We start from the raw sequence: 51,797 nt of genomic DNA, 5'->3' as shown, positions 1-51,797 counted from the left end.
CGGCCGCGGCTGGATCTACCTGGACGAGCAACGCCGCCGCTACCGGATCGGGATACGGGTCTGGGAAACCGCGCAAAGCTTCGCCTACCTCGACAGCCTCGCCGGCCGAGCCGAACCACACCTACGGGCGGCCCGCAACGAACTCAACGAAACCGTACAACTGGCCGTACTCGACGGCATCGACAACGTCTACATCGCCAAAGTCGAGGCCGACCACCCACTGCGGCTGGTGTCCCGGGTCGGGATGCGACTACCCGCCTACGCCACCGGCCTCGGCAAGGTGCTGCTGGCGCACCTCGATCAGACGGACGTCGAGGCCCGCCTCAACGGCGTGACCATGCGCAAGTTCACCCAGCACACCATCGCCACACCACAGCAACTCTTCGACCGGATCAAGGAAATCCGGGAGCGCGGCTTCGGCGAGGACGACGGCGAGTACACCCCCGGCGTCTTCTGCGTCGCCGTGCCGGTCAGGGACGCCACCGGACGGGTGGTGGCCGCGATGAGCTGCTCCATCCCCCGCGTCCGCCTCGGTGAGGGACCGGCACACCGCGACCACCTGGTCAACACGCTGACCCGGCACTGCCAGGCAATGTCCCGCGACCTCGGCTGGCAAGGCGACGGCCAGTGACCGGCAGCGACTCCCCGAGTCCGTCCACAACAGACACGCAATCGGAAGGCGAAGACATGGTGCAGCAGATTCGGACCGACCGGGCCCCCGCACCGGCCGGGGCATACTCGCAGGGAATGCTCGTCAACGGGCTGCTGTTCACCGCCGGGATGGGACCGGTCGACCCGGCCACCGGGGAACTGGTCGGCGGGGACGTCGAGGAGCAGACCGTCCTGGTGCTGCGCAATCTCGACGAGGTGCTGCGGGCCGGCGGAAGCTCGCTCGACCGGGTCGTGAAGGTCACCGTGCACCTGGCGGACCTGGCCGACTTCGCCGCCTTCGACCGCACCTACCGCCGGCTGATGACCGAGCCCTACCCGGTGCGCACGACCGTGGGATCGGCGCTGGCCGCGGGCATGCTCGTCGAGATCGACTGCGTGGCGGCGGTGGAGGGCGACCGCACCGCCTGAACGGGCACGGCGTCGATCTCGACGAGCGTGCCCGTGGCTACCGGCGGCTGGTGCGGGGGTGGGCGTTCGCGGCGCGGGCGTGGATCAGGTTTGCGGACAGCAGCAGGTCGCGGTCGTCCAGGACGGTGGCGGTCGGGGCGTCGGCGACCACGCGGTGCTGCTCGCTGAAGACGACGCAGCGGTCGGCGAGGTCGGGCAGGGTGTCCAGGTCGTGGGTGGCCAGGACGATGGTCTTGCCGGCCGACCGCAGCTGCTCCAGCAGTTCGATGAGCCAGAACTGGGTGCGCGGGTCCAGTGCCGCGGTCGGCTCGTCGAAGAGCAGGACCTCGGGGTTCATGACCAGCACCGACGCGATCGCGACGCGCTTCTTCTGGCCGCCGGAGAGCTGGAAGGGGGCCCGGTCGGCCAGGTCGGCGATGTCGAGCATGGCCAGGACGTCGTCGACGCGGGTGTTCGCGGTGTCGCGGTCCAGTCCGAGCTGCAGGCAGCCGAAGGCGACCTCCTCGCGTACCGACGGGGAGAAGACCTGCGCGTCGGAGTTCTGGAACACGAAGCCGACGCGGGCGCGGAAGCCGTGGTTGAACTGCTCGTCCTCGAGCTTGTCCTCGGTGACCTCCTCGCCGAACGCGGTGAACGTGCCGCTCTCGGCGAACAGCAGGCCGTCGAGGAGCTTGAGCAGCGTGGACTTGCCGCAGCCGTTGGCGCCCAGCAGGGCCACCGTCTCGCCGCGGTCCACGCGCAGGCTCACGCCGTCGAGGGCGGTGAAGCGTTCGAGGTATCGGTAACGGAGGTCCTGACACTCGAAGACGGTGCTCATCGTCCCACCTTGTGGTCGGCCACCAGGATCGCCGCGGCCAGGGCGGTGGCGAACAGCGTGAACGCGATGTCGACGCCGCGCAGCCGGAAGCCGGTGAGGGTGCGGGCGTTGCCGGTGTAGCCGCGCGCGGTCATCGCCTGGTGCACCTCCTCGGAGAGCTGATGGGCCTTGCCGAAGAGGGTACCGGCGCCGGCGGCGACGAACCGGCGGCCCGACTTGACCTCGCCGCGGCCGGTGCCGGCGACGAGGGTGCGGGCCTTGCGCGCGGTGTACATGTCGTCGACGGCGTCGAGGAGCAGGAAGAGGTACCGGTAGGCCATGCCGATGATGAGCACGAAGATCTTCGGTATCCCGAGCGCGCGCAGCGCGGCCAGCAGCCGCGCCCACGGGGTGGTGAGGGTGAGCAGCACGACGAGCGAGATCGAGGTGGCCACCCGGGCCACGATGATCCCGGCGCCGTGCAGCCCCTGCTCGGTGACGCCGTGGGTGTGGCCGTGCCAGTGCCACAGCGGCAGCAGCACGTCGCCCGGTGTCACCACCGACAGCGTGGCCGGCAGCACGACGATCCCGGTGAAGATCGGGATGAACAGCCAGACCCGCTTGATGAAGTACCCCAGCGACAGCCCGGAGGCGACCGCGAGCGCGACCACGGCCAGATAGGCCCCGACCAGCAACGGCAAGGAGTGCACCAGCGCGACCACGACAAGCAGGCCGATCATGGTGACCAGCTTGACCCGCGGGTCGAGCCGCTGCAGCAGCCCGCGGCCGGCCGCGATGTCCTCGGAGAAGATCGCCTGGCGCAGGACGCCGGTGGCGCCCTCCAGGGTCTTGGCGACGAAGCTGCCCTTGCGCCGCTTGCCGATGCAGCCGCACGGGCACAGCCCGACCTCGCTCTGCAACAGCCAGGCCGGCGTCGTGGTCATGACCGGGCCGCGCTGGTTGACGACACGGACGACACGGGCGGGGTGTCGAGGTCGGCGGCCTCCCGCTCGCCGCCGCGCAGCCGGCCGATGAGCCAGGTGATGCCGAAGACGAGGGCGGCGACGACGACCACGCCGATGAGGGCCGAGAGGATGTACTGCCACCAGCTGCCGCCGCCGTAGTCGGGCAGCAGGGTGCTGCCCCAGAAGTCGGTGTACTTCTGCAGCCCCTCGGGCACGGCGCTGAGGTGGTACTTGGCCAGGTCGAGGTCCTCGGGGGCGTCCTCGCCGAACGCCCCGCCGGGCGCGAGCAGGCCGAGCGGGCTGATCACGGCCATGATGCCGAGGGTGACCAGCGCGGCGCGGACCGGGCTGACGGGCTTGCGGGTCACCTCGTCCTGCGTCAGCGGCACCTCGGGGGCGTTGATCCGCAGCAGCGGCACGTTGGCCCGCTGCAGGTAGGCGACCACCCCGCCGGTGAGCACGCCCTCGACCACGCCCGCGATGACCAGGTGGGCGAGCATCATCGCCGGGATCGTCTGCGACAGGTGGAACGGGGCGTACAGCGGCGTGCCGTCCGCCTTGTGGAACAGGTCCGGCTGCACACCGAACTCGATCGCGGCGGCCAGCGCCGACACGTTGAGCCCGACGTAGGCGCCGACGGCGCCGGCCCAGACCCGCCGGCCGGAGGTCAGCGCCGTGTTACGGGTCAGCAGCCGGTACACCCAGTAGGAGACGAACGGCAGCACGACGGCCATGTTGAACGCGTTGGCCGGGAACGCCAGGATGCCGCCGTCGCCGAAGAACAGCGCCTGGATGAGCAGGGCTATGGACACCGCTATGCAGGCCGCCCACGGCCCCAACAGGATCGCGATCAACCCGCCGCCGACCGCGTGCGCGGTCGTGCCGTCAGGGATCGGGATGTTGAACATCATCACCACGAACGAGAACGCCGCGCCGAGCGCCACCAGCGGCACGTAGCGGCTCTTCACGACCTTCTTGACCAGCCGGGCCGACTGCCACCACAGCGGCAGCATCGCCACGCCGAACACGGCGCTGGTCTGCGGACTCAGGTACCCGTCCGGAATGTGCATGACACCCTTCCCCCTGTCACGCGCCTCCTTGGCGTTATCCGCAGTCTGCTGCTATCGCAAGTTCTTGGCAAGAACAAATGGCATGCGTGAGACGAGATCATCACCCGCCATCACCGGACCGTGAACACCGCCGACCCGCCGGCTGAACGTCGGGTGGCGCGTTTAGCCGGCGCTGACGGCGGTAGACGCCGTGTAATGGAGCCGTCACAGCTGCTGCCCGCGCGCGAACAGATGGCGTTCACGCTCGGATTCCACATCATCCTGGTCCCCTTCGGGCTGGCGTTCACGTTCCTGATGCTGATCGCCGAGTACCGCGGGCTGCGCCGGGGCGATGCGGCGGCGCTGCGGCTGGCGCGGCAGTGGTCGCACGTCGCGGCGGTGCTCTTCGCCGTCGGCGCGGTGTCCGGCACCGTGCTGTCGTTCGAGCTGGGGCTGCTGTGGCCGGGGCTCATGGGCCGCTTCGGGGCCGCGTTCGGCTTCCCGTTCGCGATCGAGGGGCTGTTCTTCTTCCTCGAGGCGATCTTCATCGCGGTGTACATCTACGGCTGGGACCGCCTCCGCAGCTGGGCGCACTTCTGGGCCGGCGTGCCGGTCGTGGTCGCCGGCATCGGCGGCACCCTGTCGGTCGTCGCGGCCAACGCCTGGATGAACCAGCCGGCCGGGTTCACCCTGCGCGACGGCCGGGTGACCGACGTACGGCCGCTCGGCGTCATCTTCAACGGGGCGTTCTGGTATGAGGCACTGCACATGCTGCTGGCCGGCTACATGGTCGCCGGCTTCCTCACCGCCGCGGTCTACGCCCGCGCCGTGCACCGCGACCGCACCGACCGCCACGCCCGGCTCGGGCTGCTCATCCCGCTGACCGTGGCAGCGATCATCACGCCGGCACAGATCGTCGTCGGCGACATCGCCGCCCGCGAGGTGTTCCACCGCGAACCGGCGAAGTTCGCCGCGATCGAGATGGTCCCCGAAACCGGCACACACGTGCCGGAGATCCTCGGCGGCTACTACCGCGACGGCGAGGTCCACCTCGGCCTGCCGATCCCCGACGGCGCGTCGATCCTGTCCGGATACCTCCCCCGCACCGAAATCCGCGGCCTGAACGCGGTACCGGTCGAGGTGCGCCCGACCGACCACGAGATCACGGTGGTGCACCTCGCCTTCGACGTCATGATCGGCATCGGCGTCTACCTGCTGGCGCTGTCGGCCTGGTTCGCCTTCACGTGGTGGCGGCGCCGCGACGTGCCCGGCGGGCGCTGGTTCCCGCGCGCCACGATCGCCGCCGGGATCCTCGTCGTGATCGCGCTGGAGGCCGGCTGGGTCGTCACCGAGGTCGGCCGGCAGCCCTGGACGGTCGTCGGGCACCTGCTCACCCGCGACGCCGTGACGCGCTCCGGCGACGTGTGGCTGTTCTTCGCCGCGACGCTGCTGCTCTACGCCGCCGTCGCCGCCGCGACCGTGCACGCCCTGCGGGTGCTGCGCCGCCGCTGGCACGAGCGCGGCGCCGGCCCGCCCGACGTGCCCTACGGCCCGCCCCACGACGAGGAGCCTGGATGAGCACCTTCGCCGCTGTGGTGCTGTTCATCGGCGTCATCGCCTACGCCGTGCTGGGCGGCGCCGACTACGGCGCCGGGTTCTGGGACCTGACCGCCGGCGGCGCCCGGCGCGGCCGCGCACCGCGGCACCTCATCGACCTGGTCCTCGCCCCCGTGTGGGAGGCCAACCACGTCTGGCTGATCTTCTGCCTGGTGATGCTGTGGACCGGGTTCCCGGCCGCGTTCGCCGCCATCACCACCACCCTCTACGTGCCGCTGGGCCTGGCCGCCCTCGGCGTGGTCACCCGCGGCTCCGGGTTCGCCTTCCGCAAGGCCTTCACCGCCACCGAGCACCAGCGCGCCGCCGGGGCCGCGTTCGCGTTCTCCTCCGTGCTCACCCCGTTCTTCCTCGGCACCGTGGCCGGGGGCATCGCATCCGGGCGGGTGCCGGCCACCGGCGGCGGCGACCCGCTGTACAGCTGGCTGAACCCCACCTCGCTGCTCGGCGGGGTCCTCGCGGTGCTCGTGTGCGCGTTCGTCGCGGCCGTGTTCCTCACCGCCGAGGCGCGCCGGCGCGGCTACCACGGCCTGCGCCGCTACTTCGCCCGCCGGGCCCGCATCGGCGCGCTGGCCGCCGGGGTCGTCGCCGTGGCCGGGATCGGCGTCCTGTACGTCGACTCGCCGCACCTGACGCACGGCCTGCTCACCCGCGGGCTGCCACTCATGATCATCTCCGCCGTGTGCGGCCTGGGGTCGCTGACGCTGCTGCGCCACGCCCCGCCACGCGTGGCGCAGGCATCCGCGGTCGGCGCGGCGGCGACGGTCGTGGCCGGCTGGGGCGTGGCACAGTACCCGTACCTGCTCGGCAACCACCTCACCATCGCCCAGGCCGCCGCGCCGGCACCGACCCTGTGGGCGTTGACCGTCGTGGCCGCCGCCGCGCTGGCGCTCGTCGTGCCGTCGCTGGCGCTGCTGTTCGCCCTCCACCAGACCGGCGACCTCGGCGCCTGAAGGCCGCCGCGCGAGCGGCTCAGCCGACCGGGGCCGCCGGGCGGCGGTAGAGCTCGGCGACGGCGGCGATGTCCGCGTCGGCCAGGCCCGCCGCCGACGCGGCCTCGTAGCGCCGGTACACCGTGTCCGCGTCGGGCAGCTCCACATTGGCGCCCCGGGCCAGCTCGACGGCCAGCCGGGCATCCTTCGCCCCGAGCGCGTTGCTCCACCACGTGTCCCGGGCGCCGGTGAGCACGTCCTCGAAGCGGTTGCGGACCCCCTCCACGAGCGGGCTGTCGCCGAGCAGGTCCCGCAGCTGCTCGTCGGACAGGCCGCCGGCCCGGCCGACCGCGACCGACTCGGCCAGCGCCACGACCTCCGACAACAGCAGCAGGTTGGAGGCCAGCTTCGCCGCGCCGGCCAGGGACGCGTTGTCGTACCGGCGCACCGCCGGCGACAGCGCCGCCAGGACCGGGCGCAGCCGGTCGACGAGGACGCGGTCGCCGCCGGCGAGCAGGATCGCCTGGCCCGCCCGCACGGCGACCGGGTTGCCCAGGATCGGCACGGCGAGATACCGGCCCGGGAACGCGGCTGCCAGCTCCGCGCTGAGGCTCGGCGAGACCGTGGAGCAGTCCATGTAGACGGCCTGCTCCTCCAGCGCCTCCCGCAGCGGCCCGAGAGCCACCGACCGCACGGCGTCGTCGTTGGCGAGCATGGTGATCGCGGCGTCCGCGCCGAGTACGGCGTCGGCCACCGTCGCCACCTCCTGCGCGCCCGTGGCCACGACGTCGGCGGCCCGTCCCCGCGTGCGGTTCCACACCCGCACCCGATGCTCACCCTGCAGCAGCCGCGCGGCGAGCGCGCGGCCCATGTTGCCCATACCGAGCACAGCGATGTCCATGGGCCGCGGCTACCCGGGCGACCCGCCACCAAACCCCGCGATGATCATCCCTGGAGCGCCCGCATCACCTCCGCGGCCACGGTCTTGAGCGAGCCCCGCGCACGCCGCTACCAGTCGTGCACGGTGCCGTCGGCGAGGCGGTTGTACGGCAGGTACGCTCGCACGTACGGGTACTTACCCGCCTCGTCGACGTCGAGCTCGACCCCGATGCCGGGCCGCTCCCCCGGGTGCAGCAACCCGCCGGACCAGGTGAACGACTGCTGGAAGACCTGGTCGGTCCGCGCGCCGTGCATCATGTACTCCTGGATGCCGAAGTTGTGGATGGCCAGCCCCAGGTGCAGGGCGGCGGCCATGCCGACCGGGGAGATGTCGGCCGGGCCGTGCATCCCGGACTTGATCTGGTACTGCGCGGCGAAGTCGAGGACCTTCCGCAGGTGCGTGATCCCGCCCGTGTGCGTCACCGCGCCGCGCACGTAGTCGATCAGCTGCTCGCGGATGATCTGCTGGTAGTCGAAGACGGTGTTGAACACCTCCCCGATCGCCAGCGGCGTGACGGTGTGCCGGCGCACCAGCCGCAGCGCCTCCTGGTTCTCCGCGGGCGTGCAGTCCTCGAGCCAGAACAGGTCGTACGGCTCCAGCGACTGGCCCAGCCGTGCCGCCTGGATCGGGGTGAGCCGGTGGTGCGCGTCGTGCAGCAGCGGCAGCTCCGGCCCGAACTCGTTGCGGACCGCCTCGAACACCGCCGGCAGGTGCCGCAGGTAGGCGCGGGTGTCCCAGTCCTCCTCGACCGGCAGCGCGTCGGCCTCGGCCGTGCCGTTGGACGCGATGCCGTAGACGACCTTCAGCCCGGGCACTCCGGTCTGGATGCGGATCGCCCGATACCCGAGCTCCCGATGCCGGCGCACGCTGTCGAACAGCTCCGGCAGGTCACTGCCGGAAGCGTGGCCGTAGGCCAGCAGCCCGGTGCGCGAAGCGCCGCCCAGCAGCTGGTAGAGCGGCATCCCGGCCGCCTTGGCCTTGATGTCCCACAGCGCCACGTCGACGGCGGCGATCGCGGCCATCGTCACCGGCCCGCGCCGCCAGTACGCGCCGCGGTACAGCAGCTGCCAGGTGTCCTCGATCCGCCCGGCGTCCCGGCCGAGCAGCAGCGGCACGACATGGTCGCGCAGGTAGGCGACCACGGCCAGCTCCCGCCCGTTGAGCGTGGCGTCGCCGAGGCCGGTGAGCCCGTCGCCGGTGGTCAGCTTGAGCGTCACGAAGTTGCGGTCCGGGCTGGTGACGATGACTTCGGCCCTGTCGATGATCATGTACGTGTCCCGTCGAAGCCGCCGTCCTCGCCGCAGCCGACGGTGTCGGAGAACAGCTCGCTGCAGTCGAAGTCCTCGGCCCCGCCGTAAGGATCATAGGTGTCGATCTCGTCCATGCGCGCGACCGTACCGACCGCACGATCCGCGCGGCTCCCCGATTCGTGCCACCCGACCGCGAGAACACGAACGACGACCGCGGTCACGGCCTGTATCCCATCCTAGGAAACTAGGTTGAAAGCCTCGCGGTCGTTGCCCGCCTGGGCGGGGACGTGCCAGGCTACGCCGGTGCATCCGCTGAAGCTGATCGAGACCGGTGCCGGGAAGTACTCGCTGCTGCTCAACGCCGGCACGACCGACGTCGACCCGGTGGTGTCCGAGCTGGGACACGAGCCGAACGGGTACTTCTGGGAGGGCGTCGCGCGGTTCCTGGTCGCGCACGAGACGCCGGGCCTCGACGGCCGGTTCCGCTACGACCCGGAGGGCGGCATGTTCTGTGCGTACGGCACCGACCGCGCGGCCCTGGAGGAGCTCGGCACCGTGATGGCCGGCGTGGCGACCGACGCCGACCGCGTCCGCCGCCTGGTGCGCACGGCGGAGGCGGAAGGCTTCGAGTTCGACGACTGATGCACGCCGGGCGCACCAGGCCACCCTCACCCGCGGAACTGGCCGAACGGGCCGTGCAGCTCGCGGCTCATCGCGGACAGCTCCTCCGACGCGGCCCGGGTGTCCTCGACGCCGCCGGTGGCGACGCGCGCCGCGTCGGAGATAGTGGAGATGTCCGCGGCGATGCCGGCCGAGCCGGCGGCGGCCCGGGAGATGTTGCGACTCATCTCGTTCGTGGTCGCGGTCTGCTGCTCCACGGCCGCCGCGATCGTGGTCTGGTAGTCGCCGAGCCGGCCGGTGATCTCGACGATCTGGTTGATCGCCTCCGTCGCGGCCGCGGTGTCGGCCTGGATGCTCCGCACCTTCGCGGCGATGTCGCCGGTGGCCCGGCCGGTCTCCTGTGCCAGGTCCTTCACCTCGTTGGCGACGACGGCGAAGCCCTTGCCGGCCTTGCCCGCCCGGGCCGCCTCGATGGTCGCGTTGAGCGCGAGCAGGTTGGTCTGGTCGGCGATGTCGGTGATGACCTTGACGACGTCGCCGATCTGCCAGCTCGACCCGGACAGACGGCCGATCAGGTCGAACGCCGACTGGATCAGCTCGGCCGTGCGCCCGCCGACCCGGGCCGCCTCCGCCGCGGTACCGGAGATCTCCTGGATCGAGGCGCTCATCTCCTCGGCGCCGGTCGCGACCGTCCGCACGTTGTCGGACACCTCGCCGGCCGAGGCCACGATCCGCTTCGATCGCGCCGACGTCCGCTGGGCGCTGAGCGCTGAGCGCTGGTCATGATCCGGGTCGAGGTGTCGGTCAGCTTCTCGCTGGCCGACGCGACCGTCGAGGCCGACCCGCCAATCGCGCGTACCGTCGCGGTGATCTTGTCGACGAACGTGTTGAACATCCGGCTTACGTCTGTGAACTCGTCGTTGCCGCGGGCCACGAGCCGGCGGGCCAGGTCGCCCTCGCCCTCGGCGATGTCCGCCAGCCGGTCGCCGATCGTCCGCAGCGGCCGGATGACGGACAGCGACAGCGCGACGGCCAGGATGATCGACAGCACGAGCGCGATGCTGCCCACGACGTTCGCGAGTCGGCTGGTCCGGGTCGCCGACGAGCGCGCGGGCGCCTTGGCGGTGGCGGCCCGCTGCTGCGCGCTCGTCAGGAGCTGGTCGACGCCGCCGGCCACCCGCCCGTACACGTCCAGGCCCTCGCCCCACGACGAGGTCGTTCGCCACCTGGGTCTGCGTGGGCGTGCCAGCCCGGTAGGCCGCGATGACCCCCGGTCGTCAAGGGCGACGAAGTCGGTGTACGCGGCCCGGATCGTCCGCACGGCGCCCTGGTCTCGCCGACAGCGGCAGCCTCGCCATCGCGTCGAGCTCGGCGCTGAAGTCCCGCATCGACTGCAGGAACGCGGGCCGCGTCTCAGCCGTGTCGTCGGTGGCGCCGGGCACGCCGCGCACGATGTCGAACGCGTACCCCGCCTGCCACCCCGACGTCGGTGATCCGGAACTTCAGCTGCTCGGCCGCGAACAGCTGCGCCTGCGCGGCCGACAGATGCCCGGCGGTGCCCCGGGTCTCACGCGCGGACGCGATCGCCGCCAGCCAGATTGCGACCATACAGAGCGAGACGACGAGAAATCTGACCACCAACCGCGTGACGACCCGCGTCCGCCGCAGCACGTCAATGTTCGCCGAGCCTCCTGACCCACCTTGTCCGGCACTTGTCGGGCACTCCTGCACCCAATCGGCTCCGCCTCGCCGGGTCGAAGGAAAACGTCAGAAAATGCGGGCATGTCACGGCGTCACGGTCGTCTGCCGCGAGCGCAGGCTGGTCACCGCCACCGCCACCGCCACCGCCACCGCGATCACCAGCAGGGACAGCGGCGTCGGCACGTCCGGCACCCACGACCGATGCCGTAGAGCAGGACGCGCTGCGCGAGCAGCCCCGGTACGGCGAATACGCCCAGCAGCAGCATGAAGGCGAACAGGTTGTCGACCGACAGCGACTTCTCCACCACGTAACCGGTGAGGAACTCGACACTGGTGGTGCCGCCGTGGCCCAGCCAGACGTACGCGCCGAACCCGACCGACGGGGCAAGGTAGAAGACGCTCCAGGCCACCGCCTCCCGCATCGGCACGTCGTGCGGCCGGCGGGTCAGGACGAAGTCGAGCGCCAGCAGCCCTAATTAGCAGCACGGCGACGGTGACCGTCCACAGCTCGGGCGACGCGATGGATTGCGTGGGCATGGAGGCTCCCTCGAACGCAGCGGTGCTCGTTCGAGGTCTCCCTCACCCGCCGATGCGGGCGGCCGCCCGGGAGCCGCGCGGGCAGCTTGCTCTCGACCTGCTGAGGTACTCCGTTACCTTTTCAGCGTGCTCTATCGAGATCGAGCATCTGATGGGTAGTCCCGCCTTGCGGTGGGACGGTCCCGGTCTGACCCGCCGGGGCGGTGCCGGGTTGACGCTTCACAGCCACCGGCCCGCCGGGGCGGGTCTTACGGTCGGCTCCACGTCCTGCCACCGGGCCACTCCCGGCGGTTGTCGCCTCACCCGCGAGTGCGGCGAGGTTGCGCGCTGCGTTGACGTCCCGGTCCAGGACGAGGCCGCAGGTGGTGCAGGTGTAGATGCGCTCGGCCAGGGCGAGTTTGGCTTTCACCGCGCCGCAGCCCGAGCAGGTCTTCGAGGACGGATACCAGCGGTCGGCTGTGACGAGTCGTCCGCCGCGCCATGCGCTCTTGTACGCCAGTTGCCGGCGCAGCTCGGCGAACCCGGCATCGGCGATGCGCCGGGCCAGCCGCCGGTTGCGCAGCATCCCGGCCACGTTGAGGTCTTCCACCACGATCGTGCCGTATGTGCGGGCCAGGCGGGTGGTGAGCTTGTGCAGGCCGTCACGGCGCAGATTCGTCACCCGCGCGTGCGCCCGCCCGAGCTGGGTCTGTGCGCGGCGCCACCGGTTCGACGGGCGCTGTGCGGTGCGCCGGTCCGGGCCCTGCCGCCGGCACAGGCGACGGCCGAGGCTGCGCAGCCGTTGCTGCGCGGCGTCGAGGTGGCGTGCGTTGGGCACGAGTTCGCCGGTCGACAGCACCGCAAGATACTTGATCCCGACGTCCACACCGACCGTCGCGTCCGGCAGGCGCTGGCCCTGCTGGGCGCGGTCGACCTCGACGCAGAACGCCACATGCCAGCGGCCACCGTCGCGGCGCACCGTAGCCGACATGATCCGGGCGGTGCCCGCGTCCAGGCGACGGGCGAGCTTGCGCGCGGACTCGTGCAGCTTCAACCGGCCCAGCCGGGGCAGCACCACATGCTTGCGGTCGGGCTCAACCCGGATCGCACCGGTGGTGAACCGCACCGCCTGCGTCGAACGGCGCCGCGACTTGAACCGGGGGAACCCGACCGGCCGCCCACCGCGCTTGCCGCAACGCGAGTCGGTCCAGTTCTTCAGTGCCCGCGCGAGCGCGTCGAGCCCGGTGTTGAACGCTTCTTTGGAGCACTCCGCCCACCACGGGGCGACGTCGGCCTTCGCGGCGTTCCACGCCTTCCGCAGCGCGGGCAGCGACCACCCCAGCATCGGGGTGAGCTGTTCCTCCGGCACGCCGTAGGTGCGTTCCGCAGCCCGCTGGTCCATGACGGCCCTGACCCGGGTAAGCGCCCAGTTGTGCGCCACCCGGGCCGCACCGGCGTGCGCGAGCACCGCCCGTTGCTGCGACGGGGACAGGTCCAGAGCGAACCGGTACGCCTGCACCGTCTTCACGACGGGTCGTCCTGCGCCGGCCCGGTGATCGCTTCGACGGCACGACGCGCCCGGTCGGCAGCCGCACCCCGGCCGTACAGGCGAGCGCACAACGACGTCAGGATCTCGGTCACGTCACCTACCAGGTCGTCGACCACTTCGGCCGGATCGGCCACGAGCAGACGGCGGCCCTGCGCGGCGAGCGCGGCCTCGACATACTCGGCGCCGAACCGGTCCCGATGCTCGACCACGATCGTCGACACCTGCGGATCGCGCAGCAGGCCGAGGAACTTCCTGCGGCGCCCGTCGAGCGCGGAACCAACCTCGGTCACCACCCGCGATACCACGAGGCCCTGGCCCGTGGCTCACGTGGTGATCCGGGCGACCTGCCGGTCCAGGTCGGCGCGCTGATCAGCCGATGACACCCGCGCGTACACCACGACCTGCTTCGACGCGGCCGGTGCCGCAGCGAGCGGCTCACCCACCATGATCAGGCGCCCGAGCCGGTAGGTCGGAACGGGCAGCGTCCCGGCCGCGTACTGCCGCCGCGCGGTGATGTACGCGATGCCCTGCGACGCCGCCCATTCCTTCAAATTCACACGAGCATCATAGAGCCACAGAGAGCACCAAAGATGTCCGAAACGCCATCAGTTAACTACCCCTCGGCCGCTGACGGTACCGCACGATCCTGGACGTTGCCTGCGAGCCGCACGGTAGATTGCTGCGCGAGGATGGTGACGGGTTGAGGGCGCGGAGCGTCTACCGGTGGACGATGCTGTCAATCATCGTCGCGTGCGCGGTCGTGTCATACCTCGTGCTCACCCGCCGCGCCGACGGGCACACCGCCACGCCGGGCCCGCGGCCGGACTTCCAGCTACCGTTCCCGTGCGGCGAGGCGTGGCGCCTGACGACGTACCCCGGCCACGACGACTACGACATCGACTTCTTCTACACCGGAGGCCCGAGCGGCGGCCGGACGGTCGTGGCCTCGGCGGCCGGCACGGTGGCGTGGGCCGGCTGGAGTGCCACGCTCGACGACGGCGCCCCGGCCCCGCCCGGCGCCTCCGGCACCCGCGGCGGCCTCGGCTACGGCGTGATCATCGACCACGGCGGCGGCTGGTTCACCGAGTACGGCCACCTGGCGAGCGAGCCGGAGGTGCGCACCGGCCAGGCCATGCGGCAGGGCCAGCCGCTCGGCCGGGTCGGCCACACCGGCTCCACCCGCGTCGACCACCTGCACTACGAGCAGCTCGACGACACCCGCGACCCGCGCCACACCCGCGGCGTGCAGGACAAGGTCGAGTCCGTCTTCGACGGCGTACCGTCCGGGATCACCTCCGACGGCAGCGCCGCCACCGGCCCGCTGCGCGTCGACGGCCCGCCGTCGACACACCGGGACGTCACGAGCCGCAACTGTCCGCCTTCGCCGGCTCCCGGCTCGGGTCGGTAGCGGCGAGGCCGGCCCGCGCGCCGCCGTCCTGGGCCGCGTCCGCGACGATCGCCGCGCGCAGGCGGTCGAGCGCGTCGCGGCGGGCGCCCGCCTGCGCGGGGTCCTTCGCCGCCGCGGCCTGCAGCGGTACCGCGCGCGGCAGCTCCGCCACGGCCGCCCCGATGGCGTCGAGCAGCGAGGGGCCCCAGGTGCCGCCGACGACGACGCGCCCGGGGTCGGCCAGCGCCACGATCGCGGCGACGACGCCGGCGACCGCGGCGCCGATCGCCCGCCGGTCCGGCGCCGCCGGCACGGCCGCCGCGTCGATCGCGGTGGAGCCGGGCAGGCGCAGGCCGAGCTGCCCGAAGACCTCGATGAGCGGGACGGCGCGGCCGTCCGGGCCGGCGGTGAGGAGGTGGGCGATCTCGCCGGCGAGCCCGGTGCGCCCGCGGGTCACCTCGCCGTCGCCGACCACCGCGCAGCCCAGGCCCTCCCCCAGGTACAGGTAGGCGAAGTCGTCGCCGGCGTGCTCCCGCTCGGCCCGGGCGGCCCAGTTGACGTCGTTGTCGACGGTCACCGGGCCCGCGACGTGCGGGGTGAGGACCGCGACCGGGTCGAGCTCGCCGACGAGGAACGGCGCGTCGGGCAGCTGCACCAGCCGGCCGGTCTGCCGGTCGACGGGGTCGGCGGCGCTCACCACGGCCAGCCGTGGCGCCGGCCCGAGCTCGTGCGCCACTTCCTCAAGGGCCGCCGACACGTGTGCGGACGCGGCCGGGCGGTCGAGGGCGCGGGTGGCCCGGGCGACGATGTCGCCGTACGCGTCCACCGCCTCCCCGGCGATCCCCTCCGGCGCGATGGTGATGGCCAGGGCGGTGCCGGCGGCGGGGGCGAGCGCGTAGTACGAGCCGACCCGGCCCTTGCCGCGCCCGCCGGGTGTCCGCTCGCCGGTGTCCTCGACCAGGCCGCGCTCGGCGAGGCGGCGCACGCTCTCGCCCGCGGTCGGCTTCGAGATGCCGGTCTGCGCGGCCAGCTCGGCCCGGGTCAGCCGGCGGTGCCGCATGAGGGCGCGGAGCACGTGCTCGTCGGTCAGCGACCGGAGCAGCTCCAGGGAGGGTCGCGCAGCGTCCACGTGCCGATTCTAGTCAGGACCCTTGCCTAGAAGCGAGCTCCATGGGTACCGTCAATTCAAATAAGGAGACCTGACTAGAAGGAGTCGCCGTGTCAGCACCGGCCCTGCCGCACTGGGAGGAGACCCCCGAGGACCTCCCGGGCGCGATCCGCGAGATCAAGGCCGCCATCCGGGCCCGCATCGCCGCGTCCGGGCGCACCGTCGAGGAGGTCTTCGCCGTCGTCGAGCGGCGCATCGAGGCCGAGGTCGCCGACGTCGAGGCCGCCCTGGCGCGCGGGGAGCACGTCTGGCCGGTCATCGAGTACGCCGACATCGCCGCCGGCACGGTCCCCGCCGAGCAGGCCGCCCTGCTGCACCGCCGCGGCTGCCTCGTCGTGCGCGGGCACTTCGAGCGCGAGCAGGCGCTGGGCTGGGACCGCGACATCGTCGAGTACGTCGAGGGCAACCGCTTCTTCGAGACCTACCGCGGCCCCGGCGACGACTTCTTCGGCACCGTGGGCTCGAAGCCCGAGATCTACCCGATCTACTGGTCGCCGGCCCAGATGCAGGCCCGCCAGAGCGAGCGGATGGGCCGGGTGCAGGCGTTCCTCAACCGGCAGTGGCGGTACGACTCGCAGGGCGAGCGGTGGTTCGACCCGGACCGCGACTCGCTCTACCCGGATCGCATCCGGCGCCGGCCGGAGGGCGCCGACTCGGCCGGCCTGGGCACCCACCTCGACCCAGGCACGCTCGACCTGTGGATGACCGAGGCCTACCAGCGCGCGTTCCGGCACCTGTTCGACGGCAGCGTCGAGGAGTACGACCCGTGGGACGCCGCCTACCGCACCGCGGGCCCGCAGTACCCGGGCACGACGATGTGCTCGGTATTTCGCACCTTCCAGGGCTGGACGGCGCTGTCGGACATGGCGCACGACCAGGGCGTGCTGCACACGGTGCCGATCCCGTCCGCGATGGCGTACCTCATGCTGCGCCCCCTGCTCGCCGACGTTGCCGAGGACGACATGTGCGGCGTCACCGTCAACCAGGTCTTCCCGGCCAGCGAGCGCTGGCACCCGCTGCTGATGCGCGCCCGGGCCGGCATCCCCGACGTGCGGGCCGGCGACTCGGTCTGGTGGCACTGCGACATGATCCACAGCGTCGCGCCGGTGCGGAACCAGCGCGGCTGGGGCAACGTCATGTACATCCCGGCGGCGCCGTGGTGCCCGCGCAACGAGCGGTACGCGGCGAGCGTCCGCGAGGCCCTCGAGACCGGTTCGAGCCCGGCCGACTTCCCCGAAGAGCACTACGAGCGCGCCTGGCCGGACCGCTTCCGCCTCGCCGACCTCAACGAGCGAGGGCGCCGCGGGCTGGACCTGGCCCCGGCACGATGAGGCAAGGAGTTCAGTCCGCCGTGAGCTCGCGTTGTTCCGCCTCGAGCAGGTGCCCCAGGTAGGCCTCGATGCCGGCCGCGGCGGCCGGGTCGAGCCGCAGAAACTCGATGCCGATCTCCTCGCCGTCGTCGCCGTCGAGGATCCGCACGACCCGGCCCCGGGCCGAGGTGCGCTGGTCGACGAGGTCCAGCGTCAGCTCGACCGGGGCGCCGGGGCTCGGGTGCCAGTCCGGCGGCGCCGCGCAGCGCACGCCGCTGACGCTCAGGTCGAGCATCTCCACGGTGTGGGAGCGTTACGAAATGTCGCCGGTCAGGTGGGGCGGCGGCGCAGCCACCACAGCGTCGCCAGGACCAGCAGCGCCGCGGCCGCGGTCAGCCAGGCCGCGTCGATGGCCTGGAACTGCCAGAAGCGCTCGCCCGGCTCGTACAGCACCCAGGTCCGGTAGTCGCCCTGGGTCCAGGTGCGGTCGTTCGCGTGCAGCGCCAGGATCGCGTTCCACTCGGCTTCCGACAGCCGGTGGCCGGCCGGGTCGACGACCCAGCTGTCCACGACCCAGGCACGGCCGCCGTGGCCGAGGCCGTGGGTGTCGGCCGCGGCGAGGATCGGCGCGGCGTAGCGCGGGCGCAGCGCGTACCAGTCGAGGAGGAACACGCCGACCCACGCGGCCCCGGTGACGAACATGGCCACGACCGTGCGGCGCAGCACCGCGCCGGCGAACACGCCGAGGGCGAGGCAGAACAGGGTCGCGGCGGCGAGGTAGACGCCGTCGGCGTGATACGGCCACGGCGCGATGCGGTCCTTGATCGCGGCGATCGGCGTGTACCACCAGTGGAAGAATGCGCTGAAGCCGAGCGTGGCGGCCAGCAGGGCCGAGCCGAGCAGCGCCACCTTGGTCAGCAGCAGCCGCCGGGGCGTGACGGCCTGGGTCCAGGCGAAGCGGAAGGTGCCGGCCTCGTACTCGCGGGCGACGAGCGGCGCGCCCACGAACATGCCGAGCAGGCCGGGCAGCAGGGCCAGGAACTGCGTCCACAGGCCCCAGCGCTGCGCCTGCAGCGCGAACGCGCTCAGCTGCGCATCGCCGCACGCGGGCAGGCAGGCGTCGAGGCCGATCTCGCGGTACGACTGCCGGATCCGCAGGCCCGTGAACAGCAGGGCGCCGACGAGCGCGAGCAGGACGGCGGCGCTGGTGAGCAGGGCGGTGCGGTGCAGGCGCCACGTCGGCCACAGGGCGCGGGGGCGGCGGCCGGCGCGCGGCGCGGTGGCGGCGGCGAGCGCGCTCATCGGGTCACCAGCGCTCGCGGCCCGGGCAGCGCGGCCGCCGTGGAGCGCAGGTACGCCAGGACGAGGTCGTTGAGCGCGACCTCGCGCCGCTGCCAGCCGGGCGGTGGCTTCGGCCGCGGCGTGCGGGTGCGCACGAGCAGGTGCGCCTGGGCGGCCGCCCGCGCGTCGGACACCACGGCGTGCGCGGCGGCGACCTCGTCGGCGCGGTCGGCGGGGCCGGTCAGCAGCTGGTGGTGGGCCAGCAGGTCGTCCACCTCCCCCGCCAGCTGTACCGCACCGGCGCGCAGCACCACGAGGTAGTCGCACGCCCGCTCCAGCTCGGCGAGGTGGTGCGAGGAGAACAGCACGGAGATCTCGTGCTCGGCGACCGCGGTCAGCAACGCGGCGAGGAACTCGTGCCGGGCGAGGGGGTCCAGCCGGGCGAGCGGCTCGTCGAGCAGCAGCAGCTCGGGCCGCTTACCCAGCGCGAGCGCGAGGACGACCTGCGCCTGCTCGCCGCCGGAGAGCGCGCCGAAGCGCCGCGACGGCGGCAGCCCGAGCGCCTCGATGCGCTCCCACGCGACCGCCGCGTCCCAGCGGGTGTTGAGGTGCTCGGCGAGGCGCAGCAGTTCGCGGATGGTCAGCGCCGGGTACAGCGCGGCGTGCTGGTCCACGAACCCGACCCGGTCGCGGCGGGCGCCGGGGTCGGCGCCGAGCACCTCGATGCGCCCCGAGGTCGGCCGGCGCAGCCCGATCGCCAGCTCCAGCAGCGTGGTCTTGCCGGCTCCGTTGGGCCCGACGAGCGCGACCACGCGGCCGGCCGGGACGGCGAGCGTGCAGTCGTGGAGGGCGACGGTCCGCCCGTAGCGCTGCGTGAGCCGGAACGTCTCGATCGCGTTCATGCCACTCCCCTGCCTCCCCGCCTGAGCGCCGGCGTCGCGGCGGTCTCCTCCCGGCTCTCCTCCTGCAGCACGCTGTTGACGAGCGCGGCGATGCCCCCGTGGTCGAGCCCCGCCTCGCGGGCCGCGCGCACCCAGCCCACGAGCCGGCGCCGCAGCGCCGCCTGCCCCGCGAGGTCGACGACGGGCAGCGTGCCCTGCACGAAGCTGCCGACGCCCTGCTGGGTGGTGACGATCCCGCGCGCGGTCAGCTCCCGGTACGCCTTCTGCACGGTGTTGGGATTGATCGCGAGCGCCGCGACGACATCCTTGATGCGCGGCAGCTGGTCCCCGTCGCGCAGCACGCCGAGCCGAAGCCCCTGCTCCACCTGGTGCACGAGCTGCAGATACGTCGGCACCCCGGACGCGGCATCGAGCACGAACCGGATCCGCGAGACGCCGTCTTTATCTACTTCCATAGTAAAACCATAAAACTGCCGGCGACGGTACGTCAACAAGCGGCGGCCGGGTTGACAACCTACGTTTGTGAGTGTGTACTGACTTACATGAGAAGCACCGCCGAGGCCCGGCGGGCCGTTCTGCTCGACCGGGCCGTCTCCGTGTTCGCCCGCAACGGGTATCACGCGACGCCGGTCACCGCGGTGGCCGCGGCGGCCGGGATCTCCGAGGCGTACGCGCTGCGGCTGTTCTCCGGCAAGCTCGGGCTGTTCGTCGCCGCCGTCGAGGCGTGCTACGAGCGCATCCTCGCCACCCTCGAGGCGGCGGCCGAGCGGGCCGAGGGTCAGGGGCCGCAGCAGCTGCTGGAGAGCCTCGGTGACGCCTACGCCGAGCTCATCGGCGACCGCGACCTGCTGCTGCTGCAGGTGCACGCGCAGAGCGTCAGTGACGTGCCCGAGGTCGGGGCGGCGGTGCGGGCCGGATACAAGCGGCTCGTGCACTTCCTGCGCGCGGCCGGGGCCGAGGACCGGCAGATCCAGCATTTCGTCGCGTACGGGCAACTATGCCACCTCATCGTCACCGCCGGCTTGGATAACACGGACAACATGGACGAGTCGTGGGCCCGCGCGCTGACCGACGGCATGCGTCACGTGTCGTGACCCTGCCGTACGCACGGCGCGCTTTTTGTGGCATCAGATGTAAGTGAGTGCACACATACAAACCGAGGAGGGTGTACCCCATGACCACGCTCACCACCGAGATCGTCCTGCCCGGCATCGTCGAGCCCGAGGGCCTGCTCGTACGCGACCGCGAGCTCGCCGCGCCGGGCCCCGGCCAGGCGCTCGTGCGCGTCGAGGCCAGCGGCGTGTCGTTCGCCGAACAGCAGATGCGCCGCGGCAAGTACTACGACCAGCCGCCCTTCCCGTTCACCCCCGGGTACGACCTGGTCGGCCAGGTGGAGGCGGTCGGACCCGGCGTCGACCCCGGCCTCGCCGGGACCCGGGTCGCGGCCGTGACGAAGACCGGCGGCTGGGCCACCGCGGTCACCGTCGACGCCGCCGACCTGGTGCCGGTCCCCGACGGCGTCGACCCGGCCGCCGCGGAGACGGTCGTGGTCAACGGCGTCACCGCCTGGCAGATGCTCCACCGCACCGCGAAGGTCCGCCCCGGCGGCACCATCCTGGTCCTCGGCGCCAACGGCGGCGTCGGCTCGACCCTCACCCAGCTGGCCCGCCACGCCGGCATCCGGGTCGTCGGCACCGCGTCGGCGCGCCACCACGACGCCGTGCGCGCGCTGGGCGCCGAGCCGCTGGACTACCGGGCCCCGGACCTCGCCGCGCGGGCCCGGGCTCTGGCACCGGGCGGCTACGACGCGGTGTTCGACCACGTCGGCGGCCCCGGCATCGTCGACTCGTGGCGGCTCGTCGGGCGCGGCGGGACGCTGGTCTCCTACGGTACCGCCGCCACCCGCGACGTCGCCGGAAACGCCCGCCTGCCCGTCCTGGCCCTGTTCGGGCGCCTGCTGTGGTGGAACCTGCTGCCCAACGGGCGCGGCGCCGCCTTCTACAACCTGTGGGCCGGCCGACGCCGCCCCGCCGCGTTCCGGGCCCGGATGCGCGAGGACCTCACGCGGGTGTTCGCGCTGCTCGCCGACGGCTCGCTGACCGCGCAGGTCGCCGCCCGCATCCCGCTGCGCCGCGCCCCGGAGGCGCTGCGCCTGGCCGAGTCCGGCACGGTCGCCGGCAAGGTCGTCCTCGTCCCCTGACCCGACCGGCTCGCGGTGGGCTGAGCCGCATCACGGGACCAGCGACGGATCCGGGCGCGGCGCGCCCGGATCCGCCGGCGTGTCCACCCGTGGGCCGCCGGCGAGCCGCCAGCCGTTCTTGCCGGAGCCCTTCGCCCGGTACATCGCCAGGTCGGCGCGGCGCAGGACGTCCGCGGGCCCGGCGCCCGGCGTACCGGCCGAGTCGCCGACGAACGCGACGCCGACGCTCGCGCCCACGCGGACCCGGGCCGCGGGCAGGTCGACGGGGGCGGCCAGGGCGCGGACCAGCCGGTCGGCCAGCTCGCCGGCGCCGTCGCGGGACGGCCGGTCGGCGAGGACCACGAACTCGTCACCGCCGAGGCGGCAGACCAGGTCGCCGCCGCGGACCTCGCGCAGCAGCCGGGCGGCGATCTCGCGTAGCAGCGTATCGCCGGCGTCGTGGCCCAGCGTGTCGTTGACGACCTTGAAGTCGTCGAGGTCGATCAGGAACACGGCGGTGTCGGTGCCGTCCGCGGCGTGGCGCTCGACGGCCTCGGCGATGCTGCGCGCGTAGAGGGCGCGGTTGGCCAGGCCGGTCAGCTCGTCGTACCAGGCCTGGCGCTGCAGCTGCGCGTTGAGCGCCCGGTTCTCGGCCAGCAGGCGGTCGTTCTCGCGCAGCGCGACGAACTGGCGGATCGTCACGAAACACAGCAGCAGCCCGGTGCCGCCGAGCACACCGCACTCCCGCCAGTCCAGGTGGGGCCACACGACGACGGCGAGCAGGACGAACGCGGCCGCGGAGGCGCCGTACGGCAGGACGCTGAACGACCGGCGCCCGGCGCGCTGGGGCCGGCCCAGCGGCGCCACGGCGTTGATCCGGTACTGCAGCGTCGCCCCGGTCAGCGAGCACATCTGCGACAGCAAGAGCAGGACGTTGGCCGCCAGCGGCGCGTCACCGGCCTGGTCGTCGGAGAGCGCGGTCGCGCCGGCGGAGAGCGCGACGCACAGCGCGTAGAAGATCAGCGGGCGGCGGGCCATCACGCCGACGCCCACGAACGCGATCTTCAGGATGCCGAAGCCGGAGACGAGCAGCATCGCGGGCAGCGCGAGCACGGCGGACAGCTCCAGCCAGCCGCGGCCCGAGTCCCACTGGCGGCTGACCCCGAAGTACCAGATGAACGAGGCGCCGCCGAGCAGCACGACGGTGGCGTCCAGCCCGACGGTGATCTTGTCGTTGCGGGTGCGGGCGGTCGTCGGATACTGGAACACGGCGTACATGGTGAGCAGCCCCGCGATCGGGTACACGATCTCCGAGCCGAGCATCGACACCGCCCGGCCGGTCGCCGCCCGCGCGGCGACGGACGCGAGGTCGATGCCCATGCCCACCGCGTAGACGGTCAGCGCCCAGGCGAGGCTCAACCAGAACCGCGCGGTGTCCCGCGGCAGACGCGGCAGGCGGGCGGTGCGCCGCATCACGAAGATCAGCAGCCCGATGAGCACCAGGTTGGCGACGATGTACACGATCCGCCCGCCCGTACCGGGCACGGCGACGCCGAGCACGACGGCGAGCACGGCGACGGCCGCGCCGATGGGCACCAGCGTGTCGGCGCTCACACGCAGCCGCATGAATCCTCCCTCATGTCCGTGCTGTCCGCTCTCATCGTCCGCACGGTGGCGAATCTAAACGAATGGCCGCGTTCCACCCCGCAGCCCGCCGTCCGATAGGGTCGGGAGAAGGATCTCGATACGTGGCTTGCGCGAGGGGTATGAGCAGTGCCAGACGGGTTTGGGAAGATCACGGTCGTCGTGCCGACCTACAACGAGCGCGACAACCTGCCGAAGCTGGTGGAGCAGCTGGCGGCGCTGCCGGTGCGGCTGCATGTGCTGGTCGTGGACGACAACTCCCCGGACGGCACCGGCGAGGTCGCCGACAAGCTGGCGCTGGAGTCCCCGCAGTCGTTCGGCGTGCTGCACCGCACGGCGAAGGACGGGCTCGGCCGGGCGTACGTCGCCGGCATGCTCCGCGCGCTCGACGAGGGCGCCGACGTCGTCATCCAGATGGACGCCGACCTGTCCCACCCCTCCTCGGCCATCCCGGCCATGGTGGACGCGCTGGCCGCCGACGACGTGGCCGTGGTGCTCGGCTCGCGGTACGTGCCGGGCGGCTCGGTCGCCGGCGACTGGGCGTGGCACCGCAAGGCGCTGTCGACGTGGGCGAATTTCTACGTCGACGCGATCCTGCGGATGGGCGTCAAGGACGCCACCGCCGGTTTCAAGGCGTGGCGCGCCGAGACGCTGCGCCGCATCGACATCGCCTCGATCCAGAGCAACGGGTACTCGTTCCAGGTCGAGATGAACTACCGGACCGTCCGGCGGGGCATGCGCATCGTCGAGGTCCCGATCCGCTTCGCCGACCGCACCCGCGGCGTGTCCAAGATGAGCCTGCGGGTCCAGCTGGAGTCCGCGCTCATGCCGTGGAAGCTGCGCCTCGCCCGCAGCGCCGCCCTGGCCCGGCAGGATTCGTAGCCCTCGGTGAGCCACTGCGCGCGCTCCGCCACCGGGTACGGTCGAACGCATGGCACGGAAAATCGCGACGAACGACCGGGTCGACCGGGACGCGCTGGTGGAGTTCCTCGCCAAGCGCCACCACGGCATCGTCATCACCAACCGCGCCGACGGGCGGCCGCAGGCCTCGCCGGTGTCGTGCGGGGTCGACGGGCAGGGGCGGATCGTGATCTCGACCTACCCGGAGCGCGCCAAGGTGAACAACCTGCGCCGCGACCCGCAGGTGTCGGTGCTCGTGCTCTCCGACGACTGGAACGACGCCTGGGTGCAGGTCGACGGGGTCGCCGAGGTGCTCGACCTGCCCGAGGCGCTCGAGGCGCTGGTGGAGTACTACCGCTGCATCGCCGGGGAGCACCCGGACTGGGACGAATACCGTGCGGCGATGGTGGCGCAGGGCAAGTCGCTGCTGCGCATCACGATCGAGCGGTGGGGGCCGGTGGCGACCGGCGGTTTCCCGGCCCGGCTGGCGTGAGCGCGCCCCGTGCATTAGCGGAAAACTGGTCCTGACGCCAGTCTTGTGACGGCCCCGGCCTGTGCGGATCCTGTGCCGATGGACGTACCGAACGCCGTGGCGCGCGTCGATGTCCCCTTCGCCGGCGAGGGCGCCGGCGACGCGGAGCTGACGTGGGGCCAGCGCGCGATGTACCAGGCCATGCTGCGCGAGCGGTCATGGCTGCCGATGGGTGGGCACCGGCCCGTGCCCGGCGGGACGACGGTCGCCGACGTCGAGGCGGAGCTGCGGTACACGATGGAGCGCTACCAGGCGTTCCGCACCCGGCTGCGCCCGCGCGACGGCGGCCCGCCCGGCCAGTCCGTCGCCGCGGCCGGCGTCGCGCACCTCGACGTCGTCGAGGCGGACGGGGCCGACCCGGACGACGTCGCCGCGGCGGTGGAGCGCGCCTACCGCGGCACCGAGCCGGACCTGGCCCGCGACTGGCCGATGCGCATGGCGGTCGTCTGCCGCGGCGGCCGCCCGGCCCGCCTGGTCGCCATCATGCCGCACCTGGTCACCGACGGCATCGGCGCGGCCGTCATGGTCGACGAGGTCACCCGCCGGGTCGCCGCGCCGGTGGCCGGGCTGCGGCCGCTGGACCTCGTCGAGTGGCAGGCGTCCCCGGCCGGCGCGCGCCAGCACGCCGGCGCCCTGCGGCACTGGGAGCGGCACGCGCCCGGCCTCGAGCCGTTCACGACCGGCATCCGGTCTTCGCAGCGGTACCGTAAGTGCCTCCTCGAGTCGCCCAGGCTCGCCGCCCGGCTGCCGGAGGCGGCCGGGCGCACCGGCGTCGACCAGTCCACGGTCCTGCTCGCCGCATACCTGGCCGCGATCGGCCGGGTCGCCGGGCGCGGCACGGTCGCCGTGCGGCAGGTCGTCAGCAACCGGTTCCGAAGTGGACTGTCCGATGTGGTCAGCCCGATCACCCAGCTGGGCCTGTGCGTCGCCGACGTCTCCGGCGGGTTCGGCGAGGCGGTGGCGAACGTGGCCCGTGCCGCGCTGCCGGCCCGCAAGTACGCCTACTACGACCCGTTCGCGATGCCGGACGCCCCGACGCCGTGCTTCAACGACCGCCGCGCCACGGCCGCCACGGCGTTCCGCTCGGCCGGCTCGGGAGCCGAACGGACGGACCCCGGCACGCTCACCTGGACCGCCCCGCCGCCCGGCCCGACGGAGCCGCTGTTCCTGCACGCCGACGACGTGCCGGGCGCGGTACGCCTGACGCTCGACGTCGACACCGCCTGCTTCTCCCCCGCCGACGTCGAGGCGATCGCCCGCACGATCGAGGAGCTCGTCTGAGCAGGTTCAGTCCGAGTTCAATCCGAGGTCAGTCCGAGGTCAGTCCGAGTTCAATCCGAGACGGCCCACGCGGCCAGGGGCTCGCGCTGTTCGAGCCAGGCCGGCGGGATGCCGGCGCGGCCGGTGTACGCGGCGACGATCCCGCCGGCGATCGCCGCCGTCGTGTCGACGTCCCCGCCGGCCTCGATGCACGCCCGCACCGTCGCCGGATAGTCGTCCAGCCGGGTCGCGGCGACCCACAGCGCGAACGGCACCGTGTCCTGCGCGAGGACCTGCGCGCCGTTGCCCAGCTCGTACGCGGCCTCGGCGACGCTCGCGCCCAGCAGCCGCCGGGCCCGCCGCACGCCGTCGCGGACCCCGCCGTCGACAAGGTAGCCGTGGACCGCGTCGAGCAGCTCCGCGGGCGTGGGCCGGTTGCGCACCAGCCGCGCCCAGCCCGCTTCGGCGGCCGCCACCGCGACGGCGACCGCGCCGAGAATGCCCTCCGGGTGCGCGTGCGTGACCTCGGCGGAGCGCATCGCCTCCAGCGCCGCGGTCCGCGAGTCGCCGGCGTGCAGGGCGCCAAGCGGCGCGACCCGCATGGCGGCGCCGTTGCCCATCGACCCCTGCCCGCCGAACGCGTCGCGGGTCACCTCCCGCCAGGGCTCGCCCGCGCGGATGCGGCGCAGGATCACCACCGCGCCGCCGCCGTAGCCGCGGTAGGGCTCGAAGCGCTCCGCGAACGCCCGGGCGAGCCGGTCCTGGTCGACGGTGGGGTGCCGGCGCAGCTCACCCACGAGCGTGCACGCCATCTCGGTGTCATCGGTCCACGGCCAAGAGCCCGCCGGGGCGCTGCCGTCGAGAAGGTCTTCAAACGTGGTGCCGGGGACGAAGAACTGCGCCCCGAGCGCGTCGCCCACGCTGAGCCCGTCCAGGCTGTCGTGGCAGAGTGCGATATCGGTCATGGCTGTGCCCGACCCTACCCGAACCGGGCCAGCTCGTCCGCGTCGCTTTCCTGGTGCAGCGCGTGGGCAGCTGGCCGACGCGGCGCCACAGCGCGAACACCGCCGCGGCGGCCATCGCTCGCCTGAAAAAAATGTCATACCCCCGGGCTAGCCTCGCCGGCGTGAGTGTTGTGCAGCAGTATCGGTATCTGGCCCCGTCCACCGCGGGCGACGGCGGCGTCGACCTGCAGACCTGCGGCGGGCCGGCGGCCAACCCGCGGTTCTTCGCCGGGTTTCTGACCACGCCGGCGGCGGCCGCGGCCGGGCTGCTCGCCGTCGCCGACGTCGCCCGCACCCGGTATTTCCAGCCGCGCGACCCGGCCAGCCTCGACCCGGTCGTCACCGGCAGCGCCGACCGGCTGCGGTTCGAGTCGTTCTCCGGCTGCTGCGGGGTGTATGCGCGGCTCGACGCGCTGCCGCCCGGGCTCGACGGGGAGGTCCTCGGCCACGGCACCACCAACGTCGACGTCAACCCGCCGCTGCGCGAGGCGCTGGCCCGCATCGCCGGGCTCGACCCGCTGCACCTGTCCGTCGGCCCCGACGACCTCACCGCGTCCACGCTCGACGGCACCGTCGTGGAGAAGAAGGTGCCGCTGCCGACCCGGTGGCTGCGCGGGTTCGCCGAGGTCCACGTGCTGTCCGCCGGGTTCGACCTGCGCGCCGAGCTCACGGCCGCGGAGGCGGGCGCCTTCCTGCGCCGGCTGCCCGGGGCGAACGACCGCTCGGTGCTGTGGGCGGTGCCGGCCGGCCGCTCGCTGCGCCTCACCTCGCGACCCGTGCCGGGCGCGGTCTGCCTGGCCGGCGCGGGCCGCCTCGCCGCACTGCGGGGCCTGCTGCGGCACTCGCGGAGCCTGCGCGTCTACGGCCCGCCGGTCCCGGCCGGGTCGCCGCCGGTGGCGAGCGCCTGGGAGCTGGACACCGGCGCGCTGCGGCTCACGCTGACGCTGTCGCCCGAGCCGCACCGGGGGTTCTCCGGCGAGGGCGCCGCGCTCGCGTCCCTGGCCGGCGACGACGTCGCCGACGACGCCGAGCTGATCGGCGCCCTGCTGTCGTGGGACCCGACGATCGACGTGGCTGACCTGTCCGCCGCCGCGGGCCTCGGGCCGGGCCGCGTCCGGGCCGCCCTGGCCCAGCTGGGCACCGCGGGCCGGGTCGGCTACGACGTGGCCGACGCGGCGTACTTCCACCGCGTGCTGCCGTATGACGCGGCCCGCGCCGAGCGCGACAACCCGCGCCTGGTCGGCGCGCGGGCCCTGGCCGAGTCCGGTGCCGTCACCCTCGACGGTTCCGCGGCGACGGTGCGCAGCGGCGATCAGACCTACCGGGTGCGCCGCCTGCCGGACGGCGCCCTGACCTGCACGTGCCCGTGGTGGGCGAAGCACCGCGGCGGCCGCGGCCCGTGCAAACACGCCCTGGCTGTCACCATCGCCACGGCCTCTACCACAGCCGCTACCATGGCCGGCACGGCATGACCGCGTTCGACTTCGAGCTGATCCGGTGTGGCCGGGTGGCGACGGTGGCCCTGGAGGTCGCCGCCCTCGACGACGCCGGGCGCGCCGAGACGGCCCGCGAGCTGCTCGCCTACGTGAAGCGCCGCTCCCAAAACCACTGGCTCGGCGACGAGCTGTCCGCCCTGGCCGTGGCCACGATCGGCTGCGCTCCCTCGGCCGCCGCCGCGGCGCGGATCCTGACCCGCAGCTGGATGTCGCCGGGCCGTGGGACCGCCGACGCGGTCGTGACCACCGCCCGTGCCCGCGGCGTGACCTGGCTGCCCGAGCTCGTCACCCGGCTGGCCGACCCGCGCCCCGCCAACGACGACCAGCGGCTGTGGGCGTTCACCGCGATGCTGCTCGCCGCGGAGGGCCTGCCGCCGCCGGCGACGGACTGGTTCGTGCTGGGCTGGCTGTCCGACCTCGACTTCCCGGTCGAGGAGCGGCTGCGCTCCCGCCCGATCGCCGAGCGCCTGCGCACCGACCCGTTCCTCGACGCGCTGCTCCCCCGCGTCTTCACGCTCGACGGCGCCGGCGAGCGGCTGACGGTGTGGGAGACCGGCCGCCCCGGCGGCAAGCTCGCCCTGATCCAGGCCCTCGCCGAGCTCGCCGCCGAGGGCCGCCTCGACCGCGACATGCTGCTGCGCGGCTGCCTCGGCCGCCTGCTGCACGGCGGCCGCCCGGCCGCCGTGCGCGGCTTCCTCGCCCTACTGGCCGCACTCGCCCCGGCGCCGGCCGACGTGGCCGCCCACGCGGGTGATTACCTGCGCCTGCTCGCCGACGCGCCGTCCCCGGTGGCGACGGCCGCGCAGAAGGCGCTGCGCACCGCGCCCGACCTCGACCTCGACGCAGTTCTGGAGGCGTCGAAGGCCGTGCTGCGCCGCCCCGACAAGGCGCTGGTCCGCGCCCAGCTCACGTGGCTCGACGCCCTCGCCCGCCGCCATCCGGCACGGGCCGCCGACGTCGCCGCCGCCCTGGCCGAGGCCGCCGACCACCCCGCCGTCGAGCTGCGCGAGCGGGCGACCGCCCTGGCCGCGCGGCACGGGGGTGACGTACCGGTCGCTGTCGTCGCGGTGGCGACCGGCGACGACCTGCCGCCGCCCCCGCCCCCGGCCCCCGCGCCGCCGCCGATCACCGACCCGGACGAGCTGGCCGAGGAGGTGGCCGCGTTCTACAGCGGCCGCCCGTTTGCCGCGCTGCTGCCCCTGGAGCGCATCGCCGACGCCCTCGTCCGGCTGTCCGCCGCCGACCGCCCCGCCCTGCGCGCCGCGCTGCTGCCGGTGCTCGAACGGCACCGCGAGGGCATGGGCGAGCACGGCTGGGACCCGTGCTGCCTGTGCGGCACCTTCACCGGCGTCCTGCACTCGGCCATCGACGCCGGGCAGGCAACGGTGCGCCGGGGCGGCTGGGCCGCCCTGCTCGCCGCGGCGCGCCGGTTTCTCGCGCTGGGCGAGCCGACACCCGACCCGCGGGTACCGCCACCGCACCGGCTCCTGCGCGCCCGCCTCGCCGAGATCGGCATGCACGCCGCCCGCCCGGACCACGCGCCCCGCCTCGTCACCCCCGTCGGCTTTACCAGCCCGGTCGGCTCAGCCGGCGTTGTCGGCTCAGCCGGCGTTGTCGGCTCAGCCGGCGTTGTCGGCTCAGCCGGCGTTGTCGGCTCAGCCGGCGTTGTCGGCCCGATCGACTCGCTCGGCCCCGTCGGCTTTGTCGGCTCAGCCGGCCCCGTCAGCCCGGGCGACGCGGTCGGCCCGGCTGGCTTTGTCGGCCCGGTTGGCCTCGGCGTCCCGGTCGGCTCGGCCGGAACGGTCGGTCTGCTCGCCGCGCCTACGTGGGCCAACGGCGCCCTGGACACGGCCGTCCTGCTCGACCGGCTGGCGGCGCTCGGCGATCGTGAGCCGTGGCCGTGGGATTTCGCCCAGGCCCTGCTGCGCCTGCCGCCCGGCCCCGACGAGCCGTCCGCCGCCCGCGCGGAGGCCCTCGGCATCCCGGCCGGCGCCCGCGTCGCGGCCTGGCTGCGCGGCGGCGGCCTGCCGTCGCCCCGGTGGCAACTGGAAACGGTCCCCCGCCGCCCGCGCAAACACGCCGGCGACTACGAGCACGACTCGCTGCCGCTCCTTCGCGTCCGGGTCGGCACCTCGGCCTCGGCCGCGCCGGCGGCCCGCGGCGCGGGTGCGGATGGTGCCAGTGCGGCCGGTGCGCGTGCGGCCGGTGCGCGTGCGGGCGGTGCGCGTGCGGGTGCGGGCGGTGTGGAGACGTTCGGGCTGCTCGGGTCGCCGGTCCCGCCGGTCGGTGCCGGGAGCGGCGGCTGGCATGTGCTGTGGCCGGGGCTGCTGCCGTGGCATCGCGGCCTGGCCGCCGCGTACGCGCTGCCCGACGTCGCCGCGACCGCCGACATGGACCAACGCGGCGGGGCCGCCGTCCTGCCGCTGCTCGCCGAGGCCGCCGGCGACCCGGGCCCGGCGCTGCCGATCGCCGTCGCATACGGCCTCGCCGCCCGCCACGAGGCGGACCGCGTCGCCGCGCTGGACGCCCTCCTGCTGCTGGCGGCCGCGGAGTCCTTCGACGCCGAGACGGCCGGCCGGCACCTGGGCGTCCTGGCCGCGGGTGGCGCCGTGACGCTGACCCGGGCCCTGCAGCCGCTGCGCGACGCCGCCGCGGCCGGCGCCCCGCGGACGGTGTTTCGCCTGCTCGCCGCGGCCCTGCCGGCGCTGCTGGCGGCCGCACCCCCGCCGCGGGGCACGCCCGACCTGCTCACCCTGGCCGCCGAGACCGCCCCGGCCGCGCCCGGCCCGGCGGAGATCCCGGGCCTGGCCGACCTCGCCGCCCGCCGCGGGAGTTCTCGCCTGACCACCGAGGCCCGCCGCCTGGCCACCGCCCTGGGGATGAAGTCCTGACCGCCCAGACCGCCGCCGCGCTACCGCTCTGCGGATGAAGTCGTGACCGCCCAGGCCCGGTGCCGCGTCACCGCCCTGGGATGAGTTGACCGCCGCGCCGTTCGCGTCGGCCGGGCTCCCTCGGAGGCGTCACCGTCGTGATCGAGAAGGCGGGCCCGGGGGCTGCGTCAGCGATTCCGATGGCGCAGCGAATTGTCGCGTCGTCTCGGTGGCCGTGATCTGTTGGCTGGGGTTCGCTGGGCGGCACGTGTCCAGCACGGCCAGCATGCGCCCGGCCCACCAGCGCGCGTCGTACCGTCGCACCGACTGGCGCATCCGGCGCATCGCCGCCTCCTCGGCGGTGGCGCGGCGTGGGTCGGCGGCCGCGGCGATCGCCCGCTTGAGGTCCTCCACGTCGTACGGGTTGACCATCGTCGCCTCGGTGAGCTCACCGGCGACGCCGCTGAACTCGCTGAGCACGAGCACGCCGGTGTTGTCCAGCCGGGCGGCGACGAACGCCTTGGCGGTCGGGTTGGCGCCGTCCCGCAGGGAGGTGGCCAGGAACACGTCGGCCAGACGGAACAGGGCCACCAGATCGACCGGGTCGAGGTTGCGGTGTACGTAATGTACCGCCGGGCGGCCGACCGCGCTGTGCGTGCCGTTGATCCGGGCCACCAGTTGCTCGACGCGCGTGCGGATCGCGGCCTGCTCCGCGGACTGCCGCGCGGCCGGCACGACGACCTGGACCAGCATGCAGTCGGTCGCGTGCAGCCGGCGATCGGCCAGCAGCTCCCCGAAGGCGGTGAGCCGCTGCTCGGCGCCGCTCGTCGCGTCGAGCCGGTCGACGGCGAGCAGCACGGCGCGCGGTTGGCGTAGTTCCCGCCGCAGGTTGTCCATCCGCCGCCGCACGTTCGCTCCCGCCGCGAGCTGCTCGACCGTGTCGACGTCGGCGCCCATCGGCAGCGCGTCGACGACGACCCGGCGACCGCCGGCGATCACGACCCGGTCGTCGACCTCGTACCCGCCGAGATCGCTCGCCAGCCGCACGAGGTTGCCGGCGCTGCGTCGGTCCGGAACGCGGATCGCGTCCGCGCCGAGGAGGCCGTCGACGATCTCCGAGCGCATCGGCATCCTGCCGAACAGCTCGACCGGGGGCACGGGCAGCGGCAGGTAACAGCCGATGGTGAGGTCGGGCCGGGCCGCCCTCAGCAGCGTCGGGACGAGCTGCAGCTCGTGGCCGTGCACCCATACGGCGGCGCCGGGCGCGGCCACTGCCGCCGTTGCCGCCGCGTACCGCTCGTTGACGGAGCGGTACGCGCGCCGCCACCGGCGGTGGAAGGCGGGCCGCTCGACCGCGTCGTGGTACAGCGGAACGATCGTCGACGCGCACTGGCCCTCGAGGTGATCGGCGACGTCCGTGGCGGACAGCGCCACCGGATGCAGCGCCACGGCCTGAAACTTCACCGGCGACGTGCGATTGTCCGCGCGGCCGTTCCAGCCCACCCAGGCACCGTTGCGCGCGGCCAGGGCGGGCCCCAGCGCGCCGGCCCATGCGGCGTGCTCGCCGGCCCAGCGTGCCGGCCTGCGCCCGGTGCCCAGTGGCTCGGCGGGGATGCGGCTCGACACGACGACGAGATCGTGGCGGCCCGCTCCGTTCATCGACCCGGGGTCCGTCGAGGCGGGATACATCGAGACGAGCCTGCTCCGAGGCCATGACGGCCCGCCTGCGGCATCGTGGCAATCTCGTGACAATCGCGAACCCGCCTCCGGCCGTCGGAACCGGGCTCTCCGCGCCGGTTGGCCGGACGGCGGCCGGGCACCTGCGCTATGAAGGTCAGCGTGGCAGTCGGATCGTCCCTGGGACGCGCGGGCCGGGGCATGGCCGTGGCCACGCTCGCGTCGCGGGTAGCGGGATTCGCCAGGGTGCTGGTGCTGTCGGCCGCGCTCGGCCTGGGCAGCCGGCTGCTGGACAGCTACAACCTGGCGAACACGCTGCCGAACACGGTGTACGAGCTGGTCGTCGGCGGCGCGATGGCCAGCGTCGTCGTGCCGTTGCTGACCCGGGCGGCGCTCAACGACCCCGACGACGGCGTGGCCTACGCCCAGCGACTGTTGTCGATGATCGGCTGCGGCCTGGTCGCGGTCACCCTGGTAGCGACGCTGTTCGCCCCGTTGCTCGTGGAGCTGTACACGCCCGGCTTCACCGCGGACCAGCGGCAGCTGGCCGTCGTGTTCACCCGGTTCTTCCTCCCCCAGATCCTCTTCTACGGGGTGAGCGCGGCGACGGGCGCCGTGCTGAACACCCGGGGCCGCTTCGCCGCGCCGATGTGGGCCCCGTCGGCCAACAGCCTGATCGTCATCGCGGTCGGGTCGCTGTACCTCGTGGCCGGCGGTACCACCGGCGCGCACGCGTTGACCACGACCCAGCTGCTGCTGCTCGGCCTGGGTACCAGCGCCGGGGTCTTCGCCCAGATGGCCCTGGTGCTGTGGGCGCTGGCCCGCAGCGGCTTTCCGGTCCGGCTCCGGCTCGACCTTCGGGGCGTTGGGATCGGCCGCATCGGCCGGCTCGGCGGCTGGGTGCTGCTGTCCGTCGCCGCGGCGCAGCTGCTGTTCGCGGTCGCCACGAGATCGGCCTCGATCAGCGGTCTGGGCGGCATCAGCGCGTTCCAGAACGGGTACGCGCTGTTCCAGCTGCCGTTCGCGGTCGTCACCGTCTCGGTGATGACCGCGCTGCTGCCGCGGTTGAGCCGCAGCGCGGCCCGCCTGGACCACCGCGGGATCACCGACGACCTGTCGCTGGCCATCCGGCTGGCCAGCGTCGCGCTCGCCCCGGTGGCGGCGGCCATGGTGGTACTCGGACCGCAGGTCGCGACGCTGCTGTTCGCCCACGGCCGCAGCGCCGCGTCGACCGTGGGCCTGGTCGGGGCGGTCATGGCGGGATTCGGACTCGCCGTGGTGCCGTTCACGGGCTACTCGATCATGCTCCGCGGGTTCTACGCCATGCAGGACACCAGGACGCCCGCGCTGATCAGCAGCGCGGTGAGCGTCGTCGGCGTGGCGGGGTGCCTGGCCGCCGTCGAGCTGCTGACCCGCAGGCAGATCGTGGTCGCCGTCCCGATCGCGTACGCGGCGGCGTACACCACCGGCATGGTCATCGCGGGCCTCGTCCTGCGCCACCGGCTGGGCCGCATCGACGGTCACCGGCTGGCACGCACGCACGCCCGGGTGCTGGTCGCGGCGGCCGCGGCCGGCTCCGCCGCCGGCGCGAGCGCCCGCCTCGTGACGACGCTGACCGGGCCGGCCTGGATCGCGACTCCCCTCGTCCTTGCCGTCGCCGGCCTGCTCGGCGCGGCCACGTACGCGGTCGCCGCCCGGCTGCTCGGCCTCGGCGAGCTCCGCCGGCTCGTGGCCACCGCGACGGCCGGGTTCCGGACGGGCGCACCTCGCCCCGACCGCTGACCGGCCGGCGGTTCAGGCGCCCGGGATGCGCCCCGCGGGCTCGATCGGCTCGGCGGGCTCGGCGGCCAACTCGGCCGCCTCGACGGACTCGACGGGCTCGGCGAACTCCGCGAACTCCACGAACTCGGCCGGCTCGGGGGACTCGGGCCGGGCGATCGGATCGGCGGCGGCCCGGTTGGCGGGCACGACCACCGGGTCGATGTGGTACCGGCGCTCGCCGCGAACCGTGGTCACCGCGGCGCGGCCGAGCAGCCTCAGGTCGAACAGCACGCTCTGCTCCTCGATGTACGCGAGATCCTTCTCCAGCCGTTCCTGGGGCGGCATGTCGAATTTCTCGATCTGGGCGATGCACGCGATCCCCGGCCGCACGCTGTGCCGTTCGGCGTATCCGGGCACGGCGTTGAGATGGGTCAGGACCAGCACCGTGCGCAGCGGGCGCGGGCCGACCAGGCTCATCGAGCCGCCGAGGACGTTGACCAGTTCGGGCAGCTCGTCCAGGTGCCAGCGGCGCAGCCACCGGCCGACCGTGAGCGTGCGCGGATCGCTCGGTACCGACGCCACCGGGCCGGTGAGGCGCTCCGCGCCGTACCGCATGCTGCGGAACTTGAACTGCCGGAACGTGCCGCCGCCCCGGCCGACGGAGTTCTTGGTGAAGAAGATCGGGCCCGGCTCCTCAAACCAGATGAGCAGCGCGATGACCGGCCACAACGGCAGCGTGAGGGTCAGCCCGAGGAGGGCGCCGGCGATGTCGAACAGCCGCTTCCCGCGGGGGGTCGGACGGACGCGCAGCCGGCCCGGGCTGTGGTAGGACAGGACCATGCGCTGGACGCCCAGGGAGGGCGGCGCGTTGTCCTCCACGAGCCCGGCCGTGGCGGCGCTGAGCACGATCCCGCCCGCGAATGCGCCGGTCACCAGCAGCAGGGCGGCGCGCGCCGGGACGTCGTAGCCGAGGCGCATCCAGAGCCACGGCACGAGCATCAGCCCCACCGAGACCAGGAAGGCGATCCGGCAGGCCCAGGCCCGGGCCGGCTGCGAGATCAGGGATGCGAGGACGACGGCGGGCAGGAACGCCAGGATGAGCGACGTGAGCAGCGCCCAGTAATTCACGCTTTCTTACCTCCAGCAGTACCACAACGTGGTGGCGCACACGTCGCCGTGGCTCGGGGCCACTAGCGGTACGCCTTCTCCTGCTCGGCCCACATCGTGAACAGCAACAGGATCCACAGCTCGCGGGCATGGTCGGCCGTGCCGCTCAGGTGCCGCTCGACGATCGCGTTCGCCTCGTCGAATCGGAAGTAGCCCTGCCGCTGCAGGACGTCCTGGCTCAGGTATTCGCGCAGCAGTGGCCGGTAGACACCGCGCAACCACCTGGGCAGCGGCGCGTTGAAGCCCTTCTTGCGCATCGCGCTGATCTCCGGTGGCAGCAGACCGGCCATCGCCCGGCGCAGCAACCACTTCGGCCGCAGGCCTGGGAGCTTCAACCGGCCCGGCAGGGAGAAGGCGAACTCCAGCACGGGGGTGGCGAGCAGCGGGACCCGGACCTCCAGCGAGTGGGCCATGCTCAGCCGGTCGACCTTGGTGAGCACGTCGTCGGGGAGGTACACGTGAGCGTCCGTGTACTGGAATCGCGTCAACGGGTCGAAGCCCGCGCCGGCCAGGTGGTGCGGCTCGTGCGTCTCGTAGGCGTCGGTCATCTCGGCGAACACGTCGGGCTGCAGGAGCCGCGCCTTGTGCGCCTCGCGGAAGACCACCCGCCAGAGGTAGTGGCTGCGGCCCGGGTCCTCGATCGCGTTCTCGACGAACCGCCGGGCCCTGAAGTCGAAGCTCGCCTTGGCGTCCGAGCTGGGCAGGAAGCGCAGCAGGGCCGGGGCGATCCGGGCCGTCAGCGGCCGGGGCAGGTGCCGGTAGTAGCGGGCTAGCTTGTCCGCCTGGTAGGTCGCGTAGCCGGCGAGGAGCTCGTCCCCGCCGTCGCCGCTCAGCGCCACCGTCACCTTCTGCCGGGCGAGCCTGCACAGGTAGTAGGTGGGCACCATGGACGGGTCCGCGAACGGCTCGTCGAAGGCGGGCAGCATGCCCTCCGCCACGTCGTCGGCCTGCGGTTCGACCAGCAGGGCGGTGTGCTCGGTGCCGAAATGCCTGGCGACCAGGGCGGCCTCGCCACGTTCGTCGTAGGACCGGTCGGCGAAGCCGACCGAGAACGTCTTCAGCACGGCGTCCGGCCGCGCGAGGCGGGCCGCGGCGACGACGGTGCTGGAGTCCATGCCGCCGCTGAGGAAGAAGCCGAGCGGTACGTCGGCGACCATCTGCTGGCGCACGCCGTCGACGATGAGGTGGCGCAGGACGCGCTGGGCCGAGGCGGCGCTCACGCCGGCGCGGGGCGCGACGTCGGCGAGGGCCCAGTAGGGCTCGACCGTGTACGCGTTGTCCTGCCACACCAGCGAGGTGCCCGGTGCGAGCTTGCGGATCTCCCGGTACATGGTCCGGGGCGCCGGCACGTACATCAGCGACAGGTACGCGCTGAACGCCTGCAGGTCGGGCGTGCGGTCGGGGACGGCGCTCAGCACGGCCTTCATCTCCGAGCCGAAGACCAGGCCGCCGTCGCGCTCGGCGTAGTACAGCGGCTTCACGCCGACGCGGTCGCGGCACAGGACCAGTCGGCGGCGGGCCCCGTCGTACAGCGCGATGGCGAACATGCCCTCCAGGTGCCGCACGAAGCCGGGGCCGTACTCCTCGTACAGATGCGGGATGACCTCGGCGTCGCTGCCGGACGCGAACCGGTGGCCGCGCGCGGCGAGCTCGCGGCGCAGGCGCTGATGGTTGTAGATCTCCCCGTTGAGCACGGCGTGCACGGTTCCGTCCTCGGAGCGCACCGGCTGCCGCCCGTGCCGCACGTCGATGACGGCCAGGCGCCGTACGGCCAGCCCGACCGTGCCGCTGACGTAGCAGCCCTCGTCGTCCGGGCCGCGGTGCGTGAGGGTACGGCACATGGCACGCAACCGGTCTGGGTCGACCTCGCGCGCGCCGTCGGCGGTGACCACGCCGGCAATTCCGCACATTCGATTCTCCGCTTCGGCTGATCGCTGACAGGGCTGGCGGGTGCGGTCAGACCGGCGGCGGCTCGGGCGGCCGGTACGCGGGCTCGGGCGCCACCGGGGTCCACAGCCGGGTCTTCTGCGCGGCCAGCCGGGCCAGGTAGCCGGGCCCGAGGAGCAGGTAGCGGCGCCAGAGCCGGCGCGGCTCGCGGGTCAGCCGCCACAGCCAGGCCAGGCCGTACCGTTGCATCGGGAGCGGCGCGGGGGTGAGCCGGCCGGCGTGGTAGTCGAATGCGGCGCCGACGGCCAGCAGCGGCATGGACAGCAGCGGTCGCATCGCATGGACGAACGCCTCTTGGCGCGGGCAGCCGAGGCCGACCAGGACCAGCCGGGCACCCGACCGGTTGATCCGCTCGGCGATCTGCGCGGGCTCGCCGGGCCGGGCGGGGCGGAACTTCGACGGTTCGGCGCCGGCGATGCGCAGCCGCGGCACCGCCTCGGTCAGCGAGTCCGCCAGCCGTTCGACGGTCGGTGCCGTCGAGCCGTACAGGTAGACCGGCAGCGCCTCGGCGGCCGCCCGGCGCAGCACCCGCAGCGTCAGGTCGGGCCCGCTGACCCAGTCCCGCAGTCCCGCCCCGTGCAGCAGGTTGAGCGCCCACCGCACCGGCTGGCCGTCCGGCGTCACCACGTCGAAGGCGTTGAGCCGGGCGTTATGCGTGCGGCTCGAGACCCCGGTCATCACGCCGTGCACGGCCAGTGCGGTGAGGATGAACGGGCGCCGGTCCCGGGCGGCCGCGATCACGTGCGCGACGGCCGCGTCGTAGTCGATGACGTCGACCATGACGCCCAACACGTTGCGTTTACCGCCATCGATCCCCGTCGAGGCGCGGCGCACTGCCGGGCCGCCCGGCGTGCGGGGGCGGCCCGGCGCAAACCCGATACTCAACCGCGTTCCTTTCGCTTCGCCCCCTTCGCACGTGCCGCAAGCTGTGCGGCACAGTGCGAACTCGCTGCGGGGCGTCCGCGAGCCATACCCCTGCGGCCGCCGCTAAACGTGGCGGGCTGGAGCGTGCAGGGGTGGCTTTGTGAGGTGACGCGGCGTTTGCGTGCCGGGATTTCCAGCGCTGCCCTGGATCAGGTGGGCCGGGTCAACGACGCCCACGCACGGTGTCTTCGGGTGGGCCCGGACGTTTCGTCCAGGCCCCAGGGTCGTCAGCCGTTCACGGTTGTCGACCGAAGTGGGGAGGCTCTTGACAGTTAGCCCGACCTGGATCAAAGTCGTCCAGTGCGGGAAGGGTAACCAGCGCGATCCTGGTCCTGCCGAGTCGCTGCTCGCTTGGCTTGCGGCACAGCTGGGCGGTCGGATGACGGTCAGTGGCGTTCGTTCGCTGCACGGCGGGGAAAGCCCGTGGTGGATCGATCTGACGACACCCTGCGGGTCGACATTCTCAGTGGTCCTTCGGTCCCCGAGCAGCCGGATCTCGCCCGATCAGATTGCGACGAACGCAGCGGCGCTTGCTGTCGCCGAGAGGTACGGCTTGCCGGCTCCCCGCCTGCTCGCGGCCGATCTTGACGGTAGTGCGGCAGGGACATCAGCAACTTTGGAGACCGTCGTGCCGGGGACGAGTACGTGGCCCGCTGCGCCTTCCACTGAGCTACTCCTGGCGGCAGGCGCCGCAACTGCCCAGATCCACACCGTCATCCTCGACCCGCAACCGCAGCTCCCGTTCCGGCCCCGCCCTATCGCGGTTGATGACTTCGCCCAAGACCGCCGAGTCGGCCGAATGCCGACCACCACACTGCTCCAACTGGCCGACGAACGAGTTCAGGCGATCAAGGCTCCAGACGTGCCGGTCGTCTTCGTGCACGGCGATGTGTGGCCCGGCAACACGGTGGTTGCCGACGGCCGAGTCCACGCCTTGATCGACTGGAAGACCGCCGGCGTCGGCAACCCTGGTGTGGATCTCGGCGAGCTGCGCAAACAAGTCGCGATCCACTACGACGACGACGCCCCCGGACACGTGTTGGAGGGCTGGGAACGGGCCAGCGGCGCACGGGCCGACAACATCCCCTACTGGGACGCCGTGGCTGCTCTCAACACACCCACCGAGTCCTACAGCCCCTACGCCACACTTCGACGCGACGACTTCCTTCGGGCCGCAATCGCACAGTTGTGACGACATTGATCAGCCCAAGGGCGGCGCCTTCGCCCCTTGGCGCGGTGCGACGGAGGGGGCCCGGACTGCTCGTCCGGGCCCCCGGGTCGTCAGTCGTTCACGGTTGTCGAGAACGAGTGGTACGACGAGGTGGTGCCGTCGGTGTAGCGGACCGTGAACCAGAAGTACGTCCAGCCGGTCTGGGTCGGCGTCCAGTGGACGCGGGCCTTGCCGTCGGCGTCGATCGGGACCGTCACAGGGTTGGTGTCCTGGGTGGTGAAGTACTCGACGCTCTGGACGCCCGTGCCGATGAACGGCGTGACCGTGAAGACGCCCTCCACGCCGACGCCGCCGCCCGAACCCTCGATCGGGTAGACGTCGTCCGACTCGACGGCCGGCTCGTCGACCGCGTAGAAGATCGTGGACGTCTCGAAGCGCACGGTGCCGGCGCTGTCCAGGCCGCTGTACGTCAGGGTGTGCTCGCCCGAGCGGATGGGTGGGAGCGCGACGTCGGCGATGCCGTCGGCGCCCACCGGGGCGAAGTGCTGCTCACCGCCGTCGACCGAGTACCCGAACTTGGTGAGACCGTTGCCCACCTGGGTGGAGAAGTGCATCGTGACCACGACGCCCAGGGAGCCGGCCGGGTCGGGCGCCCACTCGATCGGCCAGACCGACACCCCGTAGGAACGGACGTTGAACTTGTACGCGCGGACCGGCGACTGGTTGTGCGCGCGGTCGTAGCTCGCCACGTACAGCGTCTGCTCCCCGACGCCCCTCGGCGTCCATCGCACGGTGGCGGACCCACCGAGCGCGTCCGCGGCCACACGGTTGTACAGGCTGAACGGCGAGGTGCCGTACCTGAAGTCGACCACGTCGCTCGAGCCGTTTGCCGTGAACACGAACGTGCCCGGCTGGCCGGAGCCGCCAGTGGGTGCCGGTGGGTTCTCCGGATACTCCACCGAGGACACCGCCGGCATGTTCGGCGCCGTCTTGTCGATGGCGAAGGTGCAGGTCACGCTCCACGGGGAGTAGGCCCGCTGGTCATAGGTGCGCGCGTGCCAGCCGTAGGTGCCCTCCGCGATGGCGCTCGCCCGGATGAAGCCGACGCCGAACGTCCCGTCCCCGCCGCTTCCCTGGCTCGTGGGGACCGAGGTCACGTTGCCCGGGTCGGTCAGCGGCCAGTACTCGATCTCGGTGGTGAGCATGTCCCCGGGGTCGGGGTCGGTCTGGTCGGCGTTGAGGCTCAAGTCGTAGCCGGTGTAGTAGGTGCCGTCGGAGCAGGCCGTGCCGTCGCTGTAGGTCAGGCGGGTCGGGGCCGCGGGCGGCGTGTTGGTGAGCGTCACTTCGAGGTGGAAGTCGTTCTGCCACAGGTACCGGCCGTAGGCCGGCTTGGGCTCGTCGCCGTCCGGCACGGCGACCTCGACCCACAGCCGGCCCGCGTTCGCCTTGAGTGCCTTGTCGAGCCCCTCGGTCAGGTCGAACCCGACGTGGACCGTGCAGCCCTGGGACTCGGGGACCGCCTTCACGGCCTTGCCGGCCTCGGCGGGTGGGTGCTTCCAGGTGTTGGTGCTGGTGAACTCCGCCACCGGCCGCGCGCTCAAGGCGTGCGGCTTGGTGCAGTCGGCGGCCCCGGTGTCGGTGACGGCCAGGCGGGCCGTCTTCAGCCGGGCGCGCTCGACGCCGCCGATGTCGAATCCGAAGTAGACGCGGGTCTTGTGCACGACCCCGTTGATGACGTGCGCCCCGACGGGAAGGTCTCCGCTGGGGTAGAACGTCGTCGTGTTGGGCGTCGCCGAATCCGTGTACGCGATGAACGAAGGGGTGAAGGAGAAGTGTGGCCCGGCCGCACTCGCCGCTGTTCCCGTCACCAGAACGGCCGCCGCGACGACCGCCGTGGTGATGAGCCCTCTCGCCACTGCCTGCCCGCGCCCCCGAAGCATGCGGGTCTTGATGGTCAAATTCTGTCCCTTCGACCGGAGTGATTGTCCGCCGCCTCGCATCGTATCGATCCCTCGCATCGACCGCTGACTGTTTTCGACGTGACCGTGGCGGCGGACTCCGGCCGATGGGGAGTCAGGCCGGCCGGAAGGAGTCGCGTGCGGCAGGCGCCGCATGCTTGATCATGATGTGCCGGGTGACCGAGTACTCGGCGACCGCCTCCTGGCTCATGTCCTTGCCGAACCCGGATGCCTTCACCCCGCCGTGCGGCGCCTCGGACGCGATCGGCAGGTGGTCGTTGATCCACGTCACGCCGACGTCGAGCCGATGACCGACCCGCAGCGCGCGGGCGACGTCGCGGGTCCATACCGACGACGCCAGGCCGTACTGGGTGTCGTTGGCCAGTCGTACCGCCTCGTCCTCGTCGTCGAAGGGAAGCACCACGACGGCCGGTCCGAACACCTCTCCCTGCACGATCTCGCTGCGCTGGTCGGCGCCGACGATCAGGGTGGGCGGGAAGAAGTACCCGGGCCCGTCGGTCGCCCTGCCGCCCAGCGCGACCGTTGCCCCGTCGGCCACCGCCCTGGTCACGAAGCCGGCCACCCGGTCTCGGTGGCCGGCCGAGATCAGGGGACCGATGTCGGTCCCGGCCGACCAGGGATCGCCGGTGTGGATCTTCGCCATCGCGGCCTCGATCGCACCGACCGCGTCCTGGTAGGCCGGTCGCTGGACGTAGACCCGCGTGGCCGCGGTGCAGTCCTGGCCCGTGTTGTACGTGGCCCCCATCGCGACGCCGGAGGCCATCTCGGACAGGTCCGCGTCGTCGAAGACGACGGCCGGCGCCTTTCCACCGAGTTCGAGGTGCACCCGCTTGAGGCCGGCCACCGCGCCGCGCATCACCTCCCGCCCGGTGCGGGTCGACCCGGTGACGCTGACCATGTCCACGCCGGGGTCTGCGACGAGGGCCGTTCCCACGTCGGCGCCGCCGGTGACCACTTGGACCAGGCCGGCCGGGGCGCCCGCCTCCGCCACCAGCCGGGCCAGCGCCAGGGTCGTGCGGGGTGTCTGCGGCGCGGGCTTGACGACCACCGCGTTGCCGGCGGCCACGGCCGGGCCGATCTTCCAGATCGCCATGATGAGCGGGAAGTTCCACGGCGTGATGGAGCCGACGACGCCGATGGGGCGGCGGACCAGCATCGAGGTGTAGCCAGCGGACAGAGTGCCCGCACCCGTCCCGTGCAGGGAGCGCGCCGCACCGGCGAAGAACCGCAGATTGTCCACACCGAACGGCAGCTCGCCGTCGCGCATGACGGACGCCGGCTTGCCGGTCTCCTCGACCTCGAGGCGGGTCAGTTCGTCCGCGTCGCGTTCGACGAGGTCGGCCAGGCGGAGCAGGACCCGCGACCGTTCGGCCGGGGTGGCCTCCCGCCACTGTTGGAAGGCGGTCCGAGCGTTCGCCACCCGATCGGCGACATCCGCCGTATTCGTGTCTGGGACCTCGCCGATGACGGCGCCGGTCGCTGGATTGGTCAGGAGGGTCACAGTCGCTCCTCAGCTGTTGAAGCCGACACCGAATCGATCGAGCAGGCGAAGCCAGGGACCCCGGCGCCCGTCCCGGGCGTCCGCCGCGGCGAGCGCACGGCGGGTCAGCTCGACCACGGGGTATCGCAGCGGTTCCGGCGGAAACGGCACGGGTCGCCGCCGTACCATCCGCAGCCGGGTCCGCTCGGTCTCGCGGCCGGCAAGCAGATCCAGGGCCACCTGCGCGCCGAACCGGGAGGCGGCCACGCCGAGGCCGGTGTAGCCGACGGCGTAGGCGATCCGGCGGTCGCGGGTGATGCCGAACATCGGGGTGAACCGGGTGGTGGAGTCGATCGCGCCACCCCAGCGGTGGGTGAACCGTACTCCGTCGAGTTGCGGGAATGTGTCCGCAAAGTGCTGGGCGAGCAGGCGGTGGGTGGCGTCGCGCTGGTCGAGCGCCTCGTCCACCCGGTTGCCGAACCGGTAGACGGCGTCGAAGCCCCCGAACAGGATGTGGTTGTCGTCGGTGAGCCGGTAGTAGTGGAACTGGTTGCCGGCGTCGGTGACGCCCTGCGCCTCCGGCCACCGCAGTTCCATCCGCTGCGCGTCGGTGAGCCGCTCGGTGACGAGCACGTAGTCGTAGACCGGCAGGATCCAGTGCCGCAACCGTCGCAGCGGCGGCGGATAGGCATTGGTCCCGATGACGACCCGGTGGCAGGAGATCCGCCCGTCGCCCGTGCGCACCACGACCCCGCCGCGGGACCGGTCGAAACCGGTGACCCGGGTGTCCTCGTGGATCGTCACCCCGAGCGCCTCGGCGGCCCTTGCCAGGCCCCAGGCCAGCCGGGCGGGGTCGACCAGCCCGCCGCTGCCGCGCAGCCGTACACCGCCGAGGTAGGTCGGCGACGCCACGTCCGCGCGCACCTGGTCGCCGTCGAGCAGCGTGGCGTCGTCGCCGTACGACCGGTGCAGCTCGGCCAGGGCGGCGAGCTCGGCGACCTGGTGGGCGGCGACCGCGACCGTCGTCTTGCCGCACAACCTGAGGCCGGCGTCGATGTCGAACTGCCGCACGGTGCCGGCGATCGCGGCGACGTTCTCCCGGCCGAGCCGGACGAGTGTCTCCAGCTCGTCGGGCCATTGCGACAAGCCGTGGGCCAGGCCGTGGGTGAGCGAGTCGGACACGAAGCCGCCGTTGCGCCCCGACGCGCCGAACCCGATGCTCCGCGCCTCCAGCACCACCACGTCGGCGGCGGGATTGTCCTGCTTAGCCAGGATGGCCGCCCACAGGCCGGTGAACCCGCCGCCGATCACGACCAGGTCGGCGCTGCGCGCGCCGGTCAGCCGCGACCGCGGCTGCGGCCGGTCGGGGCGGTCGGTCCAGAAGATGGCCGGTGCCGCGTCGGCGATGGCCCGCTGTGCCCTCGCCTGGGCCGCCGAGGCCGAGCGGTCGCGGGCCGCGGGGCCGTACCAGTTCGTCAACGACGGGTCCCGGCGGTGCCGGCCAGTTGCTCGATCGCGTCGGCGGCCTGGCGCAGGCCGTCGCCGGCCCGGATCGCCGATCCGTGCGCCGCGAGCCGGCCGCGCAGGTCGTCGTCGGCCAGCAGGCGCTCGATCGCCGCGTGCAACTGCTCGTCGGTGAAGCGGTACGGGTCGAGGCGCACCCCGAGGCCGAGCTCGTGGACCCGCTGCGCGTTGTCGTACTGGTCCCAGAACAACGGCAGCACCACCATCGGCTTGCCGAAGTGCAGTGCCTCGGTGGTCGTGTTGTTGCCGCCGTGCGTGATGACCAGGTCGACCAGCGGGATGATCTTCGTCTGCGGCAGGAACTCCGCGCCCCACATGTTGTCCGCCAGCTCGATCTCGGCGTGCAGCGGGCCCTTGGAGACGATGTAGCGATGCGGCGTCTTGGCCAGCGAATCGATGACCCGCCGCATCAGCTCGACGTCGGCGGAGCCGAGCGAGCCGAGGCTGAAGTAGATCAGCGAACCCTCCCGGCCGGCGAACTCCTCGGGCATGGTGAACCGCTCGTCGGTCTCACGCACCGACGACTCGAGCCGCTGCCAGGTCGGGCCGAGCGGCCGCATGTCGGTGTAGTCGGCGATCTGCGGGTACACGTACAGGTTGAGGTCGCCGTCGTGGATGAACTCGAGGTCGGGCAGGCCCGGCGCGCCCTGCTCGCGCACCCAGGCGTCGAACTCCTCCCACACGGGGCGGTGGACACGGTCGTACTCGGCCCGGAACGCCGCCCACCCGGACGGGTCCGCCGCGGGGTAGCCGGAGAAGACCGGCGCGATGTCCTGGCCCTTCATCTCCAGCGGGTTGCAGGAGACGATCCGGACGAACGGCACCCCGGCGGTGTTGAGCGCCGGGAAGGCGATGACGTTGTCCTCCACGATGATGTCCGGCCGCACCCGGTCGATGATCTCCAGCAGCCGGGGCTGGCAATACTTGGCGCCGTTGATGAGCTCGACCCACACCGGCTTGACCCAGGTCTCGAGCTGCTCGATGGTCGGCTTGCGGAACTCGGGGGCGGTGTCGCGGATGAAGTCCTTCCAGAACTGGCCGGCGTCCTGTTCCCCGGCGTCCTCGGCCGGTGGCGCGAGGTCGACGAGGTCTTCTTCGAAGCCGAAACCGGTGAGCTTTCCCCGCCATGACGCCTCGGCCGCGAACACCACCCGATGCCCGCGCCGGCGCAGCACGTCGCCGATGCCGATGCAGTTGTTCGTGGGGCCGTACGCGCTTTCGGGCATGAACAGGACCGTCAGCTGGGACATCGCCTCTCCCCGGAATGGTTGTTGAAGCGAAATTCAACAAGGTTGCCGCTCGGGAGTCAATATGCAGGCACTATGGTGGCGAGGAACGTGTTGACGTCGTACCCCGGATCGGTGCCGCATGACCACTCGCAAGTCCCGCACGCAACGCCGCCAGGACCTCATCGAGGCCGCCCGCCGGGCGATGATCCAGCACGGGACCGACACGGTGCTGCTCAACCAGGTGGCCGAGCAGGCCGGCCTGACCTCGGGCGCGGTCCTCTACCACTATCCGGACCTGCGGGACCTGCTGCTGGAGGCGCACCACGCCGGCATGGAGCGCTTCTACGAGCTGCGGGTGAAGAGGATCGCCGACATCGCCGATCCGGTGCGCAAGCTGGTGGTGACGATCCGCTCCGGACTGCCCACGGACGCCGAGGACGCCGACGTGCGCCTGCTCTGCGAGCTCGGCGGGGCGGCCGGTCGCAACCGCGTCTACGCCGCCCTGCTGACCACGCTGTACGACCGGCAGGTCTCCATGTACCAGACGATCCTCGAGCTCGGCTCGGCGCAGGGCGTGTTCACGCTCGCGGCGGATTCGCTGAGCATCGCGCGCAACCTGGTGGCGCTCGAGGACGCGTACGGCTACCGGATCGTGGCGCGGCACCCGACCCTGCACGCCGCCGAGGCGGTCGAGCTGATCCTGTCATACGCGCGCCTGGTCACCGGCAATCCGCTGGCCGCGCCGGAGGAGCCGGCCAAATCCCCGCGTGCCCGGCGGGCCACGACGTAGGAGCACGCCGGCGTCACCCCTGCTCGAGCAGGACGGCGTCGGACGCCGACCAGTCCACCCGGGTCTTGTCACCGACCGCGACCGTGGCGCTGTTGGCGATCGTGACCAGCAGCGGCCGGTCCAGTCCGGTGACGTCCACCGCCACCCGCGTGGTCCCGCCGAAGAAGGTCACGTCGCGTACCACGCCGGCCAACCCGCCGTCGGTGCCCAGCCGCACCCGCTCGGGGCGTACCGCCAGGGTTGCCGCCGCCCCGACGGCGGCCGCCGGCACCGGGCAGGGCAGCACGCCGACGCCGGGCACCTGCAGCCCGTCCGCGGCGACCGCACCCGTGAGCAGGTTGTTGGCCCCGATGAAGTCCGCCACGAACAGGTCGGCGGGGCGCTCGTACAGGGGCACCGGCGCGTCGATCTGGTGCACGCGGCCCTCACTCAGCACCGCGATCCGGTCGGCCAGCGACATCGCCTCCTCCTGGTCGTGGGTGACGACCACGAACGTGATCCCCACCTCGTGCTGCAGCCGCTTGAGCTCCAGCTGCATCTCGGCGCGGACCTTCTTGTCCAGCGCGGAGAGGGGCTCGTCGAGCAGCAGCAGCCGGGGCCGCTTCACGATCGCCCGGGCCAGCGCGACGCGCTGCCGCTGGCCACCGGAGAGCTGGTGCGGCCGGCGGCGACCCAGCCCGGTGAGTCCGACGGTTTCGAGCACCGCGTCCACCCGCTCGCGAATCTCCGGCTTCGGCAGCCGCTCGCGCTCCAGTCCGTAGGCGATGTTCTTCGCCACGCTCATGTGCGGGAAGAGGGCGTACGACTGGAACATCAGGTTGACCGGTCGCCGGTGCGGTGGCACGGCGAGCAGGTCGTTACCGTCGAGGGTCACCGAGCCGCTGTCGGGGTGGTCGAAGCCGGCGAGGATCCGCAGCAGGGTCGTCTTGCCGCAGCCGCTGGGGCCCAGCAGGGCGAAGAACTCGCCCTGGCGGATCTCGAGGCTCACCTCCTCCAGCGCGCGGACCTCGCCGAAGCGCCGGCTGACGGCCTCGATGCGGACCAAAGGCTCGATGGGCTCGATGGGCTCGGTCATAGTGCCTCCGTGAGGCGGGACAGGCGCTGGGCGATGATCACGAACGTGAAGCTGACCGCCAGCAGGAGGGTGGCCAGGGCATTGATCTCGGGGGTGACGCCGAAGCGCACCATCGAATAGATCACGATGGGCAGCGTCGGGTCCTGCGGACCGGCAGTGAAGAACGCGATGACGAACTCGTCGAGGGAGAGCGAGAAGGCCAGCAGCGCACCGGCGATGATGCCCGGCGCGAGCGACGGCAGCGTGATCCGGACGAAGGTCTGCAGCGACGTGGCCCCGAGATCGCGTGAGGCCTCCTCCAGGGACCCGTCCACGTGTGCGAGGCGGGTGCGTACCACGGCCGCGACGAACGCGGTGCCGAACACGGCGTGCGCCAGCAGGATGGACTGCCGGCCGAGCGTGAACTGCACGGCGGTGTAGAAGGCGAGCAGGCCGATGGCGAGCACGATGTCGGGGAGCACCGCCGGCGCCACCGCGATCGCGTCGAGCAGCTTCGACCGCGTGTGGCGGGCGAGGCCGACGGCGAGCAGGGTGCCCAGCACCGTCGACAGGGCGGTGGCGCCGGCCGCGACGATCAGCGTGTTGACCAACCCCTCGCGCACGGCACGGTCGGCGAACAGCCGGGCGTACCAGCCGGTGCCGAACCCGTCCCACTGGTAGGGGCTGTCGGCGGCGTTGAAGGACATCACCACGAGGACCACGATCGGCAGGTACAGGAAGAGGTACGTCAGGCCCGCGGGAACGTACAGCCAGTTCGGTCTACGCATGGTTCCTCCCGTCGGTCAGCCGGCGCGCCGCCCACGCCTGCGCCATGAGCAGCAGGACGAGCAGGGCGATGACGACGAGCGCGAGGGTCGAGCCGAACGGCCAGTCGCGCGCCTTGAGGAACTGGTCGCGGATGAGGTTGCCGACCATCACCGTCCGCCCGCCGCCGAGCAGTTCGGGGATGACGAAGTTGCCGAGGCTGGGTACGAACACGAAGATGCAGCCGGTCAGCATGCCGGGGAGGGTGAGGGGAAGCGTCACCGACCAGAAGGTGCGAGCCGGGCGGGCGCCCAGGTTCGCCGATGCCTCGCGCAGCTGCGGGTCGAGGCGTTCGATCGCCGAGTACAGCGGCAGGACCATGAGCGGCAGGTAGGCGTAGAGCAGGCCGCCGACGACGGCGCTCTGGGTGTAGAGCAGTTCCAGCGGCCGTTCGATGATCCCGATCGCGGTCAGGGCCCGGTTGATCACGCCTTCGCTGTTGAGCAGGATGATCCAGGCGTAGGTGCGGATGAGGAAGTTGGTCCAGAACGGTAGGACCACGAGAACGAGCGCGACCGTGCGCAAGCCGCTCGGCAGCTGCGCGATGAGGTATGCGGTCGGGTAGCCGAGCAGCAGGGCCAGCAGGGTGGTGATCCCGGCCAGCTTGACCGAGGTCCAGATGACGCCGAGGTAGAGCCCGTCGGCGACCCGCGTGAAGTTGTCCGCCGATGCCTCGTACACGATCCCGCCGAATCGGCCACGGTGGAACAGGGAGTAGCCGAGGACGAGCGCGAGCGGCACGAGCATGAGTACCGTCAGGTAGCCCAGCCCGGGTCCCAGGGTGGCCAGCCGCCCGACGAGGCGTTCACGCCGGGCGGCCCGCGAGGGGTTGCGAGTGGGGTCCATCTATGCGGCCGACACCTCGGTCGCGATGCGGGTGTACGCCGGCGCGGCATCGCCGAGGTCGACCGGCACCTCGTTCTTCAGCAGCTCGGCCGGGGCCATCCTCAGCTGCGGGTGGGTTTCCAGCAGCTTGGCGTCGACCTTGGTCATGGCGGCCGCGTTCGGCACCTTGTAGAGGATGTTCGAGGCGGCCCAGGAGTGGTTGTCGGCGTCGAGGATGTAGTTGATGAACGCGTGGGCGGCCTCCTTGTTCTTCGACGTCTTCAGGATCACCATCGTGTCCACCCAGAGGTCGCTGCCCTCCTTGGGCACCACGAACTTGATCCGCGGGTCGTCGGTCGGGCACCAGCCGTCCCACGCCTCGACGAGGGCGGCCTCGCCGGACTTGAGCCGGTCGCCGAACGTCGTGTCGTCGTAGGCCAGCAGCGTCTTCTTCGCCGCGAGCAGCTTCTGCTTCACCTGCTCCAACTGCTTGGTGTCGGTGGTGTTCGCGGAGAAGTTGAGCGACTTCTGCGCCGGGAGCATGAGCCACCGTTCGGTGGCCATCATGGTCACCTTCTTGGCCAGCTGCGGCTTCGGCGCGAGCAGGTCTTCCCAGCTGTCCGGGGTGTAGCCGGTCAGGTCCGTGCGGTAGCACAGACCGGTGGTGCCCCAGGTGTACGGCACGGAGAAGGTGTTGCCCTTGTCGTAGGCCAGTTGCCCGGCCTCGGGGTAGAGGTTCTTGAGATTGGGCACGAGATCGGCGTGGATCGGCTCGAGCAGCCCCTGCTCGTTGAGCGCCTGGGCGAACTGCCCGGAGACGAAGGCGACGTCGATCTGGCTGTCGCCGCCGGCGGTCAGCTTCGCCATGATCTCTTCGTTGGTGGCGTGCTTGGTGACGGTGACCGCCGGTCCCCGCGCCGCCTTGAACTTCTCGGGCAGATCCTCCGGCATGTAGCCGTCCCAGTTGGAAACCGTGAGCTTCTGCTTGGTCAGATCGGCGTTCGGGTCGAGCGCATCCGGGCCGGCGCCGCGGGCGTCGTCGGCACCGCCGCCGCACGCGGTCATGGCGAGAACGAGGCCCGCGGCGAGCGTCGCCCGCATGGCGGCACGACGGGTCCTGCTGAACGGCAACACTCCGCACTCCTGTCGGGTGTCGAGACAGTGAACCCGGAGTGTTGCAATGACCGTCAACATGCGCAAGACTCAGGCTGCCGCTTGTAGCTCAGATTTTACCTCGGAAACTGAACTTGGATTCAACAAATGTACGGGTCCCGCCCGGTGCCTCGGCCGCGCTCGTCGAGGCCCTCTCCGCCGGCGGCGCCGTGGCCGGTCTGCGCGTGCGCAGCTTCGTTCCGCTCCCCCCGGGCCCGCTCGAGGAACGGCTGATCACCGTCGACCAGACGAACACCTCGGTCGTGGTGGGCGAGCGCGTCGTGGTGAAGTGGATGCGCCCGGCGGGCGGCGGCGGGTCGCCCGATCGGGCGCCGGGCCTGCTGGCACACCTCGCGGCCACGGGCTTCACGCGCACGCCGACGCCCTACGCGGCCGTCTACCGCGACGGTCACGACGGCGGCCTGGCCGCCGTCGTGACCGGCTTCCTGCCGGACGCCTCCGACGGGTGGGACTGGTGCGTCGACGCGCTGCTCGGCCAACTCGACGGCGGACCGCCGGCCGATCGGTCCGGCGAGATCGGGGTGCTCGCCGCGGAGTTGCACTGCGCCTTGGCCACGGCGTCGGAAATCCTCCCGGCGCCGGTCACCGAGGTCACGCGGCCGACCTGGGCAGCGGACGGCCTGGCCGTCCTGGAGCAGGCGCACCGGCTCATGGCGGATGCCGGCGACGAGGACGCGCGCTGGTTCACCGCCCGGCTGCACCGGCTCGCGGCCGACATCGAGCGGTCCCGGGAGGTGGACCGGGCGTACGTCATCCAGCCGCACGGCGACCTGCATGTGGGCCAGGTCCTGCGGTGGCGTCACGGACTCGCGGTGACGGACTTCGACGGCAATCCCACCCTCGCCGCATCCGGCGGCGCCCTCACCGAGCCGGCCGCGCGTGACGTGGCCCAGTTGCGCACGAGCCTGCTGCACGTGGGACAGATCGCCAACCGGCGGACCGAGAACCGGCACCGACGGGCCGTGGCCGACTGGTGCCGGCACGCCGCCGACGACCTTCTCGCGGCCTATCGGCGCACCCTCGATGAGCGCGGCATGGCCCATCTCTTCGACGAGCGGCTGCTGCGGCCGTTCGAGGTCGAGCAGGAATGCCGGGAGCTGTGCTACGCCGCCCGTTTCCTGCCCCGCTGGCGGTACGCCCCGATGGGCGTGCTGCGTTCCTGGTACGAGTAAACGTACGAGTGATTCGCCGTACGAATACCTGAAGGAGCCTTCGTGGACCCACGCCTGTTCCTGGCCGACCTGGAAGCCAAGCCGGCCTCGCTGCGACGCCTTGCCTCGGCCCTCGACGGCGGCGACGTGTGGCGCGGGCAGGCCGACCGGGTC

The 51,797-nt window shown here is 72.6% G+C and carries 47 protein-coding genes and 2 pseudogenes (1 of these 49 running past the window's edge); 19 read left to right on the top strand and 30 right to left on the bottom strand.

Going from position 1 to position 51,797, the window contains the following annotated elements:
• Together ACGFI8_RS18765 and ACGFI8_RS18760 are read left to right on the top strand one after the other, a co-directional pair.
• Positions 1-631 (top strand): IclR family transcriptional regulator (locus ACGFI8_RS18765; RefSeq protein WP_392806390.1); only part of this gene is annotated, 631 nt, incomplete at its 5' end.
• A gap of 56 nt (positions 632-687) precedes the next feature.
• Complete coding sequence (locus ACGFI8_RS18760) at positions 688-1,080, top strand: Rid family detoxifying hydrolase (protein WP_392806389.1); 393 nt, start codon at positions 688-690, stop codon at positions 1,078-1,080.
• A 37-nt stretch (positions 1,081-1,117) separates the two neighbouring features.
• Here the strand turns inward: ACGFI8_RS18760 and ACGFI8_RS18755 are convergent, their stop codons facing one another.
• The 3 genes from ACGFI8_RS18755 to cbiM are packed head-to-tail and all read right to left on the bottom strand — an operon-like array spanning position 1,118 to position 3,911.
• Positions 1,118-1,897, bottom strand: a complete 780-nt coding sequence (locus tag ACGFI8_RS18755; protein ID WP_392806387.1) for an energy-coupling factor ABC transporter ATP-binding protein — start codon at positions 1,895-1,897, stop codon at positions 1,118-1,120.
• Positions 1,894-2,820: a cobalt ECF transporter T component CbiQ gene (cbiQ, locus tag ACGFI8_RS18750; protein ID WP_392806385.1), complete on the bottom strand. Its 927-nt coding sequence runs from the start codon at positions 2,818-2,820 to the stop codon at positions 1,894-1,896. The genes ACGFI8_RS18755 and cbiQ overlap by 4 nt, the downstream gene beginning before the upstream one ends.
• Positions 2,817-3,911, bottom strand: a complete 1,095-nt coding sequence (gene cbiM, locus ACGFI8_RS18745; RefSeq protein WP_392806384.1) for a cobalt transporter CbiM — start codon at positions 3,909-3,911, stop codon at positions 2,817-2,819. The genes cbiQ and cbiM overlap by 4 nt, the downstream gene beginning before the upstream one ends.
• Positions 3,912-4,106: 195 nt before the next feature.
• On the opposite strand from cbiM, the gene ACGFI8_RS18740 reads away from it, so the two are divergent.
• Positions 4,107-5,468 carry a cytochrome ubiquinol oxidase subunit I gene (locus ACGFI8_RS18740; RefSeq protein WP_392806383.1) on the top strand — a complete coding sequence of 454 codons (1,362 nt, stop codon included), beginning with the start codon at positions 4,107-4,109 and terminating at the stop codon, positions 5,466-5,468.
• A complete protein-coding gene (locus tag ACGFI8_RS18735) occupies positions 5,465-6,457 on the top strand; it encodes a cytochrome d ubiquinol oxidase subunit II (protein ID WP_392806381.1) in 993 nt (330 codons plus the stop codon). The genes ACGFI8_RS18740 and ACGFI8_RS18735 overlap by 4 nt, the downstream gene beginning before the upstream one ends.
• A 19-nt stretch (positions 6,458-6,476) precedes the next feature.
• Here the strand turns inward: ACGFI8_RS18735 and ACGFI8_RS18730 are convergent, their stop codons facing one another.
• Entirely contained in the window at positions 6,477-7,337 is an 861-nt protein-coding gene (locus ACGFI8_RS18730; protein ID WP_392806380.1) for an NAD(P)-dependent oxidoreductase, read from the bottom strand.
• Between the two features lie 107 nt (positions 7,338-7,444).
• A complete protein-coding gene (gene manD, locus ACGFI8_RS18725; protein WP_392806378.1) occupies positions 7,445-8,644 on the bottom strand; it encodes a D-mannonate dehydratase ManD in 1,200 nt (399 codons plus the stop codon).
• Between the two features lie 285 nt (positions 8,645-8,929).
• Between manD and ACGFI8_RS18720 the strand changes: the two genes are divergently transcribed.
• A complete protein-coding gene (locus ACGFI8_RS18720) occupies positions 8,930-9,268 on the top strand; it encodes an Imm51 family immunity protein (RefSeq protein WP_392806376.1) in 339 nt (112 codons plus the stop codon).
• Positions 9,269-9,294: 26 nt separating this feature from the next.
• Here the strand turns inward: ACGFI8_RS18720 and ACGFI8_RS18715 are convergent, their stop codons facing one another.
• From ACGFI8_RS18715 to ACGFI8_RS18690, 6 genes and pseudogenes are all read right to left on the bottom strand, one after another.
• Positions 9,295-9,945 (bottom strand): methyl-accepting chemotaxis protein, encoded by a 651-nt coding sequence (locus tag ACGFI8_RS18715; RefSeq protein ID WP_392806375.1) that lies wholly within the window; start codon positions 9,943-9,945, stop codon positions 9,295-9,297.
• Entirely contained in the window at positions 9,912-10,436 is a 525-nt protein-coding gene (locus tag ACGFI8_RS18710) for a HAMP domain-containing protein (protein WP_392806373.1), read from the bottom strand. The genes ACGFI8_RS18715 and ACGFI8_RS18710 overlap by 34 nt, the downstream gene beginning before the upstream one ends.
• Before the next feature lie 224 nt (positions 10,437-10,660).
• Complete coding sequence (locus tag ACGFI8_RS18705) at positions 10,661-10,918, bottom strand: hypothetical protein (RefSeq protein WP_392806371.1); 258 nt, start codon at positions 10,916-10,918, stop codon at positions 10,661-10,663.
• A gap of 230 nt (positions 10,919-11,148) precedes the next feature.
• A pseudogene (locus tag ACGFI8_RS18700) lies at positions 11,149-11,485 on the bottom strand (TerC family protein); the annotation flags it as partial.
• Positions 11,486-11,606: 121 nt separating this feature from the next.
• Positions 11,607-12,992 carry an IS607 family element RNA-guided endonuclease TnpB gene (tnpB, locus tag ACGFI8_RS18695; protein ID WP_392806369.1) on the bottom strand — a complete coding sequence of 462 codons (1,386 nt, stop codon included), beginning with the start codon at positions 12,990-12,992 and terminating at the stop codon, positions 11,607-11,609.
• Positions 12,989-13,570, bottom strand: a pseudogene (locus ACGFI8_RS18690) (IS607 family transposase). The gene tnpB and the pseudogene ACGFI8_RS18690 overlap by 4 nt, the downstream one beginning before the upstream one ends.
• A gap of 173 nt (positions 13,571-13,743) precedes the next feature.
• Here ACGFI8_RS18690 and ACGFI8_RS18685 point away from each other — a divergent pair.
• Positions 13,744-14,421: a M23 family metallopeptidase gene (locus tag ACGFI8_RS18685; RefSeq protein WP_392806367.1), complete on the top strand. Its 678-nt coding sequence runs from the start codon at positions 13,744-13,746 to the stop codon at positions 14,419-14,421.
• Here the strand turns inward: ACGFI8_RS18685 and ACGFI8_RS18680 are convergent.
• A complete protein-coding gene (locus tag ACGFI8_RS18680) occupies positions 14,372-15,529 on the bottom strand; it encodes an ROK family protein (protein WP_392806366.1) in 1,158 nt (385 codons plus the stop codon). The two genes, ACGFI8_RS18685 and ACGFI8_RS18680, sit on opposite strands and share 50 nt — an antisense overlap.
• Before the next feature lie 89 nt (positions 15,530-15,618).
• Between ACGFI8_RS18680 and ACGFI8_RS18675 the strand changes: the two genes are divergently transcribed.
• Positions 15,619-16,899, top strand: coding sequence for a YbiU family protein (locus ACGFI8_RS18675; protein WP_392806364.1), 1,281 nt, complete (start codon positions 15,619-15,621; stop codon positions 16,897-16,899).
• A 10-nt stretch (positions 16,900-16,909) separates the two neighbouring features.
• Here the strand turns inward: ACGFI8_RS18675 and ACGFI8_RS18670 are convergent, their stop codons facing one another.
• The 4 genes from ACGFI8_RS18670 to ACGFI8_RS18655 are packed head-to-tail and all read right to left on the bottom strand — an operon-like array spanning position 16,910 to position 19,516.
• The gene (locus ACGFI8_RS18670) at positions 16,910-17,173 is read right to left on the bottom strand and encodes a PilZ domain-containing protein (protein ID WP_392806410.1); all 264 of its coding nucleotides are present in this window, start codon (positions 17,171-17,173) and stop codon (positions 16,910-16,912) included.
• A 35-nt stretch (positions 17,174-17,208) separates the two neighbouring features.
• On the bottom strand, positions 17,209-18,180 hold the full coding sequence (locus ACGFI8_RS18665; RefSeq protein ID WP_392806362.1) for a hypothetical protein: 972 nt from the start codon (positions 18,178-18,180) through the stop codon (positions 17,209-17,211).
• Positions 18,177-19,061: an ABC transporter ATP-binding protein gene (locus ACGFI8_RS18660; protein WP_392806360.1), complete on the bottom strand. Its 885-nt coding sequence runs from the start codon at positions 19,059-19,061 to the stop codon at positions 18,177-18,179. Before ACGFI8_RS18660 ends, ACGFI8_RS18665 begins: the two co-directional genes overlap by 4 nt.
• Positions 19,058-19,516, bottom strand: coding sequence for a GntR family transcriptional regulator (locus tag ACGFI8_RS18655; RefSeq protein WP_392806358.1), 459 nt, complete (start codon positions 19,514-19,516; stop codon positions 19,058-19,060). Before ACGFI8_RS18655 ends, ACGFI8_RS18660 begins: the two co-directional genes overlap by 4 nt.
• Positions 19,517-19,603: 87 nt before the next feature.
• Here ACGFI8_RS18655 and ACGFI8_RS18650 point away from each other — a divergent pair, with 87 nt between their 5' ends.
• Positions 19,604-20,155: a TetR/AcrR family transcriptional regulator gene (locus tag ACGFI8_RS18650; RefSeq protein WP_392806356.1), complete on the top strand. Its 552-nt coding sequence runs from the start codon at positions 19,604-19,606 to the stop codon at positions 20,153-20,155.
• An 80-nt stretch (positions 20,156-20,235) separates the two neighbouring features.
• On the top strand, positions 20,236-21,261 hold the full coding sequence (locus tag ACGFI8_RS18645; RefSeq protein WP_392806354.1) for a medium chain dehydrogenase/reductase family protein: 1,026 nt from the start codon (positions 20,236-20,238) through the stop codon (positions 21,259-21,261).
• Positions 21,262-21,291: 30 nt separating this feature from the next.
• Here ACGFI8_RS18645 and ACGFI8_RS18640 read toward each other — a convergent pair whose 3' ends face one another.
• Positions 21,292-22,866, bottom strand: a complete 1,575-nt coding sequence (locus ACGFI8_RS18640; protein ID WP_392806352.1) for a diguanylate cyclase — start codon at positions 22,864-22,866, stop codon at positions 21,292-21,294.
• 147 nt (positions 22,867-23,013) lie between these two features.
• On the opposite strand from ACGFI8_RS18640, the gene ACGFI8_RS18635 reads away from it, so the two are divergent.
• From ACGFI8_RS18635 to ACGFI8_RS18625, 3 genes are all read left to right on the top strand, one after another.
• Positions 23,014-23,766: a polyprenol monophosphomannose synthase gene (locus ACGFI8_RS18635; RefSeq protein WP_392806350.1), complete on the top strand. Its 753-nt coding sequence runs from the start codon at positions 23,014-23,016 to the stop codon at positions 23,764-23,766.
• Between the two features lie 49 nt (positions 23,767-23,815).
• Positions 23,816-24,277, top strand: a complete 462-nt coding sequence (locus ACGFI8_RS18630) for a PPOX class F420-dependent oxidoreductase (protein ID WP_392806348.1) — start codon at positions 23,816-23,818, stop codon at positions 24,275-24,277.
• Positions 24,278-24,355: 78 nt separating this feature from the next.
• Positions 24,356-25,597, top strand: coding sequence for a condensation domain-containing protein (locus ACGFI8_RS18625; RefSeq protein WP_392806346.1), 1,242 nt, complete (start codon positions 24,356-24,358; stop codon positions 25,595-25,597).
• A gap of 50 nt (positions 25,598-25,647) precedes the next feature.
• Here the strand turns inward: ACGFI8_RS18625 and ACGFI8_RS18620 are convergent, their stop codons facing one another.
• Positions 25,648-26,541, bottom strand: a complete 894-nt coding sequence (locus tag ACGFI8_RS18620) for an ADP-ribosylglycohydrolase family protein (RefSeq protein ID WP_392806344.1) — start codon at positions 26,539-26,541, stop codon at positions 25,648-25,650.
• Between the two features lie 161 nt (positions 26,542-26,702).
• On the opposite strand from ACGFI8_RS18620, the gene ACGFI8_RS18615 reads away from it, so the two are divergent.
• Positions 26,703-28,052, top strand: a complete 1,350-nt coding sequence (locus tag ACGFI8_RS18615; RefSeq protein ID WP_392806342.1) for an SWIM zinc finger family protein — start codon at positions 26,703-26,705, stop codon at positions 28,050-28,052.
• Positions 28,049-30,967 carry a DUF6493 family protein gene (locus ACGFI8_RS18610; RefSeq protein ID WP_392806340.1) on the top strand — a complete coding sequence of 973 codons (2,919 nt, stop codon included), beginning with the start codon at positions 28,049-28,051 and terminating at the stop codon, positions 30,965-30,967. The genes ACGFI8_RS18615 and ACGFI8_RS18610 overlap by 4 nt, the downstream gene beginning before the upstream one ends.
• 129 nt (positions 30,968-31,096) lie before the next feature.
• On the opposite strand, the gene ACGFI8_RS18605 is transcribed toward ACGFI8_RS18610, so the two are convergent.
• Positions 31,097-32,605: a trehalose-6-phosphate synthase gene (locus tag ACGFI8_RS18605; RefSeq protein WP_392806338.1), complete on the bottom strand. Its 1,509-nt coding sequence runs from the start codon at positions 32,603-32,605 to the stop codon at positions 31,097-31,099.
• Positions 32,606-32,824: 219 nt separating this feature from the next.
• On the opposite strand from ACGFI8_RS18605, the gene murJ reads away from it, so the two are divergent.
• Positions 32,825-34,405 (top strand): murein biosynthesis integral membrane protein MurJ, encoded by a 1,581-nt coding sequence (murJ, locus tag ACGFI8_RS18600; protein ID WP_392806408.1) that lies wholly within the window; start codon positions 32,825-32,827, stop codon positions 34,403-34,405.
• 12 nt (positions 34,406-34,417) lie between these two features.
• On the opposite strand, the gene ACGFI8_RS18595 is transcribed toward murJ, so the two are convergent.
• From ACGFI8_RS18595 to ACGFI8_RS18585, 3 genes are all read right to left on the bottom strand, one after another.
• Complete coding sequence (locus ACGFI8_RS18595) at positions 34,418-35,512, bottom strand: sugar transferase (RefSeq protein ID WP_392806336.1); 1,095 nt, start codon at positions 35,510-35,512, stop codon at positions 34,418-34,420.
• Positions 35,513-35,574: 62 nt separating this feature from the next.
• Entirely contained in the window at positions 35,575-37,461 is a 1,887-nt protein-coding gene (gene asnB, locus ACGFI8_RS18590) for an asparagine synthase (glutamine-hydrolyzing) (protein ID WP_392806334.1), read from the bottom strand.
• Between the two features lie 46 nt (positions 37,462-37,507).
• Entirely contained in the window at positions 37,508-38,278 is a 771-nt protein-coding gene (locus ACGFI8_RS18585; RefSeq protein ID WP_392806406.1) for a WecB/TagA/CpsF family glycosyltransferase, read from the bottom strand.
• 523 nt (positions 38,279-38,801) lie between these two features.
• Between ACGFI8_RS18585 and ACGFI8_RS18580 the strand changes: the two genes are divergently transcribed.
• A complete protein-coding gene (locus ACGFI8_RS18580) occupies positions 38,802-39,614 on the top strand; it encodes a phosphotransferase family protein (RefSeq protein ID WP_392806332.1) in 813 nt (270 codons plus the stop codon).
• Positions 39,615-39,703: 89 nt separating this feature from the next.
• Here ACGFI8_RS18580 and ACGFI8_RS18575 read toward each other — a convergent pair whose 3' ends face one another.
• The 4 genes from ACGFI8_RS18575 to ACGFI8_RS18560 form a co-directional block, all read right to left on the bottom strand.
• A complete protein-coding gene (locus ACGFI8_RS18575) occupies positions 39,704-41,551 on the bottom strand; it encodes a hypothetical protein (protein ID WP_392806330.1) in 1,848 nt (615 codons plus the stop codon).
• A 115-nt stretch (positions 41,552-41,666) separates the two neighbouring features.
• On the bottom strand, positions 41,667-43,073 hold the full coding sequence (locus tag ACGFI8_RS18570) for an aminobutyraldehyde dehydrogenase (RefSeq protein WP_392806328.1): 1,407 nt from the start codon (positions 43,071-43,073) through the stop codon (positions 41,667-41,669).
• A 9-nt stretch (positions 43,074-43,082) separates the two neighbouring features.
• The gene (locus ACGFI8_RS18565) at positions 43,083-44,531 is read right to left on the bottom strand and encodes an NAD(P)/FAD-dependent oxidoreductase (RefSeq protein ID WP_392806326.1); all 1,449 of its coding nucleotides are present in this window, start codon (positions 44,529-44,531) and stop codon (positions 43,083-43,085) included.
• Positions 44,528-45,826 carry a glycosyltransferase gene (locus tag ACGFI8_RS18560; protein ID WP_392806324.1) on the bottom strand — a complete coding sequence of 433 codons (1,299 nt, stop codon included), beginning with the start codon at positions 45,824-45,826 and terminating at the stop codon, positions 44,528-44,530. Before ACGFI8_RS18560 ends, ACGFI8_RS18565 begins: the two co-directional genes overlap by 4 nt.
• A gap of 118 nt (positions 45,827-45,944) precedes the next feature.
• Between ACGFI8_RS18560 and ACGFI8_RS18555 the strand changes: the two genes are divergently transcribed.
• On the top strand, positions 45,945-46,595 hold the full coding sequence (locus ACGFI8_RS18555; protein ID WP_392806322.1) for a TetR/AcrR family transcriptional regulator: 651 nt from the start codon (positions 45,945-45,947) through the stop codon (positions 46,593-46,595).
• 13 nt (positions 46,596-46,608) lie between these two features.
• Here ACGFI8_RS18555 and ACGFI8_RS18550 read toward each other — a convergent pair whose 3' ends face one another.
• The 4 genes from ACGFI8_RS18550 to ACGFI8_RS18535 are packed head-to-tail and all read right to left on the bottom strand — an operon-like array spanning position 46,609 to position 50,400.
• Entirely contained in the window at positions 46,609-47,670 is a 1,062-nt protein-coding gene (locus ACGFI8_RS18550) for an ABC transporter ATP-binding protein (protein WP_392806320.1), read from the bottom strand.
• Complete coding sequence (locus tag ACGFI8_RS18545; protein WP_392806318.1) at positions 47,667-48,437, bottom strand: ABC transporter permease; 771 nt, start codon at positions 48,435-48,437, stop codon at positions 47,667-47,669. The genes ACGFI8_RS18550 and ACGFI8_RS18545 overlap by 4 nt, the downstream gene beginning before the upstream one ends.
• Positions 48,430-49,320 carry an ABC transporter permease gene (locus ACGFI8_RS18540; RefSeq protein WP_392806316.1) on the bottom strand — a complete coding sequence of 297 codons (891 nt, stop codon included), beginning with the start codon at positions 49,318-49,320 and terminating at the stop codon, positions 48,430-48,432. The genes ACGFI8_RS18545 and ACGFI8_RS18540 overlap by 8 nt, the downstream gene beginning before the upstream one ends.
• Entirely contained in the window at positions 49,321-50,400 is a 1,080-nt protein-coding gene (locus ACGFI8_RS18535; protein WP_392806314.1) for a spermidine/putrescine ABC transporter substrate-binding protein, read from the bottom strand. It lies immediately after the preceding gene.
• A 146-nt stretch (positions 50,401-50,546) separates the two neighbouring features.
• On the opposite strand from ACGFI8_RS18535, the gene ACGFI8_RS18530 reads away from it, so the two are divergent.
• Both ACGFI8_RS18530 and ACGFI8_RS18525 read left to right on the top strand, forming a co-directional pair.
• Complete coding sequence (locus ACGFI8_RS18530) at positions 50,547-51,644, top strand: hypothetical protein (RefSeq protein ID WP_392806312.1); 1,098 nt, start codon at positions 50,547-50,549, stop codon at positions 51,642-51,644.
• Between the two features lie 42 nt (positions 51,645-51,686).
• A protein-coding gene (locus tag ACGFI8_RS18525; RefSeq protein ID WP_392806310.1) for an SIS domain-containing protein crosses the window boundary here: on the top strand, positions 51,687-51,797 show its 5' portion. The gene runs 846 nt beyond the window's last position; 111 of the gene's 957 nt are visible here — the first part of the coding sequence; it begins with the start codon at positions 51,687-51,689; its stop codon lies beyond the right edge, outside the window.

Source organism: Dactylosporangium sp. NPDC048998 (genome assembly GCF_043197855.1).
Taxonomy (GTDB): domain Bacteria; phylum Actinomycetota; class Actinomycetes; order Mycobacteriales; family Micromonosporaceae; genus Dactylosporangium.
The sequence above is the reverse complement of the archived record's forward strand: the minus strand, read 5'-3'. Positions and strand labels throughout refer to the sequence as shown.

What these genes read in the sequence shown, in the direction of transcription:
- ACGFI8_RS18620 (WP_392806344.1), bottom strand. Translation starts at nt 26,541, where the DNA reads ATGACCGATATCGCACTCTGCCACGACAGCCTGGACGGGCTCAGCGTG.
- ACGFI8_RS18585 (WP_392806406.1), bottom strand. Translation starts at nt 38,278, where the DNA reads ATGGTCGACGTCATCGACTACGACGCGGCCGTCGCGCACGTGATCGCG.
- ACGFI8_RS18640 (WP_392806352.1), bottom strand. Translation starts at nt 22,866, where the DNA reads ATGCGGCTGCGTGTGAGCGCCGACACGCTGGTGCCCATCGGCGCGGCC.
- ACGFI8_RS18550 (WP_392806320.1), bottom strand. Translation starts at nt 47,670, where the DNA reads ATGACCGAGCCCATCGAGCCCATCGAGCCTTTGGTCCGCATCGAGGCC.
- ACGFI8_RS18560 (WP_392806324.1), bottom strand. Translation starts at nt 45,826, where the DNA reads ATGTCCCAGCTGACGGTCCTGTTCATGCCCGAAAGCGCGTACGGCCCC.
- ACGFI8_RS18670 (WP_392806410.1), bottom strand. Translation starts at nt 17,173, where the DNA reads ATGCTCGACCTGAGCGTCAGCGGCGTGCGCTGCGCGGCGCCGCCGGAC.
- ACGFI8_RS18740 (WP_392806383.1), top strand. Translation starts at nt 4,107, where the DNA reads ATGGAGCCGTCACAGCTGCTGCCCGCGCGCGAACAGATGGCGTTCACG.
- ACGFI8_RS18730 (WP_392806380.1), bottom strand. Translation starts at nt 7,337, where the DNA reads ATGGACATCGCTGTGCTCGGTATGGGCAACATGGGCCGCGCGCTCGCC.
- ACGFI8_RS18555 (WP_392806322.1), top strand. Translation starts at nt 45,945, where the DNA reads ATGACCACTCGCAAGTCCCGCACGCAACGCCGCCAGGACCTCATCGAG.
- ACGFI8_RS18755 (WP_392806387.1), bottom strand. Translation starts at nt 1,897, where the DNA reads ATGAGCACCGTCTTCGAGTGTCAGGACCTCCGTTACCGATACCTCGAA.
- manD (WP_392806378.1), bottom strand. Translation starts at nt 8,644, where the DNA reads ATGATCATCGACAGGGCCGAAGTCATCGTCACCAGCCCGGACCGCAAC.
- ACGFI8_RS18580 (WP_392806332.1), top strand. Translation starts at nt 38,802, where the DNA reads ATGACGGTCAGTGGCGTTCGTTCGCTGCACGGCGGGGAAAGCCCGTGG.
- ACGFI8_RS18760 (WP_392806389.1), top strand. Translation starts at nt 688, where the DNA reads ATGGTGCAGCAGATTCGGACCGACCGGGCCCCCGCACCGGCCGGGGCA.
- murJ (WP_392806408.1), top strand. Translation starts at nt 32,825, where the DNA reads ATGGCCGTGGCCACGCTCGCGTCGCGGGTAGCGGGATTCGCCAGGGTG.
- cbiQ (WP_392806385.1), bottom strand. Translation starts at nt 2,820, where the DNA reads ATGACCACGACGCCGGCCTGGCTGTTGCAGAGCGAGGTCGGGCTGTGC.
- ACGFI8_RS18655 (WP_392806358.1), bottom strand. Translation starts at nt 19,516, where the DNA reads ATGGAAGTAGATAAAGACGGCGTCTCGCGGATCCGGTTCGTGCTCGAT.
- ACGFI8_RS18660 (WP_392806360.1), bottom strand. Translation starts at nt 19,061, where the DNA reads ATGAACGCGATCGAGACGTTCCGGCTCACGCAGCGCTACGGGCGGACC.
- ACGFI8_RS18630 (WP_392806348.1), top strand. Translation starts at nt 23,816, where the DNA reads ATGGCACGGAAAATCGCGACGAACGACCGGGTCGACCGGGACGCGCTG.
- ACGFI8_RS18625 (WP_392806346.1), top strand. Translation starts at nt 24,356, where the DNA reads ATGGACGTACCGAACGCCGTGGCGCGCGTCGATGTCCCCTTCGCCGGC.
- ACGFI8_RS18735 (WP_392806381.1), top strand. Translation starts at nt 5,465, where the DNA reads ATGAGCACCTTCGCCGCTGTGGTGCTGTTCATCGGCGTCATCGCCTAC.
- ACGFI8_RS18540 (WP_392806316.1), bottom strand. Translation starts at nt 49,320, where the DNA reads ATGGACCCCACTCGCAACCCCTCGCGGGCCGCCCGGCGTGAACGCCTC.
- asnB (WP_392806334.1), bottom strand. Translation starts at nt 37,461, where the DNA reads ATGTGCGGAATTGCCGGCGTGGTCACCGCCGACGGCGCGCGCGAGGTC.
- ACGFI8_RS18645 (WP_392806354.1), top strand. Translation starts at nt 20,236, where the DNA reads ATGACCACGCTCACCACCGAGATCGTCCTGCCCGGCATCGTCGAGCCC.
- ACGFI8_RS18665 (WP_392806362.1), bottom strand. Translation starts at nt 18,180, where the DNA reads ATGAGCGCGCTCGCCGCCGCCACCGCGCCGCGCGCCGGCCGCCGCCCC.
- cbiM (WP_392806384.1), bottom strand. Translation starts at nt 3,911, where the DNA reads ATGCACATTCCGGACGGGTACCTGAGTCCGCAGACCAGCGCCGTGTTC.
- ACGFI8_RS18605 (WP_392806338.1), bottom strand. Translation starts at nt 32,605, where the DNA reads ATGAACGGAGCGGGCCGCCACGATCTCGTCGTCGTGTCGAGCCGCATC.
- ACGFI8_RS18685 (WP_392806367.1), top strand. Translation starts at nt 13,744, where the DNA reads ATGCTGTCAATCATCGTCGCGTGCGCGGTCGTGTCATACCTCGTGCTC.
- ACGFI8_RS18545 (WP_392806318.1), bottom strand. Translation starts at nt 48,437, where the DNA reads ATGCGTAGACCGAACTGGCTGTACGTTCCCGCGGGCCTGACGTACCTC.
- ACGFI8_RS18535 (WP_392806314.1), bottom strand. Translation starts at nt 50,400, where the DNA reads ATGCGGGCGACGCTCGCCGCGGGCCTCGTTCTCGCCATGACCGCGTGC.
- ACGFI8_RS18650 (WP_392806356.1), top strand. Translation starts at nt 19,604, where the DNA reads ATGAGAAGCACCGCCGAGGCCCGGCGGGCCGTTCTGCTCGACCGGGCC.
- ACGFI8_RS18610 (WP_392806340.1), top strand. Translation starts at nt 28,049, where the DNA reads ATGACCGCGTTCGACTTCGAGCTGATCCGGTGTGGCCGGGTGGCGACG.